Source organism: Enterovibrio coralii (genome assembly GCF_001559595.1).
GTDB lineage: Bacteria > Pseudomonadota > Gammaproteobacteria > Enterobacterales > Vibrionaceae > Enterovibrio > Enterovibrio coralii.
Map to the genome: position 1 here is coordinate 110,921 of NZ_LNTY01000034.1, position 57,671 is coordinate 168,591.

54 protein-coding genes and 6 pseudogenes (2 of these 60 running past the window's edge) are annotated in these 57,671 nt (G+C 49.3%); 51 read left to right on the forward strand and 9 right to left on the reverse strand.

Translation table 11 applies throughout. The features are described 5' to 3' along the window. On the forward strand, positions 1-1,056 hold the 3' portion of the coding sequence (gene flgK, locus ATN88_RS11845; RefSeq protein WP_067415893.1) for a flagellar hook-associated protein FlgK. The gene continues 822 nt to the left of window position 1, outside the view; the window shows 1,056 of its 1,878 coding nt (coding positions 823-1,878); the start codon falls outside the window, past its left edge; the stop codon is at positions 1,054-1,056. A gap of 12 nt (positions 1,057-1,068) precedes the next feature. Then, positions 1,069-2,262 carry a flagellar hook-associated protein FlgL gene (flgL, locus tag ATN88_RS11850; protein ID WP_067415896.1) on the forward strand — a complete coding sequence of 398 codons (1,194 nt, stop codon included), beginning with the start codon at positions 1,069-1,071 and terminating at the stop codon, positions 2,260-2,262. 82 nt (positions 2,263-2,344) lie between these two features. On the opposite strand, the gene ATN88_RS11855 is transcribed toward flgL, so the two are convergent. After that, on the reverse strand, positions 2,345-3,229 hold the full coding sequence (locus ATN88_RS11855) for a helix-turn-helix domain-containing protein (protein ID WP_067415899.1): 885 nt from the start codon (positions 3,227-3,229) through the stop codon (positions 2,345-2,347). 195 nt (positions 3,230-3,424) lie between these two features. On the opposite strand from ATN88_RS11855, the gene ATN88_RS11860 reads away from it, so the two are divergent. Continuing rightward, positions 3,425-4,651 (forward strand): sugar efflux transporter, encoded by a 1,227-nt coding sequence (locus tag ATN88_RS11860; protein WP_067415902.1) that lies wholly within the window; start codon positions 3,425-3,427, stop codon positions 4,649-4,651. 44 nt (positions 4,652-4,695) lie between these two features. On the opposite strand, the gene ATN88_RS11865 is transcribed toward ATN88_RS11860, so the two are convergent. Beyond that, entirely contained in the window at positions 4,696-6,297 is a 1,602-nt protein-coding gene (locus ATN88_RS11865; RefSeq protein WP_232313250.1) for a tetratricopeptide repeat protein, read from the reverse strand. Beyond that, positions 6,246-6,794 (reverse strand): tetratricopeptide repeat protein, encoded by a 549-nt coding sequence (locus ATN88_RS27285; RefSeq protein ID WP_232313146.1) that lies wholly within the window; start codon positions 6,792-6,794, stop codon positions 6,246-6,248. Before ATN88_RS27285 ends, ATN88_RS11865 begins: the two co-directional genes overlap by 52 nt. A 465-nt stretch (positions 6,795-7,259) precedes the next feature. On the opposite strand from ATN88_RS27285, the gene ATN88_RS11870 reads away from it, so the two are divergent. The 37 genes and pseudogenes from ATN88_RS11870 (at position 7,260) to ATN88_RS12045 (ending at position 43,287) form a co-directional block, all read left to right on the forward strand. Beyond that, entirely contained in the window at positions 7,260-8,399 is a 1,140-nt protein-coding gene (locus ATN88_RS11870; RefSeq protein ID WP_067415905.1) for a flagellin, read from the forward strand. Positions 8,400-8,773: 374 nt separating this feature from the next. Further along, the gene (locus ATN88_RS11875) at positions 8,774-9,913 is read left to right on the forward strand and encodes a flagellin (protein ID WP_067415908.1); all 1,140 of its coding nucleotides are present in this window, start codon (positions 8,774-8,776) and stop codon (positions 9,911-9,913) included. Between the two features lie 68 nt (positions 9,914-9,981). Further along, positions 9,982-10,404: a flagellar protein FlaG gene (locus ATN88_RS11880; protein ID WP_067415911.1), complete on the forward strand. Its 423-nt coding sequence runs from the start codon at positions 9,982-9,984 to the stop codon at positions 10,402-10,404. Between the two features lie 16 nt (positions 10,405-10,420). Further along, positions 10,421-11,788: a flagellar filament capping protein FliD gene (gene fliD / locus ATN88_RS11885; protein WP_067415914.1), complete on the forward strand. Its 1,368-nt coding sequence runs from the start codon at positions 10,421-10,423 to the stop codon at positions 11,786-11,788. 10 nt (positions 11,789-11,798) lie between these two features. Further along, positions 11,799-12,089, forward strand: a complete 291-nt coding sequence (locus ATN88_RS11890) for a hypothetical protein (RefSeq protein WP_067415917.1) — start codon at positions 11,799-11,801, stop codon at positions 12,087-12,089. Positions 12,090-12,101: 12 nt separating this feature from the next. Continuing rightward, positions 12,102-12,506: a flagellar export chaperone FliS gene (fliS, locus tag ATN88_RS11895; RefSeq protein WP_067415919.1), complete on the forward strand. Its 405-nt coding sequence runs from the start codon at positions 12,102-12,104 to the stop codon at positions 12,504-12,506. Positions 12,507-12,678: 172 nt separating this feature from the next. Continuing rightward, positions 12,679-14,154 carry a sigma-54 dependent transcriptional regulator gene (locus tag ATN88_RS11900; RefSeq protein WP_067417510.1) on the forward strand — a complete coding sequence of 492 codons (1,476 nt, stop codon included), beginning with the start codon at positions 12,679-12,681 and terminating at the stop codon, positions 14,152-14,154. A 162-nt stretch (positions 14,155-14,316) separates the two neighbouring features. Continuing rightward, positions 14,317-15,362: pseudogene (locus ATN88_RS11905) on the forward strand (sensor histidine kinase). Further along, a complete protein-coding gene (locus tag ATN88_RS11910; protein ID WP_067415922.1) occupies positions 15,362-16,765 on the forward strand; it encodes a sigma-54-dependent transcriptional regulator in 1,404 nt (467 codons plus the stop codon). The pseudogene ATN88_RS11905 and the gene ATN88_RS11910 overlap by 1 nt, the downstream one beginning before the upstream one ends. Before the next feature lie 205 nt (positions 16,766-16,970). Next, positions 16,971-17,282, forward strand: coding sequence for a flagellar hook-basal body complex protein FliE (gene fliE / locus ATN88_RS11915; protein ID WP_067415925.1), 312 nt, complete (start codon positions 16,971-16,973; stop codon positions 17,280-17,282). A 15-nt stretch (positions 17,283-17,297) separates the two neighbouring features. Further along, positions 17,298-19,055: a flagellar basal-body MS-ring/collar protein FliF gene (gene fliF, locus ATN88_RS11920; protein WP_067415928.1), complete on the forward strand. Its 1,758-nt coding sequence runs from the start codon at positions 17,298-17,300 to the stop codon at positions 19,053-19,055. Beyond that, complete coding sequence (gene fliG / locus ATN88_RS11925) at positions 19,048-20,088, forward strand: flagellar motor switch protein FliG (RefSeq protein ID WP_067415931.1); 1,041 nt, start codon at positions 19,048-19,050, stop codon at positions 20,086-20,088. The genes fliF and fliG overlap by 8 nt, the downstream gene beginning before the upstream one ends. 46 nt (positions 20,089-20,134) lie before the next feature. Continuing rightward, positions 20,135-21,130 (forward strand): flagellar assembly protein FliH, encoded by a 996-nt coding sequence (gene fliH / locus ATN88_RS11930; protein WP_067415934.1) that lies wholly within the window; start codon positions 20,135-20,137, stop codon positions 21,128-21,130. Further along, positions 21,114-22,429: pseudogene (gene fliI, locus ATN88_RS11935) on the forward strand (flagellar protein export ATPase FliI). The gene fliH and the pseudogene fliI overlap by 17 nt, the downstream one beginning before the upstream one ends. A gap of 7 nt (positions 22,430-22,436) precedes the next feature. Continuing rightward, the gene (fliJ, locus tag ATN88_RS11940; protein ID WP_067415937.1) at positions 22,437-22,886 is read left to right on the forward strand and encodes a flagellar export protein FliJ; all 450 of its coding nucleotides are present in this window, start codon (positions 22,437-22,439) and stop codon (positions 22,884-22,886) included. An 89-nt stretch (positions 22,887-22,975) separates the two neighbouring features. Next, complete coding sequence (locus ATN88_RS27290; RefSeq protein WP_232313148.1) at positions 22,976-24,013, forward strand: hypothetical protein; 1,038 nt, start codon at positions 22,976-22,978, stop codon at positions 24,011-24,013. Then, complete coding sequence (locus ATN88_RS27295; protein WP_232313150.1) at positions 24,013-24,891, forward strand: flagellar hook-length control protein FliK; 879 nt, start codon at positions 24,013-24,015, stop codon at positions 24,889-24,891. The genes ATN88_RS27290 and ATN88_RS27295 overlap by 1 nt, the downstream gene beginning before the upstream one ends. A 62-nt stretch (positions 24,892-24,953) precedes the next feature. Continuing rightward, complete coding sequence (fliL, locus tag ATN88_RS11950; RefSeq protein ID WP_067415940.1) at positions 24,954-25,454, forward strand: flagellar basal body-associated protein FliL; 501 nt, start codon at positions 24,954-24,956, stop codon at positions 25,452-25,454. A 7-nt stretch (positions 25,455-25,461) separates the two neighbouring features. Then, positions 25,462-26,529: a flagellar motor switch protein FliM gene (gene fliM / locus ATN88_RS11955; protein ID WP_067415943.1), complete on the forward strand. Its 1,068-nt coding sequence runs from the start codon at positions 25,462-25,464 to the stop codon at positions 26,527-26,529. 27 nt (positions 26,530-26,556) lie between these two features. Next, complete coding sequence (gene fliN / locus ATN88_RS11960; protein WP_067415945.1) at positions 26,557-26,946, forward strand: flagellar motor switch protein FliN; 390 nt, start codon at positions 26,557-26,559, stop codon at positions 26,944-26,946. Positions 26,947-27,058: 112 nt separating this feature from the next. After that, on the forward strand, positions 27,059-27,451 hold the full coding sequence (gene fliO, locus ATN88_RS11965) for a flagellar biosynthetic protein FliO (protein ID WP_067415948.1): 393 nt from the start codon (positions 27,059-27,061) through the stop codon (positions 27,449-27,451). Next, positions 27,438-28,274 carry a flagellar type III secretion system pore protein FliP gene (gene fliP, locus ATN88_RS11970; protein WP_067415951.1) on the forward strand — a complete coding sequence of 279 codons (837 nt, stop codon included), beginning with the start codon at positions 27,438-27,440 and terminating at the stop codon, positions 28,272-28,274. The genes fliO and fliP overlap by 14 nt, the downstream gene beginning before the upstream one ends. A 9-nt stretch (positions 28,275-28,283) precedes the next feature. Then, positions 28,284-28,553 (forward strand): flagellar biosynthesis protein FliQ, encoded by a 270-nt coding sequence (gene fliQ, locus ATN88_RS11975; RefSeq protein ID WP_067415955.1) that lies wholly within the window; start codon positions 28,284-28,286, stop codon positions 28,551-28,553. Positions 28,554-28,567: 14 nt separating this feature from the next. Then, positions 28,568-29,365 carry a flagellar biosynthetic protein FliR gene (gene fliR, locus ATN88_RS11980; protein ID WP_067415958.1) on the forward strand — a complete coding sequence of 266 codons (798 nt, stop codon included), beginning with the start codon at positions 28,568-28,570 and terminating at the stop codon, positions 29,363-29,365. Next, positions 29,365-30,498 (forward strand): flagellar biosynthesis protein FlhB, encoded by a 1,134-nt coding sequence (gene flhB, locus ATN88_RS11985; protein ID WP_067415961.1) that lies wholly within the window; start codon positions 29,365-29,367, stop codon positions 30,496-30,498. Before fliR ends, flhB begins: the two co-directional genes overlap by 1 nt. A 103-nt stretch (positions 30,499-30,601) precedes the next feature. Next, positions 30,602-32,706: pseudogene (flhA, locus tag ATN88_RS11990) on the forward strand (flagellar biosynthesis protein FlhA). A 31-nt stretch (positions 32,707-32,737) separates the two neighbouring features. Beyond that, positions 32,738-34,366: a flagellar biosynthesis protein FlhF gene (gene flhF / locus ATN88_RS11995; protein WP_067415964.1), complete on the forward strand. Its 1,629-nt coding sequence runs from the start codon at positions 32,738-32,740 to the stop codon at positions 34,364-34,366. Further along, on the forward strand, positions 34,359-35,246 hold the full coding sequence (locus ATN88_RS12000; protein ID WP_067415967.1) for a MinD/ParA family protein: 888 nt from the start codon (positions 34,359-34,361) through the stop codon (positions 35,244-35,246). The genes flhF and ATN88_RS12000 overlap by 8 nt, the downstream gene beginning before the upstream one ends. After that, positions 35,239-35,961: an RNA polymerase sigma factor FliA gene (locus tag ATN88_RS12005; RefSeq protein WP_067415970.1), complete on the forward strand. Its 723-nt coding sequence runs from the start codon at positions 35,239-35,241 to the stop codon at positions 35,959-35,961. Before ATN88_RS12000 ends, ATN88_RS12005 begins: the two co-directional genes overlap by 8 nt. A 49-nt stretch (positions 35,962-36,010) precedes the next feature. Beyond that, a complete protein-coding gene (gene cheY, locus ATN88_RS12010) occupies positions 36,011-36,379 on the forward strand; it encodes a chemotaxis response regulator CheY (RefSeq protein WP_067415973.1) in 369 nt (122 codons plus the stop codon). A 35-nt stretch (positions 36,380-36,414) separates the two neighbouring features. Continuing rightward, positions 36,415-37,137 carry a protein phosphatase CheZ gene (locus tag ATN88_RS12015; protein WP_067415976.1) on the forward strand — a complete coding sequence of 241 codons (723 nt, stop codon included), beginning with the start codon at positions 36,415-36,417 and terminating at the stop codon, positions 37,135-37,137. A 9-nt stretch (positions 37,138-37,146) separates the two neighbouring features. After that, positions 37,147-39,296: pseudogene (locus ATN88_RS12020) on the forward strand (chemotaxis protein CheA). Positions 39,297-39,312: 16 nt separating this feature from the next. Further along, positions 39,313-40,464, forward strand: coding sequence for a protein-glutamate methylesterase/protein-glutamine glutaminase (locus ATN88_RS12025; protein WP_067415979.1), 1,152 nt, complete (start codon positions 39,313-39,315; stop codon positions 40,462-40,464). 9 nt (positions 40,465-40,473) lie between these two features. Next, entirely contained in the window at positions 40,474-41,253 is a 780-nt protein-coding gene (locus tag ATN88_RS12030) for a ParA family protein (protein WP_067415983.1), read from the forward strand. Further along, positions 41,243-42,349: a chemotaxis protein CheW gene (locus ATN88_RS12035; RefSeq protein ID WP_067415986.1), complete on the forward strand. Its 1,107-nt coding sequence runs from the start codon at positions 41,243-41,245 to the stop codon at positions 42,347-42,349. The genes ATN88_RS12030 and ATN88_RS12035 overlap by 11 nt, the downstream gene beginning before the upstream one ends. 24 nt (positions 42,350-42,373) lie before the next feature. After that, positions 42,374-42,862: a chemotaxis protein CheW gene (locus tag ATN88_RS12040; protein ID WP_067415988.1), complete on the forward strand. Its 489-nt coding sequence runs from the start codon at positions 42,374-42,376 to the stop codon at positions 42,860-42,862. Then, positions 42,862-43,287: a DUF2802 domain-containing protein gene (locus tag ATN88_RS12045; protein ID WP_067415991.1), complete on the forward strand. Its 426-nt coding sequence runs from the start codon at positions 42,862-42,864 to the stop codon at positions 43,285-43,287. The genes ATN88_RS12040 and ATN88_RS12045 overlap by 1 nt, the downstream gene beginning before the upstream one ends. Positions 43,288-43,315: 28 nt before the next feature. On the opposite strand, the gene ATN88_RS12050 is transcribed toward ATN88_RS12045, so the two are convergent. Further along, positions 43,316-43,609 (reverse strand): EscU/YscU/HrcU family type III secretion system export apparatus switch protein, encoded by a 294-nt coding sequence (locus tag ATN88_RS12050; protein ID WP_067415995.1) that lies wholly within the window; start codon positions 43,607-43,609, stop codon positions 43,316-43,318. Then, positions 43,606-44,373, reverse strand: coding sequence for a flagellar hook-length control protein FliK (locus ATN88_RS12055; RefSeq protein WP_067415998.1), 768 nt, complete (start codon positions 44,371-44,373; stop codon positions 43,606-43,608). Before ATN88_RS12055 ends, ATN88_RS12050 begins: the two co-directional genes overlap by 4 nt. 122 nt (positions 44,374-44,495) lie before the next feature. Between ATN88_RS12055 and ccmA the strand changes: the two genes are divergently transcribed. From ccmA to ATN88_RS12105, 10 genes and pseudogenes are all read left to right on the forward strand, one after another. Then, positions 44,496-45,110 (forward strand): cytochrome c biogenesis heme-transporting ATPase CcmA, encoded by a 615-nt coding sequence (gene ccmA, locus ATN88_RS12060; protein ID WP_067416001.1) that lies wholly within the window; start codon positions 44,496-44,498, stop codon positions 45,108-45,110. Next, positions 45,110-45,778 (forward strand): heme exporter protein CcmB, encoded by a 669-nt coding sequence (gene ccmB / locus ATN88_RS12065; RefSeq protein ID WP_067416005.1) that lies wholly within the window; start codon positions 45,110-45,112, stop codon positions 45,776-45,778. Before ccmA ends, ccmB begins: the two co-directional genes overlap by 1 nt. 31 nt (positions 45,779-45,809) lie before the next feature. Continuing rightward, positions 45,810-46,547, forward strand: coding sequence for a heme ABC transporter permease (locus tag ATN88_RS12070; RefSeq protein WP_067416009.1), 738 nt, complete (start codon positions 45,810-45,812; stop codon positions 46,545-46,547). Positions 46,548-46,549: 2 nt separating this feature from the next. Continuing rightward, positions 46,550-46,756: a heme exporter protein CcmD gene (gene ccmD / locus ATN88_RS12075; RefSeq protein WP_067416011.1), complete on the forward strand. Its 207-nt coding sequence runs from the start codon at positions 46,550-46,552 to the stop codon at positions 46,754-46,756. Next, positions 46,753-47,234 (forward strand): annotated as a pseudogene (gene ccmE, locus ATN88_RS12080) (cytochrome c maturation protein CcmE). Before ccmD ends, ccmE begins: the two are co-directional and overlap by 4 nt. Continuing rightward, positions 47,234-49,209 (forward strand): annotated as a pseudogene (locus ATN88_RS12085) (heme lyase CcmF/NrfE family subunit). The pseudogenes ccmE and ATN88_RS12085 overlap by 1 nt, the downstream one beginning before the upstream one ends. 2 nt (positions 49,210-49,211) lie before the next feature. After that, positions 49,212-49,769 (forward strand): DsbE family thiol:disulfide interchange protein, encoded by a 558-nt coding sequence (locus tag ATN88_RS12090; protein ID WP_067416014.1) that lies wholly within the window; start codon positions 49,212-49,214, stop codon positions 49,767-49,769. Then, a complete protein-coding gene (locus ATN88_RS12095; protein WP_067417513.1) occupies positions 49,769-50,260 on the forward strand; it encodes a cytochrome c-type biogenesis protein in 492 nt (163 codons plus the stop codon). Before ATN88_RS12090 ends, ATN88_RS12095 begins: the two co-directional genes overlap by 1 nt. Next, complete coding sequence (ccmI, locus tag ATN88_RS12100; protein WP_067416017.1) at positions 50,257-51,471, forward strand: c-type cytochrome biogenesis protein CcmI; 1,215 nt, start codon at positions 50,257-50,259, stop codon at positions 51,469-51,471. The genes ATN88_RS12095 and ccmI overlap by 4 nt, the downstream gene beginning before the upstream one ends. 74 nt (positions 51,472-51,545) lie before the next feature. Then, on the forward strand, positions 51,546-52,334 hold the full coding sequence (locus ATN88_RS12105; RefSeq protein WP_067416020.1) for an MlaA family lipoprotein: 789 nt from the start codon (positions 51,546-51,548) through the stop codon (positions 52,332-52,334). Positions 52,335-52,405: 71 nt separating this feature from the next. Here ATN88_RS12105 and ATN88_RS12110 read toward each other — a convergent pair whose 3' ends face one another. From ATN88_RS12110 to ATN88_RS12125, 4 genes are all read right to left on the reverse strand, one after another. Next, on the reverse strand, positions 52,406-53,707 hold the full coding sequence (locus ATN88_RS12110; protein ID WP_067416023.1) for an outer membrane protein transport protein: 1,302 nt from the start codon (positions 53,705-53,707) through the stop codon (positions 52,406-52,408). 320 nt (positions 53,708-54,027) lie between these two features. After that, entirely contained in the window at positions 54,028-55,329 is a 1,302-nt protein-coding gene (locus ATN88_RS12115) for an outer membrane protein transport protein (RefSeq protein ID WP_067416026.1), read from the reverse strand. 222 nt (positions 55,330-55,551) lie between these two features. Further along, positions 55,552-56,274 carry a DUF3379 family protein gene (locus ATN88_RS12120; protein WP_067416030.1) on the reverse strand — a complete coding sequence of 241 codons (723 nt, stop codon included), beginning with the start codon at positions 56,272-56,274 and terminating at the stop codon, positions 55,552-55,554. Continuing rightward, a complete protein-coding gene (locus ATN88_RS12125) occupies positions 56,261-56,836 on the reverse strand; it encodes a sigma-70 family RNA polymerase sigma factor (RefSeq protein WP_067416033.1) in 576 nt (191 codons plus the stop codon). The genes ATN88_RS12120 and ATN88_RS12125 overlap by 14 nt, the downstream gene beginning before the upstream one ends. A 762-nt stretch (positions 56,837-57,598) precedes the next feature. Between ATN88_RS12125 and fadI the strand changes: the two genes are divergently transcribed. Continuing rightward, positions 57,599-57,671 carry the beginning of an acetyl-CoA C-acyltransferase FadI gene (gene fadI, locus ATN88_RS12135; protein WP_067416039.1) on the forward strand. Its footprint extends 1,238 nt past the window's final position, so the window shows 73 of its 1,311 coding nt (coding positions 1-73); the start codon lies at positions 57,599-57,601; its stop codon lies off the right edge, out of view.

Sequence of the window (57,671 nt, forward strand, 5' to 3'; positions counted from 1 at the left end):
GGTGCCATGTTCGAGTATCGCGATCAAACCATAGGGCAAGCTCGTGACGAGCTAGGTCGTTTGGCGGCAGGCTTTGCGCTTTCCATCAACGAGCTGCAATCCCAAGGCTACGATTTGGCGGGGAATGTCGGTACAGACATCTTTGTCGACTTTAACAGCGACAAAATTGCCGCAGACCGTATCGTGAAAAGCTCAGATTCAACCGCGGAGCTGAAGGTCTACATTGACGATCTTTCCCAGCTAAAAATTGGTGATTACCAGCTCAAGTTTGACGGCAGTCAGTACACGCTGGTGGATCCAGAAAAAAACATGGTGGCGGTAACACCGTCTGGCACACCACCGTCGATTTCTTACGATGGCTTGAGAGTGCAGGTTGATGTGGGCTTAGCCGCAGGCGAGCGTGTCATCATTCGTCCGGTTCGACAAGGTGCTGGCCAAATTGCCGTGACCATGGAAGACCCAGCTAAGATTGCGGCGCAAAGCTACATCAGCTCGAAGTCTGTGTTAACGGGGCAGGGTAACCTCAAAGTGCTGCAACCTGGGCCGCAAGAGGAGTTTCAGGTCGCTATCTCCCCGGATGCGTCTCAGTTTGCTGTGTTGGACATGAAAGGCAACATCCTGCTCGCGCCACAGGCGTACCCACCAAGCACGCCGGTGAATGTGAACGGTACCGTGTTTGAGCTGACAGGTGGCGCAGCACCGGAAGATGTGTTTGCGGTTAGCCTGAAACCCGCAGATGGTGAAAACGGCAACCTGATCCGAATGCAGAAACTGCAGACCATGAAGTTGATGGACGGCGGCCGTTCAAGCTTGATTGATGTTTATGAAGGCTTGAACACCGACCTTGGTGTCCAGAAAGCGTCGTTTGCACGCCTCGAAGATGTGAGCCGTGTAGAGCATGACGCAGCAGCAGGCCGCGTGGCCGAAATCTCCGGGGTGAACTTGGATGAAGAAGCGGCCAACATGATGAAATTCCAACAGGCCTACATGGCATCGTCGCGCATCATGACCGCGGCAAATGAAACGTTTGAAACCCTGCTGAATGCAACCCGATAAAGGATCTGAGTGATGATTAGCCGTATTGCCAGTTTTCACAATTACCAGTCAGTGTCGAATGACCTGATGCGCCAGCAGGTGAAGTTGCAGGACAACCAAGATCAGCTTGCGACCGGCAAGCGTGTGCTGACATCGGGCGATGACCCTGTCTCGTCGATTTATATCCAAAACTTCCGTCAGCAAGACAAGCAACTCGACCAGTACATTGACTCGATTACGTTGGCGCGCAACCGTCAAACCCGCGCGGAAATCGCCATTGATGATGCGGAACAATTGATTGACAGTGCCAAACGTAAAAGCATGGAAATGATCAACGGTTCCCTGTCAGACGATGACCGAACGGCGCACAGACAAGATTTGAAAGGCCTTTACGACAACTTCATGAACTTGGTGAATGCCAAGGATGAATCAGGCAACTTCTTGTTCTCTGGCACCCAATCTAGCAAGCAGCCGTTCTATCGTGACAGCGCGCTGAACGTGCGATATGCCGGTGACAGTTACCACCGCACCGCGCAAGTGGCACCGGCGGTTGAAGTACAAACCAGCGATCCGGGCGATCAGGTTTTCATGGAGATCAAAAACCCGTTCGGAGACTATCAACCGGAATATGAGTTGCAAGACGGCTCGTTGCTATTGATGTCGCAAGCGACCAATACCAACAACGCTGATGCCTCTTCATATGCGGTGAATTTCAACGTCGACAGCAACGGTCAAACGCAATATGAGCTGGAGCAGAACGGTGCGATCGTAAGCTCAGGTGTGTTCGATCCGCAAACGGGCATCCAGTTCGGAACCTTGAGCGTGACCTTTGAAGGCGAAATGATGGACGGAGACCGTATTGTTCTCGACCGTCAGGACACCTTTAACGTGTTTGATGCATTCAAAAACGGCATCGATTTGTCGCGCGAAAGTATCTTCAATGCATCTGCGACCGCTGAATTGCATCAGGTGACAGAGCAATTCTCTGCCGCATTTAAACATCTCAACAAAGCGCGCTCTGAAGTGGGTACTCGCCTGACAACCTTGGATCGCCAAGAGAGCATGCACAGAGACTTTAAACTGGTGCTGAACCGCTCATTGGGCACGATGGAAGACTTGGACTATTCGACTGCTGTTATCGACATGAATGAAAACCTGCTGGCACTGCAAGCCTCGCAGCAAGCGTTCTCGAAAACCAAAGAATTGACCCTGTTTAACTACATCTAACGCGCCGGAACCAAGAATCTGTCATTCTTGGTCGTATTAATGAAGGGCAAGGCCTTGCCCTTCGGTCTCCTCAACACCTGTCCTAAGCAAATAACTGACGGAACGCCGTCGGCGTCATATTCTTCGCTGTCTTGAACTGGCGGTTGAAATTGGAAAGGTTGGTAAAACCTACACGCTCAGATACCACAGAAACCGGAATGTTTGAGCGGATCAGCAGTTCACATGCTTTGCCTAAGCGATAACGCTTTAAGTGCTCAGAAAAACTGTTGGCAAAGTGTCTTTCAAACAAACGATACACAGAGCTTTCGCTCATGTGCAGATGCTGACACATGTCCTGTACCGTGATGGGCTGATTGTAATGTTCAGCGATAAATTGCTGCGCTTTTTCAAGCTTGTCGAGGATGGGTGTGTCTTTAGCAACATAAAGACAATAGGGGCGAGACGTTAAACTTTGCGCCTGTTTGTCTTCGCTGAGCAGAAGCAATATTTCAATCACCCGCATAAATTGTACAGATGGCTTTAAGTGGCAGGCACCTTCCATCAAGCGATGCAGCCGCTTTGCCGTGGAAGGGGAGAGCTTTAACCCTTTGTGGGCACCCAGCAACAGTTCGTTGACGGTTGCCAAAGCAGGGACGGTTTCAATCACGCGATGCAGCCAGTCTTGGTCGAGCCACATGATGTGAGAGCTGCTTGCTTTTTCTTTGGTGGCGGACGAGCTTCCCGTCAACATATGGGGAATGCCTGAGCCAATTAGATACGCGGTATTGTCGCTTACATCGCCAACATAATCGTCCATGATGAGTTTTCCCGCGCTGACACCGTGAGGGTCAATGTAAAGCACCAACTCAATGTCGCTGTGGTAGTGCCAATTACAATGAACGGCGTCTTTTGAATGGTCGCAATGGTAATCAGCGAAATGCCAATTTGGACTCACGTTTTTATCAATGGGCTCCATCAAGGGCTTCACGACATCATTTCCTCTTCAGACGTAACAGTTTCTTTTTACAGGGAATGTCAGAAGGTTGGAAGAAAATGACAGAAAAGTATCAGTGGTTGCCCGATGTTCATCACACAATGGTCACGTAACTTCTTACACTTCACCTCAACGTAATATGAATACCCATCAGGTTTGATATCAATACCTGAGAAGAGAGTGAGAATAATGAAGAGCTACTTGAACTTTATAGTCAAAAAAGAGCCGCTGTTTTACCTGCTAATTTGCTTGTTTGCTGGCATGGGTGGTGGCTTTTTTATGCCGCTGCTGAGCTTGTTTGTAATAGATGGACTCGGTGCTTCACCATCGCAAATGGGCGTGTATTTAGCCTTATCCGTGATTAGCGGTGTGTTTGTCTCACAGTTGTTTGCCACCTTGTCTGATTATGGCTGGGAGCGCCGACGCATCATTGCTATGTCGCAAGCTGCATTTATCGTCACCATGCTGTCGTTCGTTTTTATTCGTAATTATTATCTGGCACTGGTGGTTACGATATTTGTCTTCAGCATTTCCTGTGCGGCGATGCCACAAACATTCGCTTTGGGTCGAGAGTATGCAGACCGAAAGATGCGAGAAAACAGCACGCTGTTTGTCTCTCTTATGCGCGCAATGATGTCTTTGGCGTGGGTGATTGGTCCGCCACTGGCGTTTATTGTCAAAGATATGATTGGCTTTAATGGGGCTTTCTTGTTTGCTGCACTCGTGATGTCGGTGTCAGCGTTGCTTGTCCTCGCAACAAAGCGATTTTCGGCGGAATACACCGAAGACAAGGAAAAGCAGCCTGTGCTGGTGGACAAAACGCCCTGGCGAAAGATTGCCGGCGTACCTATGTACCTTGGAGCGGTATTGATGCTGTTTTGGGCCAACAGCATGTATGTCATCTCTATACCACTCTATGTCACGAAAGAGTTGGAGCTTGGCGGGGCAGTGGCGGGACAACTGCTTGGACTGGCCGCTTTTTTGGAAATTCCCATCATGGTGCTCGCAGGGGTGTGTGCCGTGAAAGTGGCTCCTCAAAAACTGATGATTTTGAGTGCCTCCGTTGCTTGCGTGTTTTATGTCTTGCTCTTCAACGCAGATCAGCTTTGGCAAATGTACGCGCTTCAGTTGTTGAATGGTTTTGCTGTGGGTATCAGTGCAAGTTTGGGAATGGTGGTGATCCAAAATAAGATGCCAAAGCAGATTGGTGTGGCTACGACTTTGTTTAATAACTGCATCAGCATTGCCAGTTTGATGTCGAGCTTAGCGGTGGGAATGATTGCACAATACTACAGCTACCACTCCGTGATGATTGCCATGATGGTTGCGGGCGTCTCAGCGTTGCTGCTGTTGATGCTGTCACTCAGCAGAGACAGGTCGCGAGAGTGTACGCAATTAGCGATGAAGCAAGCATAAGAAAAAGGCCAGCAAATGCTGGCCTTTTCGTGTCTCAGGTGAGGCTAGATGTGCTTTTTGATGTTAGTCGCCATAGACTCAATCAATGGGTATTTGTTTTCCATCATTGGCGGATAGAAATAGCCAATTTCTTTTTCATCACTGAGCTGACGTGGCGTCGCGTAATCTGACTCGTTGGTGCCCGCAAAGTACACATGACAAGGCGTGCCCACTGCGGTTGTCAGTCGATGAACGGCAGTACCAGCTGTAATGACGGCATCCAGTTCCGCAATAACTGACGCGGTGCCAGTAAAGTCATCGCGAAGATCCAGCCCGTCCAGTTGAAGGACACGCGTGCCTGTAAGCTTCGCCATTTTATCTAGCTCTTTTTTGCACTCACCGTATTGCAGGTTAATGAAAACCGCGTCTGGCAATTGCTTGAGAAGATGTGCAGTTTCTTCGGCAACCAAGTAATGCATGTTTCGTGATGCCGCAGCCAGGCCGCTTCGCCAGCAAATACCAATCAAAGGTTTGCCGGGGTTGGCTTCTCTTATAGTATTCAGCACACCTTTCCAGTGTGACTGAGCAGATTCAGGAGTATTAATGTAACCTGTGCGGAAAACGTGGCGTCCGTATTCGCGGTAACACAGCGCGGCAAGGCTGCCACCTGCTATCCAAGCATCGGCTTCATCCAGCACGGATTCTGGGATCTGGATATCCTGATTGTCTGAGCGAGTAATAGGGATGGTATGAACGCTTGGGAAAGATGCTTGCACCAACTCTTCTAAACGCGGGTCACACGCGACATAGGCTTTTTTGCAGTTGTCCAATACGATATCGAGGTTGTGCAGGTAGAGTAGTTCATCGCCCACCCCTTGTTCTGGCATCACCAACACCACGTCATCTTTAGGTCTATTCAGATCCCATTGCGGGATACCACCGCGGTATTTCAGGCGTTTTCCGCTTTCGATACCCATTTCATTCGTGCGGTAGTAATCGTCCCACTCTTCCAAAGAGCGGTAAACAAAGCTGGAGTTGAAACCGGAATCTACATCATCTGGGTACTGCGCCATGTAGGTTTCCAGCAATACCTTCGCTTCTCGCGCTTCACCTTTATACCAAAGCACCTCAGCCAGATAGCGAGAGAGATCCAGTTTGCTCTTGTCGTTTGCCAGCGCAGTGGCCGACTCAATCAGACGTTGGCATTCCAAGATCGCTTCTCGGGTGAAGTTATGACGAGACTTAAGCTGGTTAAAGCTTGCATTGGCAAGGCGGTAACGAATATCCGCATCATTCGGGAACAGGCGAATGTACTCTTTGGCGCGGCGATACGCTTCGACCCAGTTTTCTTCTTTGAGGTAGGTGAGCAACATCAAGCGGCAAAGTAACGCCTCATCAGGCCACTGCTTGATGGAAAATTGACAGTACTCACGCGCAGCGCGGTAATCTTCAATTTTGATTGCCGTGTGGCAAAGCAAGACAAAGATTTCTTTATTTGGAGTTGAACGATCTTCGGCACGGCTGAGTGTTTGCAGTGCTAAGGCATGCTTATCTTCTTGAATATGTAAGCGCGCTAAACCGAGTAAGGCTTCTGGAACATCCCCTGCCACACTGATCACGGCTTGGAAAAGCTGCTTGGCTTGTTCTGGGTTGTTTGATGCCACCATTTGCTTGGCAAGTTCGATGGTTTCCTGAACTTCACCACTAAGTGCGCTGTCTTGATGGGCTTGGGTGGCCGCTTTGTATTTTGCGGTGCGGCGACTTTCGCCCAATTTGCCGGAGGCGCGGTAACCTGTTGCCGCATTGCCAGTAGCTCTTGATGGGTTGGCGCAACAGCGAGGAGACTGTCGATGATCTCCAGTGCTTCTTTATTGAGGCCAAACTGCGTTAGAACGCCTGCTTTATCAAAAAGTAGCGACGCATTGCCTGGCTCTACCGCCAATGCTTTGTCGAGTTTATTTATGGCGGCTTGCCACAGGCCGTCTTCCGCATCAAGCACGGCAAGGACTTGCAGCACGGGCACAGCATCTGGGGCGTGGGAAAGGATTTGCTCGAAAACCTCACGCGCCTCTTTTTTCTTTTGGTGTTGGTAGAGAGAGATACCGTGCTCAAATGCCTGTTCTAATGTCATTGCATTTTCGTTCGTCGGTGAGGGATTGGTCATAAGTAATCCGTTCTGATTTATGGCTTGAAGATTGCAGTCAAAGATCGCCGGAAATCCAGCAAATACCGTGCCGCAATGCGGGATTCACTTTAGGTTATAGTCCCCCTTATTACAGCTTATCGGCAGATGTTTTGTTTTATTTACCGTGCATCTGTCTAATTTTTGAGAAGTAATGCTATGTTTAGGTGTAGGCAAAGATCAGAGGATCTGATTTGCCGTCTTAAACAGAAATGTGGTGATTTTTTTGCCGCTCTTAAGATTATCACCACTGGTCAATTAATTAAGTTGTTGAAAATAAACAATAATAAAAATTGGCACGCTAATTGAATGTATCTGGGCATGAGGTATCGGCAACGCTAGATACTGACCCTGATAACGAACTGAAGGCTGGTCCCGCTTCGCAATCGGACATATTTGTTGCGGGTAGGCTGTTTCGCAAGAACGCGAAAGTCAAAGGAGAGCAAAATGGGTGTAACAGTTAACACCAACGTGTCTGCGATGACTGCGCAGCGTTACCTGAACAAGTCGACAAACGATCTCAATACGTCGATGGAACGCTTGTCGTCTGGTAGTCGGATCAACAGCGCAAAAGATGACGCCGCTGGTCTGCAGATCTCAAACCGCCTCATTGCCCAAACTCGTGGCCTTGATGTCGCAATGCGTAATGCGAACGACGGTATCTCCATCGCACAGACTGCTGAAGGTGCCATGCAGGAATCAACCAATATCCTGCAACGTATGCGAGACCTGTCACTTCAATCTGCTAACGGTGCAAACGGCCCTGGCGAGCGTATCGCTATCCAGGAAGAAGTTGCGGCACTGCAAGATGAATTGAACCGTATTGCAGAAACCACGGCATTTGGTGGCCGTCGTCTTCTGAACGGCTCCTTCGGTGAAGCAGCATTCCAAATCGGTGCTGATTCAGGTGAAGCCATCATTATGGGTCTGACAAGTATCCGTGCTGATGATTACCGCATGGGTGGTAAAGAGTTCATCGGTACAGCGCAGATGTCTGCGTCTTGGGAAGTCTCTACGGCGACGACGCTGGGTATCCAGTTCGTCAACAAAGACGGCCAGACGGTAACGGTGGATATTGCCGCTAAAGCGGGCGATGACATCGAAGAGCTTGCCACTTATATCAACGGTCAGTCTGATGAAGAAGTGACAGCTTCTGTTAACGAAGACGGTCAACTTCAAGTGTTCGTTGCGGAAAACCGCCTGGCAGGTAACGTGACCTTCACTGGAGCCTTGGCAACATCGCTGGGTATTGCGTCAGGTGCTGGCGCAGGCGTGACGGCGCAAGACCTTGATGTTAGTAGCGTTGGTGGTGCACAGATGGCCGTAGGCGTTATCGACTCCGCCATGCAGTACATCGATAGCCAACGTGCAGACCTCGGTGCGAAACAAAACCGTCTGAGCCATACCATTAGCAACTTGTCGAACGTCCAAGAGAACGTGTCTGCCTCTAACAGCCGTATCCGTGACACAGACTTTGCTAAAGAGACGACGGAGCTCACCAAAGGTCAGATCCTGCAGCAAGCAAGTACCTCGATTCTTGCTCAGGCGAAGCAGTTGCCACAATCTGCACTGAACCTGCTTCAGTAACAGCTTCAAATATCAAAGAAAAGCGGCAAGTCATTGCCGCTTTTTTTATGTCCATTTCCTCTTCAATATCCCCAACTTTGCGGAAAGAAGGCGTTGCTTGCCTCGCCGTAGCGTTTGATGTCACCTCTCTTCTCACCACATTTCAGAAGAAAAAGATCAATTCTTTCTAAAGTTTTTCTTTTCTAAGGCGAAAACACTCATAGCACCTTGCGGCAACAGCAATATTTCCCTCGAAATACAGGCTGTAAAAAAAACGGGAAAAAAATTGTAAAGGTTTTTCCAAAGCTGCCGTTACAAGGGTTGTGAGAGATTTAGAACTGGTTTTCCCTAGTTTGCTGGGCGGAAGCCGGACTTAGTACCAAAGGAGAATAGTTATGGCTATTACAGTAAACACTAACGTGCCTGCAATGACCGCTCAGCGCTACCTGAACAGTTCAACTGATTCGTTGAACGCGTCAATGGAGCGCCTGTCTTCAGGCTTCCGCATTAACAGTGCAAAGGATGATGCAGCGGGTCTGCAAATCTCTAACCGATTGATTTCACAAAGCCGTGGTCTGGACGTTGCTGTACGTAACGCAAACGACGGTATCTCAATGTCACAAACTGCTGAAGGTGCGATGGAAGAATCCACCAACATCCTGCAGCGTATGCGTGACCTGTCACTGCAATCTGCTAACGGTGCTAACGGTGACCAAGAGCGTGTGGCGATTCAAGAAGAAATCGTTGCTCTGCAAGACGAACTGAACCGTATCGCAGAAACCACGTCTTTCGGTGGTGCGAAACTGCTGAACGGCACATACGGCACTAAAGCATTCCAAATCGGTGCGGATGCTGGTGAAGCCGTAATGATGGAATTCAAGAACATCCGTGCAGACGAAACCCAAATGGGTGGTGCAACTTACAAAGCTTCTGTAGCCGCAAGCCGCGACATGGCTGCGTGGACTGCAACTGCGGGTGCATCTCTGGACATCACTATCGTTGACGCCGATGGCGCATCTCTGACACTGAACATTGCAGCAAAAGGCGGCGATGACGTGGAAGAAGTAGCAACTTACATCAACGGTAACGCGGATGGCAAAGTATCAGCATCTGTTACTGAAGACGGCGAACTGCAAGTTGTTTCTGCAGCGGGCTCTACCGTGACATTCGCAGGTGCTCTGGCTAACTCTCTGGGTATTGCTGGTGCAACGAAAGTTGACGAAACCATTCAAAACGTTGACGTAAGCAGCGTGGGTGGTGCTCAGAAAGCAGTTGGTCTGATTGACAACGCAATGCAATACATCGACTCTCACCGTGCAGAGTTGGGTGCGAAGCAAAACCGTCTGAGCCACGCAATCTCTAACCTGGATAACGTTAACGAGAACGTGTCTGCTTCTAACAGCCGTATCCGTGACGTCGATTTTGCGAAAGAGACGACTCAGTTCACTAAATCTCAGATCCTGCAGCAGTCTGGTACGTCTATACTTGCACAAGCGAAGCAAGCACCGTCAGCTGCACTGAGCCTGTTAGGTTAATAGAGAAATTAGCCATGTGACGGTGAGCTTGCCTCTCACCGTCAACAGCTAACAGGAGGTGAACAACGATGGACATATCATCCGTTTCAACGTCATCCCTGTCTCAAGTGACTCCACAGTCAGGCACGAAAGTTGCTAGCAGTAACAAGTCTGTGGGGGGGACTCAACCCGAAATCACAAACCAGCAGCGAATGGCCGAGAATGTTGAAAAGCTGTCTCAGCGTCGCGTCGAACAAGCCAACCGCTTGGAAGATTCGAGAAAGATACAGCAAGAGCAGCTCGAAGTGCTGGTTGAGCGACTGGATGAGTTTGTGTCTACCTTTAACAAAGGCTTGTCATTTCGACTCGATGAGGAATCAGGAAGAAATATCGTCACTGTTTATGAAATGAGTAGTGGTGACATTATCCGCCAGATTCCAGAGAAAGAAATGCTCGAGCTGGCGCAACAATTGTCTCTTCATTCGAGGGGGCTTGTTGCAGAAAAGGTATAACTGAGGTGAAGAAAACATGGGTTTGAGTGCAACGGGCCTTGGCAGTGGCATGGATATTACTTCCATGGTCAACAAAATAGTTGAGGCTGAGCGCGCGCCCAAACAAGAGCGAATCGTTAAGAACATGAATGATGTTGAAACTAACATCAGTGCTTACGGTAGACTCAAAACTTCCCTCAATACGATGAAAGACTTGATGTATAACTTTCGTCGTGACAATACCTTCGCGGCGCGGAGTACGGTTTCTAGCAATGAGGAAACCGTCTCTGCATCCGCTACCCACCTTGCCGCTACCGGCGTTTATTCCATCGATGTTCAGCAACTTGCTCAATCGCACAAGCTTGTCTCTGAAGGCTTGGACGCAGAGGAAGATTTTGGCGCAGGCCAATTAACGCTGAAGTTAGGTGGACGCACAGCAACGATTGATATCGAGCAGGACAAAAGCTCCTTGCTTGATATTGTTCGTACGATTAACAGCGAACCTTCAAATCCCGGCATTCAAGCGTCTGTTATCAATGATGACAGCGGTGCGCGACTGATTTTAAGCAGTGACAAAACGGGTGAAGACAACCTCATCAGTATTGGCGTGAATGCGATTCCTGGCAGCCCTTTGGAAGCACTGGCGTACGATCCTGTCAGCCCGACCAACAACATGAACGAAATGCAGGTGGCAAAAAATGCCCGTATTTTGATTGATGGTCTGGCATCTGTTTCCAGTGACACGAATTCTTTTTCTGATGCGATTCGCGGCGTCGACATTTCGGTGTCGAAATTGACGACAGCGGAATCTGGCCCAATCACGGTGCGTGTCGATGAAGACAGAGACGCGGTGAAAGGCGCATTGGAAGAATTCGTTGATGCGTACAATGCCTTCTACCAAGTCACGAAAGCCTTGTCGAAGTATGATCCTGATACGCAACAAGGCGGCCCGCTGATTGGTGACACAGTGATTCGTTCCGCGGTGAGTCAAATGCGCTCGCTCTTCACGACGCCAATTGAAGGGGCATCTGATTCCATCAAAACCTTGAGTGAGCTTGGTATCTCTACGACGATGGAAGGTCGCTTGGAAATCAACGACTCCATGTTGGATAAACAGCTGAAGCAAAACTTCTCAGCATTGGAGAGCTTTTTTGGCGGCAACCAAGGCTTTGCGCGAAAAGTGGAAGAAACCGTGCAAAACTTCACGGGCGCGGGCGGGGCTATTCGAAACCGTGAGTCGAGCTTGGGTGATCAGCGCACGCGCTTGGAATCAGAGCAAGAGAAGCTGGATCGCCGCATGGAAGATTTGGAAACGCGCACATTGAAGCAGTTTTCTGCCATGGACAATGCCATGGCGGAAATGCAGGGGCAGTTGTCGGCCATGATGAACATCATGCCCGCGTAAGGAATAGAAAATGTCATTCCTCGCTGAGCTGCAACACATAGACGAGCAATTGTTAACCGTACTCGGTCATGAGGTCGTGGATCTCGATGAAATGGCACGGTTATTGAATGAAAGAAAAGAATGTCTGGCAGAGATCACGAATTTGCCAGAGAAGCCCGAACAAGTGGCTTGGTCGGCAGCAATGCAGCGCACCAAGTACCTTATGAGTTTAATTAAAAACCATCGTGATAGTACTGCGGCTCAGGCCAGTCACCTTATTAAAGGGCGTAAGTCAGTACAACTTTACAAGAAATTCGAGTAGGTGAGGAAAGGTATGAGAGGGTCACTTCAGGCCTACAAAAAAGTGTCGGTCGATAGCCAGTTAACAGCAGCATCCCCACATAAAGTGATTCAAATGCTGATGGCGGGTGCGATCGAGCGCTTGATCCAGGGTAAAGCAGCAATGTTGCAAGGCGACATTGCCGGTAAAGGTGAACGCTTAGGTAAAGCGTTGGATATTATTATCAGCCTAAGAACCTGTCTTTCGATGGAAGACGGTGGCGAAATTGCAACCAATCTCGACGCACTTTATGACTTTATGATCCGTCAGGTCACCATGGCCAACCGTGATAATTTGGATGCGCCTATTGATGATGTGATCGATATTTTGCGCGAAATTAAATCAGCGTGGGACCAAATACCCGCCGAATATCACAATATCACGCAAGCAGACGCATAATTCCCCCCAAGATTCACTACAATTTGATCTGTCTTGGCACCAGAGTCACAGCTTTATTGTGTCTCTGGTTGCTATATAACATTCAACTATTACAATAGCTGGATTATTCTGTCGTCAGCGGTATTATTGCGTGGACGACAAAGATGGTTTTTGGGGCAGATATATCTCACACATGCAAGGTTTAACGAAGATTCTTGTTATCGAGGATGATGAAAAATTTCGTCACGATTTAGGCGTTATCTTGGAGTTTATTGGTGAGCAATACCTGCTATGTTCAACCATTGAGCTAAATGATTCGCACTGGAAGCAAGCAGAGGGGGCTTGTTTTCTGGGTAATATTCATTCACCCCAACGACTGTCTCAGGTTATCGATAACCTGACAATAAATAACCACATCCCGGTTATTGCACTTTCTAAACACAAAACAGAATTATCGGGTTTGCCAAACTTTGTTGGCGAGCTTGAATTGCCGTTAAATTATCCGCAAATGGCTGATGCACTTCGTCATTGTCAGGAATTTTCAGGCAAGCGCGCATTTAATATCCCGCAACTTAGTCGAAAAAATACGCTATTTAGAAGCATGGTGGGTCGCAGCGAAGCGATCAGTGAAGTCCGTCATTTAATTGAGCAAGTCGCAGGCACTGATGCCAGCGTTTTGATCCTTGGTGAATCCGGCACGGGTAAGGAAGTTGTTGCGCGAAACATTCACTACCATTCTCAGCGCGGTAAAGGCCCATTTGTTCCAGTAAACTGTGGTGCTATTCCGCCAGAACTTCTAGAAAGTGAACTGTTCGGCCACGAAAAAGGTGCCTTCACGGGAGCTATCTCTTCGCGTAAAGGGCGTTTTGAGCTGGCAGAAGGTGGCACCCTGTTCCTTGATGAAATAGGGGACATGCCGCAACCGATGCAGGTGAAATTACTGCGCGTGCTTCAAGAACGTTGTTTCGAGCGCGTGGGTGGCAACAAAACCATTCAAGCAAATGTTCGTGTGGTCGCGGCAACGCACCGCAATCTGGACGTGATGATTGAAAATGGCGCATTTCGTGAAGACTTGTTCTATCGCTTGAACGTCTTCCCAATCGAAATGCCCGCATTGCGTGAACGCATTGAAGACACGCCGCTTCTCATCCAAGAGTTAATGGCGCGCCTTGAAGCGGAAGGGGGCAACCAAGTGCACCTGACGCCGCGAGCGATTTCATCGTTGATGGAACACGAATGGCCGGGTAACGTGCGTGAACTGGCCAACTTGATTGAGCGTTTGGTTATTCTTTATCCGGGCCAAATGGTTGACGTTAATCGACTGCCAAAAAAATATCGCTACAGCGATATTCCGGAATTCCAGCCAGAAGCCTTCAACCAGTTTGAAGATGCCGAAGAGCTTGAACGTGAAGCACTCCATGCTGTTTTTGCCATGGACGATCATGAAGAAGACATGCCAGGCTTTGCTAATCCAGTTGCGACAGGGCTTCCACCGGAAGGTGTTGATTTGAAAGCCATGTTGGCCGATTTGGAAGTCGATATGATCCGCCAAGCTCTGGAAGCGCAAATGGGGATTGTTGCCCGTGCAGCAGATATGCTGGGTATGCGCCGAACCACGCTGGTAGAGAAGATGAGAAAGTACGGATTGAATAAAGAAGATATCGCGTAACATTCTCTCTTTTCACCCGCCAAAAAAGCGAAGTCAAAAAAATGACTTCGCTTTTTTTATTGTGCAAAGAGTTAACTTGTTGAATTTTAATGGTTAATTATTGGCACATTATCTGCTAATACTGGCTTAATAACGAATCGACTAGGTCATAAGTAAGAGATAATGGAAGCCAACGACTCTCCGCTGGGAACAATGGACCAGCAGCTTCTTCGCTACAAACAAGTTCTAGATGTGATGCCTGCGGGCGTATCTTGCTGGATCCGTTTGGAAAAGTGGCAGAAGCCAACCCTGAAGCGTATCGCCTACTTGGCGAGCCGTTGGAGAATGTTCGTTGGGTTGATGTTATCAATCGCGCCTTCTCGCCAAGAGAAGATGACGGTCATGAGGTGTCATTACGTGATGGCCGTAAGGTGAAACTGGCTATCTCGGCGTCAGAATCTGGGCAGCTCATCCTCATCACTGACATGACCGAAACCCGTCTGCTGCAATCTCGTGTGAGTGATCTGCAACGCTTGTCATCGCTCGGCAAGATGGTGGCCTCATTGGCGCACCAAGTCAGAACGCCGTTGTCGAGTGCCTTGTTGTATGCCGCAAACCTTGGCGCACCGAACCTGAATGAACCCACACGTCAGCGTTTTCAAATGAAGCTGGTGGACAGGCTACATGATCTTGAAAAACAGGTGAATGACATGCTGCTGTTCGCTAAAGGCGGCGATAACAAAGTGGTAGACACTTTTACCTTGGAACATCTGCTCAATGAGTTTGAACCTATGGTAGAGGCTTTGGTCGCCAGTCAGAACGTCGATTTCGAAATTAATTGTGATGATGAATCCCACACCTTGTTGGGTAACGTCAACGCGTTGGCGAGCGCACTGTCAAATCTCGTCGTCAATGCCATTCAGGTATCTGGCAAGAACTGCAAAGTGGTAGTTGATGCCCGCGCGATTGGGAACCAATTGTTCCTTTCCGTGGCGGACAACGGACCGGGTATCTCAGAAGAACTTCAAAGCAAGATCCTTGAGCCTTTCTTTACCACGCGTCAGCAGGGGACAGGGTTAGGGCTTGCCGTCGTACAAATGGTCAGTCACGCACACAAAGGAAGACTGACATTGCAATCAAAGCCGGGCCAAGGCGCATGTTTTACTCTCTGTTTACCATTGGTAGACAGTTGTGATGCTGCACTAGACAAGGTATCAGGAGAAGCATAATGAACCAGAGCAAAGTATTGATTGTTGAAGATGATGAAGGCTTGCGCGAAGCGCTCGTCGACACTCTGGCATTGGCGGGTTACCAATGGGTAGAAGCAGACAGTGCTGAGCAGGCACTGCTTATACTGAAAAATGAATCTGTCGACATTGTCGTGTCTGATGTTCAGATGGCAGGCATGGACGGATTAGGGCTGCTTCGAAACCTTAAGCTGAACTACCCAAAACTCCCGGTACTTTTGATGACGGCCTATGCCAACATTCAAGATGCCGTCGCAGCAATGAAAGAAGGTGCTGTGGACTACATGGCAAAACCGTTCGCACCAGAAGTGCTGCTGAACATGATCAGCCGCTATGCGCCGGTGAAAACAGAAAACACGGACGCCATCGTCGCGGACCCGAAAAGTCAGGCACTGATTGCCCTTGCCGACAAGGTGGCAAAGACAGATGCAAACGTGATGATTCTGGGCCCAAGTGGTTCGGGTAAAGAAGTCATGGCGCGTCATATTCATCGCCAATCACTGCGTGCAGATGGCCCATTTATCGCCATCAACTGTGCAGCGATTCCCGAAAACATGCTCGAAGCGACCTTGTTCGGTTACGAGAAGGGCGCGTTCACCGGTGCGGTTCAAGCGTGTCCGGGTAAATTCGAACAAGCGCAAGGCGGCACCATCTTGTTGGATGAAATCAGTGAGATGGATTTGGCCCTTCAAGCGAAGTTGCTTCGCGTGTTGCAAGAGCGTGAAGTAGAGCGTTTGGGCAGTCGTAAGAGCATCAAGCTGGATGTGCGAGTGTTGGCAACCAGCAACCGCGATCTGCGCCAGTATGTGGAAGAGCGTAATTTCCGTGAAGACCTTTACTACCGCCTCAACGTTTTCCCAATCTCATGGCTACCGCTGTGTGAACGACCTGGAGATATCATTCCTTTAGCAAAACATTTGCTCCAGCGTCATTGCAGTAAGATGGGGCATGGTACACCAGAGCTAGAGGATTCTGCAGCGCAGAAACTGCTTCAGTATACGTGGCCAGGTAATGTGCGTGAGCTGGATAACGTGATGCAGCGTGCGTTGATCCTTTGTCAGCAAGGCTCTATCACTTGCGGTGATATTCTGCTGGAGGGGTTGGATTGGCAAGATGCAGGAAGCCTTCAAACCTTAGTGTCTAACAATGATGTCGCTACACCACAAATTCAGCCGCAAGCAGCACCGTCGAATGTTTCTGCACCTGCATCAGCGGAAAGTTTGGGTGGCGAGCTTCGTGAACAGGAGTTTGCCATCATTCTGGAAACGATCCGCGCCTGCGAAGGCCGACGTAAAGATGTTGCAGAGCGTCTTGGCATTAGCCCGCGCACTTTACGCTACAAGCTCGCAAAAATGCGCGATGCGGGTATCGACATCCCACAATAACCCAAGGATCCCCTTCTGATATGACGTTATGTGATGACTCAGCAAAATTGAGTCATCACTTTGGCGCAGGTGAAGGTAATAAGCTGCTTTTTATGACGCGAGTACGATATAATTATTGGCTTGCATATTGCATAAATAGTAATCAATTAGACGTACAAGCCAGAAATGGCGCGAGTTGCCAAAGTTTTGACAGTGAGGACGACCCATGAAAATTAATGGAATGCAGCACGAAATGCAGGCGATGGCGATGGAAGCCCAAAACACAACGCGCGCCGCAACGGGTCAGCAAGTGCAGCAAGACTTCGGTGAACTCCTTTCTAGCGCAATCAATACGGTTAATGGATTACAAAAATCATCTGGCGAGTTACAAACCCGCTTTGATCAAGGCGACCGCAGTGTCAGCCTGTCAGATGTAATGATTGCACGTAACAAATCCAGTGTAGCGTTCGAAGCGACGATTCAGACGCGTAACAAGCTGGTTGAAGCGTACAAAGAACTAATGAACATGCCGGTTTAATGTAGGTAATAGCTCGTGGCAGAAGACACTGATAACACGCAACTAGCCCTAGCAGATAATGCTTCGGCGTTGCCAGTCGCATCGGATAGCTCGATGTCCGATCCTGACATGATGGAGCGGGACATTACGCCATCGTCAGGTATGCTTGGCGGCATGGACGTGGCGCGTCAGGTCATCCTTGTTGCAGCGGTTGCCATTTGTGTCTCACTTCTTGCGCTGCTATTTGTCTGGGTTCAAGAGCCTGAAATGCGTCCTCTTGGCACCTATGAAACCGAAGAACTGATCCCGGTCTTGGATCACCTAGACCAACAAAAGATTGAATACACCTTGGATGGCAACACCATCCGTGTTCCCGTCAAAGAATATTCTTCCATCAAACTGAACCTTAGCCGTGCAGGGTTAAATTCTGCTCGCGAAGAAGGGGATGACATCCTTCTGGAAGACATGGGCTTTGGTGTTTCTCAGCAGCTTGAGCGCGAGAGACTCAAACTCAGTCGTGAACGTCAACTTGCTGCCGCTATTGAGAAAATTCGCGCAGTCAGTAAAGCTCGGGTTCTGCTGGCGATGCCAAAACAGAGCGTGTTTGTTCGTCACAACCAAGAAGCGTCGGCTACTGTCTTTCTGACTGTTCGCGGCAACACGCAGTTAGGGCAAGAAGAAGTCGACTCTATCGTGGATATGGTGGCATCTGCGGTTCCGAGCCTGAAACCTTCTCGCGTCACTGTGACTGACCAACATGGTCGCCTGCTAAGTTCGGGCAGTGCGGACCCAATGGCTTCACAGCGTCGTAAAGAGTACGAACTTGAGCGCAAGCAAGAACAAGCACTGCGTGAGAAAATTGACGCCATCCTGATCCCCGTTCTTGGTCTGGGTAACTACACGGCGCAAGTCGATGTCACCATGGACTTCAGCGCGATTGAAGAAACCCGCAAGCGTTTCGACCCAGCGACATCTTCGACGCGAAGCGAATACACGCGCGAAAACTATAACAACACTGACTATGTGGCGGGTGTACCGGGGGCTCTGAGTAACCAGCCACCTGTTGATTCTGCGATTCCAGAAGACATTCAAGATTTGAAAAACGGCGGCGCAGGCGACAAAGGCTCGCTTAGCCGTGAAGCTACACGCAACTACGAATTAGATACCACGATTAGCCATCGCCGCGCGCAAACAGGGACAGTGGCAAGACAAACCGTTTCTGTTGCGGTTGATTATATCTCCGGTGTGAACACCGAATCAGGCGAAGCTGTTCGTGTACCTGTCGGTGAAGCGGAGCTGCAAAAGATCCGTCGATTGCTGATTGGTGGTGTCGGTTACTCTGAGCTTCGTGGCGACATCCTTGAAGTGATTTCAGTACCGTTTGTTGAGCCTGAAGTTGAAGCGATTGGCGAAGTGCCTATCTGGGAACACCCGAACTTCAATGACTGGGTACGTTGGCTTGCCGCTGCATTGGTTGTGATTGTGGTGGTGTTTGCACTGATCAAACCTGCGCTGTCCAAACTGCTCAACCCACACAAAGACGACGATGCCTTGTTGGGTCCAAATGGCGAGATGATGGGACCAGATGGTCTGCCACTCAGCCCAGACGACGACATTGGCTTGATTGGTGCAGAGTTGGATGGTTCGAACAACTTCTCGATGAGTTCGTCGAACCTCAACCTGCCGGATCTGCATAAAGATGAAGACCTGCTGAAAGCAGTACGTGCACTGGTTGCAAATGAACCTGACCTTGCGGCTCAGGTTGTTAAGAGCTGGGTAAGTGAAGATGGCTAAAGACGACGACAACAAAGCAGGTGCTGAATACGACATCAGCCAGCTATCGGGCATTGAAAAAGCAGCGATCTTGCTGCTCAGCTTAACCGAGCAAGACGCCGCGAGCATTATCCGCCACTTAGAACCCAAACAGGTTCAGAAAGTGGGTGGTGCCATGACGCAAATGGCGGATCTAAACCAAGAGAAAGTGACGGCGGTTCACCGTGGCTTCCTTGAAGATATCCAGAAATTCACCTCGATCGGTATGGGCAGTGAAGACTTTGTCCGTAATGCATTGATCGCGGCTCTGGGTGAAGACAAAGCGACTAACCTGGTTGACCAAATCCTGCTCGGCAGTGGTTCTAAAGGTCTGGATTCTCTTAAATGGATGGATCCTCGTCAGGTTGCGTCAATCATCATCAACGAACACCCGCAGATCCAAACCATTGTTCTTTCTTATCTGGAACCCGAACAGTCTGCCGAGATTTTGACGCAGTTCGCAGAGCGTGATGCGCTCGACTTGGTCATGCGTATCGCTAACCTTGAAGAAGTTCAGCCTGCTGCACTGCACGAGCTGAATGAAATCATGGAGAAACAGTTTGCGGGTCAAGCCGGTGCTCAAGCGGCCAAGATTGGCGGCCTGAAAGCAGCTGCAGATATCATGAACTACATGGACAACGCGCTGGAATCTGCTTTGATGGAGCAGATTGGCCAAAACGACGAAGAGATGGCATCGCAAATTCAGGATCTCATGTTCGTATTCGACAACCTGGCGGAAGTCGACGACCGTGGTATTCAGGCCATCCTCAAAGACGTTCCTCAAGAAGCACTGCAAAAAGCCCTCAAAGGTGCCGAAGAAGGACTTCGCGACAAGATTTTCCGAAACATGTCCAAACGTGCGGCAGAAATGCTGCAAGACGACTTGGAAGCAATGGGCCCAATTCGCGTCTCCGATGTGGAAGCTGCCCAGAAAGAAATTCTGTCTGTGGCTCGACGTCTGGCCGACGCTGGCGAGATCATGTTGAGCAGTGGTGGGGCGGACGAGTTCCTCTAACCATGGCAGTTTTTGAACCAAAAGAAGCAAAGTGTAAGGTAGCTGCATGACTCTTGATCGTCGACGCGGATATATTCGCTCCAGCGAACAGCCAGAAGATGTGCTGGAACGCTGGGAGTTGCCTAGCTATTCCTCCGGAAAACCCCAACCCAAAGATACTGCTCTCAACTACGATCCGAGTTGGGAGCCACCAGAGCTTGAAGAAGAGCAAGAGCCTCAAGTTGACCTTTCTATGCTCACCGCGGAAGTGCTTGAAGAGATCAGGCAAGCTGCGATGGAAGAAGGTCACGAGGAAGGTCGCGCTGCCGGCTTTGAAGAAGGCAAAGACGCCGGCTTTGAGGAAGGAAAGACCGAAGGCTTCGATACCGGTAAAACGGAAGGTTACGAGCAAGGACTTTCTGACGGACAGCAGCTTATCGAGGCGCGTTGTGGTCACCTAGATACAATGCTCTCTAAGCTGGCGTTTCCGATTGAACAAATTAATCATCAGGTCGAGCAACAGATGGTCGAGTTGGTGTTGCACCTTGCCAAATCTGTGATTCAAACAGAAGTGCAGACGAACCCACAAGTTATCTTGAACACGCTTCGTGAAGCTGTGAACGCTTTGCCAATGGCAGGTCGTCAGGTGACTATCTATTTGCACCCTGAAGACATGGACATTGTTACCTCCGCGCATTCGGTGGAGTCCCTTCGCGACCGCGAATGGCGTTTGATTGCTGAGCCATCGCTAAATCGTGGTGACATTCAAGTTGCATGTGGCGATTCGGTGGTGGATTACCGCATCGAAGACCGCATCTCCCAAGCGTTAAGTCGATTTGCAGGTCAGAACTTGAGCCGAGACCCAGAGCCAGCGGAAAATGATCCGGGTGCAGATGTGTTGTTAGGCGCAGATAAAGTCGTGACCGACGACATGGTGAACCCTTCAAGCAACCAAACTGAATCCGACGTGTTTGCTCAAACTGATGAAGCGGACGCTGTATCTGTAGAAAGCGAACCACAACAAACCCAGCAATCAGGTGATCACGATGGTCAGCCTGTCTGAACGCCTCGCTGCACTCTCTACTGAAAATATTGGTGTTCGTCCTGTTGCGTCTGGCAAATTGGTGCGGGTTGTTGGCCTCACGCTTGAAGCGATTGGCTGTCGTGCGCCGATTGGCAGTCTGTGTAAAGTAGAAACCCTAAACGGCAGCATAGAAGCTGAAGTCGTTGGTTTTTCAGGCGAAACCCTTTATCTCATGCCAAGTGAACAAATCTCTGGCGTACTGCCTGGCGCCCGTGTCACGCCGCTTTCTGGAGAGCAAGGGGTGCCTGTTGGTCTGGAATTGTTAGGCCGGGTCATCGATGGTGTGGGAAATCCCCTAGATGGCTTAGGCGACATCTTCACAGGGCAAACTGCGTCATTCACGCCTGCTGCCATCAACCCACTGTCTCGAAAACCCATCGATACGCCATTGGATGTTGGCATCAAAGCCATTAATGGCTTGCTGACCGTGGGTAAAGGCCAACGTATCGGTTTGTTTGCCGGTTCCGGTGTCGGTAAATCGGTTACCCTTGGCATGATGACACGAGGCACAACGGCCCAAGTGGTTGTCGTTGGCTTGATTGGTGAGCGTGGACGCGAAGTTAAAGAATTCATCGATGAAATCTTGGGTAAGGAAGGGCGCGCACGCTCTGTGGTGATCGCGGCGCCGGCGGATGCGTCACCATTGATGCGCCTGAAAGGGTGTCAAACCGCCCTGACCATTGCCGAGTTCTTCCGAGACCAAGGTTTAGACGTTCTGCTGTTAATGGACTCATTGACCGTTTTGCCCAAGCTCAGCGTGAAATTGCGCTATCTGTGGGTGAACCGCCAGCAACTAAAGGTTATCCACCTTCCGTGTTTGCCAAGCTGCCAGCCCTTGTTGAGCGCGCAGGCAATGGTGCAGAAGGGCAGGGGTCAATCACTGCATTCTTCACCGTATTAACCGAAGGTGATGATCTGCAAGACCCGATTGCCGATGCGGCACGTGCGATTTTGGATGGCCATATCGTGCTTTCACGTGAAATGGCAGATGCGGGTCATTATCCTGCGATTGATGTTGAACGCTCGGTGAGCCGTGTTATGCCAAACATTGTCGACGATGAACACATGCTCATGTCGCGTGCCGTGCGGCAAATTCTCTCCGTCTGTCGTAAGAATCAGGACTTGGTGTCTATTGGTGCCTATAAACCGGGGACCGATCAGTCGATCGATCAGGCGTTTACTCTGAAACCGCGTATCGATGGCTATCTGCAACAAGGCATGAAAGACGTTGTGCCTTACGCCATGTGTGTCAACATGCTGCGCTCAACGCTTCAGTAGGTGAACCATGTCCAATAACGCGATGAACCTGCTGTTAGACCAAGCCAAAGACACCGAACACAAGGCGCATTTGGCGCTTGTTGCCGCCCAGCAAGAGCTTCAGGGCTACTACATTCAGGTAGAACAAATCGAGCAGTATCGTCTTGATTACTTTCGTCAAATGTCCGAACGCGGGCAAGCTGGCTTAAGTGCCAGCAGCTATGGTCACTTAAACCGCTTTATCGTGCAGCTCGATGAAACACTGGCAAAACAGCGCCAAGCGGCAATGGATTTCGAACAAAACGTCGAACGTTGCCGAGAGCATTGGATGCAATGCCGTCAACATTCCCGCTCGCTAGAGTGGCTGATCGAAAAACGCGAAAAAGAAGCAAGAATGCGGGCTGAGCGTCTGGAGCAAAAGCAGATGGACGAGTTCGCAATGCTGAGTTTTTCCCGCCAAAAACGCCAACAGTATTAGTTTGGCTGATAATTGCTTCACACTCTGTAACGAACCAGTAGATGCGGCTATCTACTTAGAATCGACACAGTATTCGAAGCAGGAACACTATGACGCAAACCAGTTTCTTACTCTCAGGTATATCCAGCAATAAGGCGGCCGTTGGCGATGCCAAAGGTGCGGTTTCCCAAGATGTAACTGAAATTGAAGGTGAAGGCTTTTTTTCTAAGCTCTCTCAGCTTGTTGCGGGAGATGCCGAAACTGTTGACGGTAAGAAAGACGCTGCTCTGGAAGGTGGAGAAAGCGAAGAAGCATTGAATGAGATGCTGACAAGTGCGTTGAAACCTGAAGAAACTGAAGGTGCCGAAAACTTGGCACTTGAGGGTGAAGAAATTGACGCTGACGGTGAAATTAGCACCGGCAGCGAAATCAAAGCAGACAAAACTGCGCTTTCAGAAGACGCGGCACTGTCTCTGAAAGCCGCAAATCCTGATGCGGAATCAGGTACAGCAGAGCGACAACTCGCTGCCAAGCAAGATGGTGAAGCTTGGTTGCAACGCTTGAACGAAGCCAACAGTGTACTCAAGCCACAGGCAGAGCACACGTTGGATGCGGAAACGGTTGTACTGAATACCGAAGGAAAAGCATTAGTCGGCAAAAGCTTGCCGTCAGACCAATCCGGTAGAGAACTGCTATCCACGGAAAGTCTCAATGCGAGTGTCCTGACAGCTTCATCTAGCCAAGATGCCTTGCCATTTACTTCGGTTGAACCTGCCTCTGTGGAAGAAGTGAAAGCGGTATTGGCAAGCGAAGGCATTGATGTTTCTACGCTGTCTACCGCCGAATTGGAAACCATAGCCAAGATGGCGGTGGTACAAGATGTGACTGAACAGCAACTCAGTTCCTTTTCGCCAGAGCAGCAAGCCATTGATGCGGCGGCTGTGCGCGCGATAGCAATCAACAATGATGGTTCAGAGCGTCCAGATGCAACCGGGGCAGAGTTAGTGGCTGGCTCTGCGGAGGCTGGGCGTGTGTTAAGTAACGCGGCAATCGCGCAGACAGCAACAGTGACGGCTGACACCAAAGAAGCAGACCTGCTTGCTAAAGCGGGCGCAGAGACCTTGACTAAACCACAACAAGACGCTTGATGCGAGCGCAACTTGCCGCGCAAGCAGCGGGGACGGGCACCGATAAAACCGATGTTGCAGATATGCAGATGCGAGGCTTCGCCGCGCAATCACAAAGCGCACAAAATGGATTGAGCCAAGCAGCGAGTGCCGTTCAAGCCGCCGTAAATCCGCAGTTGCAACAACAAACCCCTGCATCAGCATTTGCGGCGATCCCATGGACGCCAGCAGGTATGCAAAATAATGCACAACCGCAAGCCGCGGCAAGCTCTGCGGCATTAGAAGCGGCGACGGCACTGCAAATGACAGAGGCGTCACAAGCCAAGCCAGAAGTGAAAGCGGAGCATCTAGCCCAACAACTGGCGACGAGTTTTGGTAATACAAGCTCTACAACGGCCGCGCGATTAGACAATGCTGTCACACAGACACCACTTCAATTGAGCCAAAATCAGGCGGAAGCGGCGAATGCGCTGTCTGAAAAGGTCAATATGATGATGTCGAAGAACTTGAAGCATGTTGATATTCGCCTCGACCCACCAGAGCTTGGGCGTATGCAAATCAAATTATCGATGAACCAAGACCAAGCGTCAGTGCAGTTCACGGTAGCCAACCAAGCAGCACGAGATATGGTTGAACAAACCTTGCCAAGACTGCGTGAAATGATGCAGCAGCAAGGGCTTCAGCTGGCACAATCTTCGGTGCAACAGCAAGATGCTGGCGGCAGACAAGCCTTTGCTGGCAGCCAATCACAGCAAGGTGATGGCCAAAATGGACAAGGCGGTCAAGACGGATCTTCTCGGTTTGGTCGAAATGATGGTGACCACGAGATTGAAACTTCTTCAATCAATCGTGAGCTTTACGTCAATACATCAAAGGATCGTGTCGACTATTATGCTTAATGTAGCGATTATGCTACATGCGTTTTTTATTAGACACTTAATTAACGGTACCGAGGATTATCATGGCAGATGAAGATATTGAAGCAGGCGGCGGTGGCGGCGGTAAGAAAAAGCTGATCATCATTATCGTGGCGGCTCTTCTGTTGTTAGGTGGTGGCGCGGGTGCGTTTTTATTCTTGATGGGCGGAGACAGTGGCGGTAACGACGACATCGTCATTGAAGAAGAAGCAGAGCCTGTCAATCTGCAGGCGATTTATGTCACCTTGCCACAGCCATTCGTGTTTAACGTCACGGGCGACTCTCAGCAGCGTTTGGTACAAGTAAAAGTACAGCTGATGGTACGCGGTGATTCAAACGAAACGCTGGCAAAACAAAATTTACCGCTTGTTGAGCACAGTCTGCTGACAACATTCGGTGCTGCCACGGTAGAGCAGCTTAGAACCCCACAAGGACAGGTGGAAATCCGTAAACAAGCAGCTGACACCGTTCAAGCTGCGATGGAAAAAGTCACCGGCAAGACAGTTGTTGAGCGGGTGTTATTTACTGGCTTTGTAATGCAATAGGTGCAATGTGACCGACCTACTCAGTCAAGACGAAATTGATGCTCTCCTTCACGGTGTAGATGACACTGATGATGACGAACCCGAATCAGGTGGTGGGGGCGATGTAGCCTCCGCCTCGAATTTCGACTTCTCATCACAAGACCGCATCGTCCGTGGGCGAATGCCTACGCTGGAGCTGATTAACGAGCGATTTGCGCGTCATATGCGTATTAGCTTGTTTAACATGCTGCGAAAAACGGCGGAAGTATCGATTAACGGTGTACAAATGGTGAAGTTTGGTGAATACCAAAACACCTTGTTTGTCCCGACGAGTCTGAACATGGTGCGATTCCGTCCTCTAAAAGGGACGGCACTCGTAACCATGGAGGCGCGATTAGTCTTTATTCTTGTAGAAAACTTCTTTGGTGGAGATGGACGTTTCCACGCCCGTATCGAGGGGCGTGAATTCACGCCAACGGAACGCCGTGTCATTCAAATGCTGCTGAAACTGGTATTTGAAGACTACAAGGATGCGTGGGCTCCGGTCATGAAAGTCGAGTTCGAATACCTCGATTCAGAGGTGAACCCGGCAATGGCGAACATCGTGAGCCCGACAGAAGTGATTGTCGTAAGCTCATTCCACATTGAGTTAGATGGCGGCGGCGGTGACTTCCACGTTGTTATGCCTTACTCCATGGTGGAGCCTATCCGCGAATTGTTGGATGCGGGTATCCAGAGTGACAAGATGGATACAGACCTTCGTTGGTCTAAGGCTCTGCAAGATGAAGTGATGGACGTTGAAGTTGCCCTGACGGCGAAACTGCTCGATACGACCTTGTCGTTGCGCGACATGATGGAGCTTCAGGTAGGGGATGTTATCCCTGTGAAGATGCCAGATGCATGTACTATCTACATTGAAGATCTTCCGACCTATAGAGGGAAGATGGGACAGGCGAACGACAACCTGGCGATAAAGATTACTGAAAAACTGAAACGCCCTGAAGTGGCGAAGAGTGACGTCGTGTTGCTTGAAGAGGAAGATGATTTCCTCGCTCTTGAAGACCTTGAGTCGAGCGGTGACAACAACGATGACTAAAACTGATAGACGATGTGGTGATGAATCATGAGTGATGTAGAAGACGATTGGGCTGCAGCGCTTGCTGAACAAGCAGAAGTGGAAGGTGGTGACGACGTTCAAACGGCCCCTTTAGACGAGCTTGTTGATGAAGCCCCACCGATGAATGCGGATGAGGTGCGTAAACTGGATGCGATTTTGGACATTCCAGTCACCATCTCCATGGAAGTTGGCCGTACCAACATCAACATTCGTAACCTGCTGCAATTGAACCAAGGTTCGGTCGTAGAGCTTGACCGACTGGCGGGTGAATCGTTGGACGTACTGGTCAACGGTACCTTGATTGCTCACGGTGAGGTTGTCGTGGTGAACGATAAATTCGGTATCCGCTTAACCGACGTGATCAGCCAAACTGAGCGTATTAAAAAGCTTCGCTAACCCCTTTTTTGAATCCTTTGAAAAAGCACACCCACGTGGTGTGCTTTTTTTCGGCCTGAATTTTGCTTATCAGTCAAAATTACCCGTAATTTCTGGCTGAAGAAGATAATTCATGGCTCTCCTGCGACTTGCTCTGATTGGACTGTTTTTCGCACCAAGTGCGTTCGCTGCAACGCCCGGTAGCGAAAGCTTGGCAACCACCTTTGTGGCATTGATCTTTGTTATCGGCCTGATTTTTGGGTTGGCGTGGCTGCTTAAACGCATGCAAGTTCCTTCGATGATGGGCGCAAAATCGGGCCTAAAAGTCATAAGTCAGCTGCCTTTAGGGCAAAAAGAGCGGGTTGTTGTTTTAGATGTAAATGGCGAACAAGTATTGGTGGGTGTCACTGCACATCAAATCACGCTGATCAAAAGTTTGGACAACCCGATGACGACTCAGGCACCTGAGACTTCGTCTTTTTCCTCTCAACTCAACCAAATTCTGAAAAAAAATGAAGCGTCTTAATTCCGTCAGTGCCATTTTTCTGGCACTTTGCTGTTTTATCGTCACGCCGTTTGCTGTTGCAGAGGACGAACCCGCGCCTGCGGCTGATACAGTCACTGAGACCCTGATCAATGATGCGGGTGAAGCATCCATGATTCAGGCCAGAAACGGTGGTGGTATTCCAGCACTGACCATGACGGTGAACCCAGACGGCAGTGAGGACTACTCGGTCACGCTACAAATTCTGGCGATGATGACTGCGCTCGGCTTTTTGCCAGCTATTGTTATCTTGATGACGTCGTTTACCCGTATCGTGGTGGTGATGTCCATTCTCCGTCAGGCAATGGGTTTGCAGCAAACGCCGTCCAATCAGGTCATTATTGGTATCGCCATGTTTCTGACGTTCTTCATCATGTCGCCCGTTATCGACAGAATGAAGGTGACAGCATTCCAGCCTTATTTGAACGAAGAGATTTCATCGCGAGAAGCGTTTGACCGCGTGCAGATCCCGCTGCGTGAATTTATGCTTCAGCAGACCCGCGTCAAAGATTTGGAAACCTTCGTGAATATGTCGGGCTCAGACGCGACTGACCCTGAGCTTGTGCCGATGACAGTGCTGATCCCGGCGTTTATCACCTCCGAGCTGAAAACTGCGTTCCAGATTGGCTTCATGCTGTTTTTGCCCTTTTTGATTATCGACTTGGTGGTGGCGTCTGTCTTGATGGCAATGGGTATGATGATGTTGTCGCCTATGATTGTATCGTTACCCTTTAAACTCATGCTATTTGTGCTGGTGGACGGCTGGAACCTCATTCTGTCGACACTTGCCGGCAGTTTTGGATAGGAGTGAGTCATGGCACCAGAAGCCTTTGTCGAGCTGTTCCAAGATGCGCTCTATCTCATTCTCATCATGGTAACGGCCATCATTGTTCCCGGTCTTATCGTGGGTCTGATTGTCGCGATTTTCCAAGCCGCAACCTCAATCAACGAACAAACGCTGAGCTTTTTGCCGCGTTTGATTGCGACCTTGATTGCGTTGATGGTCTTTGGACACTGGATGACCCGCATGTTGATGGAGTATTTCTTCCGTTTGATCGAAGAAATACCGACATTGCTCTATTGACGCGATAAATTGCGATGGAATACCCAGCAGAACTTATTCTCGATTGGATGGCCCAGTTTTTCTGGCCGTTGACGCGCATCTCATCAATGATGATGACGATGACCTTCTTCGGTGCGCGCTATGTGCCTGTTCGTGTGAGATTGTATCTGTCGTTGGCCATCACCTTTGCAGTTATGCCTGCTGTGCCAAAAGTGCCGGAATCGATAGAACTGCTGTCCTATGGCGGTTTTGTGGTTTTGGCGCAACAGATACTGATCGGCGTGGCGATGGGCACGGTCACTCAATTTGTTACCCAAACTTTCGTTCTGCTCGGTCAAATCATCGGTATGCAATCGAGCTTAGGTTTCGCGTCCATGGTTGACCCAGCGAACGGTCAGAACACGCCCTTGCTTGGTCAGTTCTATCTTTTCGTTGCTACCATGTTGTTCCTCGCGACCGACGGGCACCTTCAAATGCTCAACCTTGTTGTCATGAGTTTTAAAAGTCTACCTATCGGAGAGATGCTGCAAGCTGCAGACTATCGGCTTATCGCCAGTTGGTTTGGCATCATGTTCAGCGTCGCGCTGGGCATGGCGTTAGCGGGCATCATCGCGCTGCTGGTGGTTAATCTCTCGTTTGGTGTGATGACCCGTGCTGCTCCGCAGTTAAACATCTTCTCGCTGGGTTTCTCCTTCGCACTGTTAGTGGGTCTTCTCATCAGCATGTATTTGCTGAGTGGTATCTTGCCGCATTACTTAAATCACTGGGAAACGGGTGTCGACACCATCTGTGACTTGATTCGTCTCGACTGCGCAACGGGCGGAGGTGCCTAATGGCAGAGAACGACGGTCAAGAACGTACAGAAGACGCCACGCCCCGAAGGCGGCAGCAGGCGCGGGAGAAAGGTCAGGTACCGCGCTCAAGAGAACTGGCATCCGTTGCTGTGCTCGTGGTAGGCGCAGTCGCGCTGATGTGGTTTGGTGAAGGTCTGGGTGTGGCGTTGATGGAAATCATGCGCAAGTTCTTCACCCTTACCCGAGACGAAATTTTTGACGTCACAACGCTAGGGTTGATTACCTATGGCGCGATTTTCCATATCGCGTGGCCACTGACGCTGGTGCTCACCATGCTATTCGTGGCGGGGCTTATTGGCGCGTCTGCGCTTGGCGGCGTGTCGTTTTCTTGGGAAGCTGCGCGTCCTAAGCTATCAAAAATGAGCCCGCTCCAAGGCATTAAGCGCATGTTTGGCAAACAAAGCTGGGTTGAGCTTATCAAGTCGATCTTGAAAGTGGCCTTGGTGTCTGGCGTGGCGTTTTATTTGATGTGGGCCAGTTTGGAAGACTTCTTCCAGCTAAACATCGAGACGTTCCCAACCAATCTGTACCACGCCTTAGATATTCTCCTGAACTTCGTCCTGCTGATTTGCTGTTCCTTGTTGGTCGTGGTGGCGATTGATGTGCCATTCCAGATCTGGCAGCACAATGAACAGCTAAAAATGACTAAGCAAGAAATCAAAGATGAATACAAAGAAACCGAAGGTAAGCCTGAAGTGAAAGGGCGGATCCGCATGTTGCAACGTGAGATGGCGCAGCGCCGGATGATGTCTGAAATCCCGTCGGCTGACGTAATCATTACCAACCCGGAACACTACTCGGTTGCGCTGCGCTACGACAGCAAAATCGACCGTGCTCCCATAGTGGTAGCGAAAGGTACTGACTTTTTGGCGTTGAAAATACGGGAGATTGCCGCTGAGCATGACATTACGATCGTGCCAGCACCACCACTTGCCCGTGCGGTCTATTTCAGCACAGAACTTGAGCAACAAATTCCTGACGGCCTGTTCGCTGCCGTCGCTCAGTTGTTAGCATACGTCTTCCAGCTCAAACAATACAAAAAAGGCCGGGGCCGGAAACCGAAATCCTTGGTTGACCAACAAATGCCCATACCGCCAGAATTACGTCACTAACGTGACCTACTCCTTTAATTTATTGAATTTAAGCACTAATTTTTTTGGTTTGTTTTTTGCATAATGCAACGTCATTACTCAGAAAAACGACTAAAAATTACTCATGAAGCTCTCTTTGCCGTTTTACGACAAGGTCCAAGACAAAATCCCGTTTAAACGCGGTGGTGCGTTCCCAGCGATCGGTGCGCCGTTGCTGGTATTGTCGACATTGGCGATGGTGGTATTGCCAATGCCGGCGGTGCTGCTTGACTTGATGTTCTCATTCAACATCGCTTTGTCTTTGGTTGTGCTTCTGGTAACGGTATACACCCGCAGACCGCTCGATTTCGCGGCATTCCCGACCGTCCTTCTTATTGCCACCTTAATGCGTTTGGCATTGAACGTTGCTTCTACCCGTGTGGTTCTGCTCAATGGCCATGAAGGCCCGGGCGCGGCCGGTGAGGTTATTGAAGCGTTCGGTTCGGTCGTTATCGGTGGTAACTACGCCGTTGGTCTGGTCGTGTTCCTTATCTTGATGATCATTAACTTTATGGTTGTTACCAAGGGTGCGGGCCGTATTTCTGAGGTAAGCGCACGTTTCACCCTTGATGCATTGCCAGGTAAGCAAATGGCCATCGATGCGGACTTGAACGCCGGTTTGATCAACCAAGAACAAGCCCGTACTCGCCGACAAGAAGTCACCAAAGAAGCTGACTTTTACGGTTCGATGGACGGTGCGTCTAAGTTCGTAAAAGGGGATGCCATCGCCGGTATCCTTATCCTTGTGATCAACATCGTGGGCGTCTCATCATCGGTATGGTGCAGCACGGCCTGACGTTCTCTGACGCTATCGAGATTTATGTTCTGCTGACTATCGGTGATGGTCTAGTCGCGCAAATTCCATCGCTGTTGCTGTCTATCGGCGCGGCGATCATGGTAACCCGTCAAAACACCGATGAAGACATGGGTCAGCAGTTGGTGTTCCAGCTGGTGGATAATCCGAAAGCACTGATCATCTCGACGGGCATCTTGTTTGTAATGGGTATCGTCCCGGGCATGCCGCATATTCCTTTCCTGACGCTCGCTTTGATTTGTGGTGGCTTCGCCTACTGGAAAACAAAACAAGTCGAAAAAGCCAAAATTGCCGCCGAGGAAGCCCCGCAACAAGAACTGGCACCGCCGAAACCAAAAGAGCTTTCTTGGGACGACGTACAGCCTGTCGATGTCATTGGTTTGGAAGTGGGTTATCGCCTGATTCCTATGGTTGACCGAGACCAAGGTGGTGAGCTGCTTGATCGCGTGAAAGGGGTGCGTAAGAAGCTATCTCAAGACTTTGGCTTCCTTGTACCGCCAGTACATATCCGCGACAACCTTGAACTGCCACCAAACAGTTACCGCATTACTTTGATGGGCGTGGCAGTCGGCGAAGCGGATATTCGCCCTGACAAGGAATTGGCGATTAACCCTGGTCAAGTTTTCGGCCCAATTGACGGTGAAGGTACTGTCGATCCGGCCTTTGGTCTGGAAGCAGTTTGGATTGAAAAATCCCAGCGCGAACATGCGCAAGCACTCGGCTACACCGTGGTGGATTCTGCCACTGTACTGGCAACGCATTTGAGTCAGATGCTGACCAACAACGCAGAACGTTTACTGGGCCACGAAGAAGCACAGAACCTGATTGATATGCTGGCGAAACAAGCACCGCGTCTGGTGGAAGGCCTAATCCCTGATTTGGTTTCGCTGGGTGTGGTAGTGAAAGTGATGCAGAACCTGCTTAACGAAGCTATCCCAATTCGTGATGTTCGAACCATCATTCAGACCCTGTCTGAGTACGCGCCGAAGAGTCAAGATCCCGACATCCTCACTGCGGCTGTACGTATTTCACTCAAGCGTCTAATCGTTCAAGAAATCAATGGTATAGCTCCTGAGCTGCCAGTGATTACATTGGTGCCTGAATTGGAACAGATATTGCATAAAACTATGCAAGCATCGGGTGGTGAATCGACGGGTATTGAACCTGGATTGGCTGAGCGATTACAGCAAAGTTTGTCTGAAGCAACACAGCAGCAAGAGCTGCAAGGCGAACCAGCCGTTCTTCTCACTTCTGGCGTATTACGTTCCACGCTTGCCAAGTTTGTGAAGAACACCATCCCATCCCTGCGCGTCCTGTCTTATCAGGAAGTGCCGGATGAAAAACAAATAAGAATTGTAAGAGCAGTTGGCAACTGATGCGCTGCATCAGTAAATCAGGACAACGATTTTGAAGATTAAACGATTTTTTGCAAAAGACATGCGTACTGCGCTTGCCGAAGTGAAAGAAGCTCTCGGCTCGGACGCGGTGATCATGTCCAACAAAAAAGTGACCGGTGGTGTCGAAATCGTGGCTGCTGTGGACACTGAAGCGCCAACCCGTGATACACGCAAAGAAGCTGCGCGTACACAGGTTGCCCAAAGCATGGAGCGCGCTCAGCAAACACGCCGCCTGGCCGAAGATAAAGTGCACCTGCGTCGAGACATTAGCAAAGAAGCGGCACGCAAACCTTTGGGCAGTGCATTGGGCAGCAAGTTTTCAAGCTTGCTGGACCGCTACCAGACTCAATTGACTGATTCAGACAAAGAGCCAAATGTTGAGCCAGAAGCCGATTCGCTGACAGCACTGTTGGCACGCCAAAACGAAGCGCGTCGTCGTCAGTCAGAGTCGTCTTATGGCGCGTTGACACAAACGTCATCTCGTCAAAATACCAACGGCTCAAACGGCCAAGGTTACGGTCGTGCGCCGTCGAACAATCAGCAACAAGCGAAAGGCCAAGAGCTGGATCGTCTCTATCGTCAAAAACGTGACGAGTTGCAGCGACGCGATGAACGTCAGCCGAGTCGTCAGGAGAGCCGTCAAGAAAACCGCCTAGACAGCACCCGCTACGAAGCGAGAAAGCCCGCGTCACGCCAAAGCGACGAAATTGAAGCGATGCGAAAAGAAATGGCGAGCATTCGTAGCCTTCTAGAGCACCAACTTTCAGGTCTGATGTGGCAGGAAGTGGAGCGCAAAGAGCCGCTACGTGCCATGCTGATTAAACGCTTGGAAAAGCTCGGTTTGTCACCAGTATTGGCGGATCAACTGGCAGGTTACATCCCAGAAGAAACACCACCGAATGAAGCTTGGTCAGAATTGCTCGATTTGCTGGCTGATCAGGTGATCACCTCTAGCGAAAACCTTTTAGAAACCGGTGGTGTGATCGCGCTTCTTGGTCCAACTGGCGTGGGTAAGACAACCACCATCGCCAAATTGGCCGCAAGAGCAGCGATGGACTTTGGTCCAGAAGAAATTGCATTAGTGACCACAGATACCTTCCGTATCGGTGCTCACGAACAGCTCGCAACCTACGGAAGAATCTTAGGTTGCCCTGTAAAAGTTGCTAAAGATGCCGAGGCTCTTGCCGATATCCTTTATCAGTTACGTCATCGTCGACTGATTCTGTTGGATACTGCGGGTATGGGACAACGGGATCTAAGGCTGTCAGAACAATTAGATACTCTGATTCAAAGCAGTGGCTCTCACATTCGGAGCCTACTCGTGTTGCCCGCCACTTCACAACGTCGCGTGTTACAAGAGACCATTGATCATTTTCGACGTATCCCGCTGTCGGGATGTGTCCTAACAAAACTGGATGAATCCCTCAGTCTTGGGGAATTATTGAGTGTGACCATCGAAAACGCCCTTCCTGTGACGTATTTAGCGGATGGACAGCGAGTGCCAGAAGACATTCGTCAAGCCAGCGGCCGCTATTTAGTCAACAGAGCAAGTGAACTGATGGATCAAGATTCAGAGCAGCAAAACCATTTCTGGAGTCATGATGTACCAGAGTCGAATGCGGCGGACTTTTATGATTGAGACAACCATGCATGATCAAGCAAGCGGCCTCCGCCGCCTGACAAACCCGACTCGCACAAAAGTAATAACCGTCACTGGTGGTAAGGGCGGTGTAGGTAAAACCAACATTACGTTGGGTATTGCTGCGTCAATGGCTAAGCAAGGCAAAAAGGTCATGGTACTGGATGCCGATTTAGGCTTGGCGAACGTCGATGTGCTGTTGGGCCTGCGTGTGGGTAAAAACCTGAGCCATGTTATGCAAGGCGAGTGCGATCTGAAGGACATCATCGTTGAAGGTCCTCATGGTATGCGCATTATTCCTGCGTCTTCCGGTATGCGTGGCATGACCGAACTGACACCTGCGCAACACGCGGGCTTGATTCGCGCGTTTGGTACGCTGGACGAAGACGTTGACGTGCTGTTGGTTGATACGGCGGCGGGTATCTCAGACATGGTTCTGAGTTTTTCTCGTGCCGCGCAAGATGTATTGATCGTGGTATGTGATGAGCCTACTTCCATCACAGATGCCTACGCGTTAATCAAGCTCCTAAGCCGTGAGCACGGTGTCACTCGATTCAAAGTCGTTGCAAATATGGTCAGAAGTTACCGCGAGGGTCGAGATTTATTCACAAAATTAACTCGGGTAACAGAAAGATTTTTAAATGCTAATCTAGAATTAGTAGCATGTGTCCCATTAGATGAACGTGTGCGTCAATCTGTGAAGAAGCAAAAAGTGGTTGTAGATGCGTTTCCAAAGGCTCCAGCTGCACTTGCTCTTAACGCATTGGCAAACAAAGCACTAACGTGGCCAGTGCCTAGAAACCCGGGTGGGCATTTAGAGTTTTTCGTAGAACGATTGCTCGTCCGAGACGAAGTGACGGGAGATTATCTCGGTGAATAGGACGCTCACCTACAGTAGGAGTGGCGCATCAACGGAAACAGTGTTTGAGCAATATTCGACGTTAGTTAAGCGGATTGCTCATCATTTGATTTCACGTTTGCCTCCTAATGTACAGGTAGAAGATCTTATTCAAGCAGGCATGGTTGGTTTGCTTGAAGCGCAGCAAAACTACGACCCTTCAAAAGGGGCGAGTTTTGAAACGTATGCGGGCATCCGTATTCGTGGAGCGATGCTCGACGACATTCGCAAAGGCGATTGGGTGCCAAGATCGGTACATAAAAACAACCGCCAGATCAGCGAAGTGATTTCGCAACTGGAAGGTGAGTTGGGCAGAGACCCAAACGACAAAGAGATTGCAAAGCGTTTAGGAATGAGCTTGGACCAATATTACCAAGCGCAAAATGACATCAACGCAGGGCGTTTGATTGGCATCGAAGACCTAGGCGTTTCAGAAGATGCTTTCATGACTGAAAGTCATCGCGACGAAAATCTTCCCTTTGAGGAAGTCGCCGAAGATAGTTTTAAGGGTCATTTGGCCAATGCTATCCGAGGACTTCCTGAAAGAGAGGCTTTGGTTCTCTCTCTCTACTACGATGAGGAACTTAACCTCAAAGAGATAGGGGCCATTATTGGGGTTAGCGAATCCCGAGTTTGCCAGATTCAAAATCAGGCAATGCAGCGGTTACGGACCAAGCTATCCGCTTGGTCAAAGTAAGTTTTTAAAATTATAAGGGACCTCACCGGAGGCAACTTTGGACACAAACATGAAAATCCTCGTTGTTGATGACTTTTCAACAATGCGACGTATCGTTAAGAACCTCCTTCGTGATCTGGGTTTCAACAATACCGTTGAAGCAGATGACGGCCTAACAGCACTGCCAATCTTGAAGAAAGGCGGTATTGATTTTGTCGTAACTGACTGGAACATGCCTGGTATGCAAGGTATTGACCTGCTCAAGACAATTCGTGCTGACGATGAATTGAAGCACCTCCCAGTGCTGATGATCACGGCGGAAGCGAAACGTGAGCAGATCGTTGAAGCCGCACAGGCGGGTGTTAACGGTTACATCGTTAAGCCATTTACTGCTGCGACGCTGAAAGAGAAGCTGGATAAGATTTTCGAACGCATGTGATTTACTTCTTCGCGCAGTGAAGGACTATTAAAACGATGATAACACTCGACCAAGCTAAAGAATTGGTCAGTTTGCTCGAAGAAGGGAATCAGGATGGCGCGGAGGAGCTGTTGGTTAAGATCACCAGTGATTCGCGCAATCCACTCTTCAATGAAGTAGGAAAACTGACCCGGCAACTGCACGATTCACTCGCTAATTTTCGTTTGGATCCTCGTGTCAGTGATTTGGCGACCAGCGAAATCCCAGATGCGAAAGATCGTCTGAATTTTGTTATGGAAAAAACGGAGCTTGCAGCTAACCGCACCATGGATGCGGTTGAAGCAACGCTGCCGATTGCCGACAACCTGCAAGAATGTCTCACTCAAGTTCGTCCTCAATGGAATAACTTGATGGGTGGCAAAATCGACATTGAGAGCTTTAAACAGCTTTGCCATCAAATTGATGGGCTGTTGACGCAAGTCGAAGGTGATACCACCAAACTTCAAGGCCAATTAACTGAAATCTTGATGGCACAGGACTTCCAAGACCTTACCGGTCAGGTCATCCGACGCGTTATCGAGTTAGTACAAGAAGTCGAGAAGCAACTGGTAGAAATCCTCACTGCGTTTGGTTTGGATGAAGACCAACAAGTAGAAACAGAACAACAATCTGGTATCGAGGCCGAAGGTCCAGTTATCTCTGAACAGCAGCGTCAAGAAAAACAAGTGATGCAAAGTCAGGATGACGTGGATGATTTGCTTTCCAGCCTTGGCTTTTAGGGGTGAGTTATGAGCTTTGAAATGGATGAAGAAATCCTGCAGGACTTTTTGATCGAAGCAGGTGAAATTCTGGAGTTGTTGTCTGAGCAATTGGTTGATCTGGAGAAAACGCCAGAAGACCGGGATTTGCTCAACGCGATCTTCCGTGGATTCCACACGGTTAAAGGTGGTGCGGGCTTTTTATCACTCACCGAGTTAGTTGATACTTGCCACGGTGCGGAAAACGTTTTCGATAACCTGCGAAATGGCGGTCGTGAACTAACGCCTGAGGTGATGGATACCATCCTTCAAGCACTTGATACCGTTAACGAACAGTTCGCTTGTGTTCAAGAACGTGAGCCTGCACCTGCGGCAGACCCTGCGCTGTTGGAAGCATTGCACAAATACAGCAGCCCGGCGAGTGCAGATGAAGCAGCAGAAGCTGTTGCCCCAGAACCAGAACCAGAACCTGAGCCGGAACCAGAACCAGAAGCCATCCCTGAGCCGCCAGCGGCAGAAGGCGGTGATGCTATCGCCGGTGACTCTGTTGACGAAATTACGGACGATGAATTCGACCGTCTCCTCGATCAGCTGCATGGTTCAGGTAAAGGGCCAGCTGCCGGAAATGCGGCACCAGAAGCGAGTGCTGCGCCTGCATCTGATGGCGACATTACCGACGATGAATTCGAAAAACTGTTAGACGACCTGCATGGTTCCGGTAAAGGACCAGCTGCAGGCGGTGCTGCAACGCCTCCACCGCAAAATGCTTCGGTTGAAAGTCCTGACAGTGACGAAATCACAGACGACGAATTTGAAAAACTGTTGGATGAACTGCATGGCAAAGGCAAGAGCCCTATAGCCGGTGGAGCACCAGCACCTGCTGCGCCAAAAGCAGAACCTGCACCTGCGCCGAAACCAGCACCTGCACCTAAAGCAGAAGCACCGGCAGCGAAACCGCCTGCGCCAGCGGCAAAACCGCCAGCAAAAGCGGAAGAGAAAAAGCCGCCTGCCCCTCAAGCTGAACAGACTGTACGTGTAAACACCTCAACCCTCGACACTATCATGAACATGGTGGGTGAGTTGGTTCTGGTACGTAACCGTCTCGTGAGTTTGGGCGCAAACAGCGACGACGAAAACATGGCGAAAGCGGTAACCAACCTCGACGTTGTTACTGCTGACCTGCAGGGTGCTGTTATGCAGACCCGCATGCAGCCAATTAAGAAGGTTTTCGGCCGTTTCCCTCGCGTTGTTCGTGACTTGGCGCGAAGTCTGAAAAAAGACATCGTGCTGGAAATGCGCGGTGAAGAAACCGATCTGGATAAAAACCTGGTTGAGGCACTCGCAGACCCAATGGTTCACTTGGTGCGTAACTCGGTTGACCACGGTATCGAAATGCCAGATAAGCGTGAAGCCAACGGCAAACCACGAACAGGTACCGTTACTCTGGCAGCATCCCAAGAGGGGGATCACATCCTCCTCACCATCGAAGATGACGGTGGCGGTATGGATGCAGAGAAACTGCGTGGCATTGCGGTTGAGCGCGGTGTAATGGATGCAGATGCAGCAGCGCGACTGACCGACACTGAAGCGTTTAACCTGATCTTTGCGCCAGGTTTCTCAACCAAGACTGAGATTTCAGATATCTCTGGTCGTGGTGTGGGTATGGACGTTGTTAAAACGGCAATTACTCAGTTAAACGGCACCATTTCAATCGACTCAGAGCTAGGTCGCGGTACGATCATTTCAATCAAGGTACCATTGACGCTGGCAATTCTGCCAACGCTGATGGTAGGCGTGGGTAACAACCCGTTTGCGTTCCCATTATCGAATGTGAATGAAATCATCAGCCTTGATTTGTCGAAAACAAACACCGTTGACGGACAATTGACGCTTATCGTTCGTGAAAAAGCGATTCCTCTGTTCTACCTGCAAGACTGGCTGTGTCCAGGACGCGGAACAACAAACAGAGAAAGCGGTCACGTGGTTATCGTTCAAATGGGCCATCAGCCAGTCGCGTTTGTTGTTGATTCTTTGATTGGCCAAGAAGAAGTGGTTATCAAACCTCTGGACGAATTGCTGCAAGGTACGCCTGGATGGCGGGTGCGACAATCACCAGTGATGGTCACATTGCGTTGATCCTCGATGTGCCAAACCTGCTTAAGCGTTACGCAGGTCGATAATTAAAAAAGGAATGATATGGCAGTGAAAGTTTTGGTGGTGGACGATTCCAGTTTTTTCCGCCGCCGAGTTAGTGAAATTATTAACGGGGACCCTCGCCTTCAAGTCATTGACTGTGCAGTCAATGGCAAAGAGGCTGTTGAAAAGGCAGCTCAGCTAAAACCAGACGTTATCACGATGGACATTGAAATGCCGGTGATGGACGGGATCACTGCAGTTCGCGAGATCATGCAATCGAACCCGACACCTATTTTGATGTTTTCTTCGCTCACTCATGACGGAGCAAAAGCGACGCTGGATGCGCTGGATGCCGGGGCTCTCGACTTCCTGCCAAAGAAATTCGAAGACATCGCTCGCAACCGAGATGAAGCCGTCACGTTGCTTCAGCAACGTGTGAGTGAAATCGCGCGTAAGCGTGCGTTTATGCGCCGACCAGCGATTGCACCTGTGAAAACTGCTGCAGCGACGACCGCTGCAGCACCTTCTTCGTCTCAGCGTGCGCCTGTGCGTGCGATGGCGAGCGGTGCTGCGACAGCAACTGCACCGGCTCCACGCGCACCTTCGGCTCCTTCTCGTTTTAAGGCAAGTGGAAAACGCTATCAGCTTGTGGCTATCGGTACATCAACCGGTGGTCCTGTTGCACTTCAGAAAGTGCTCAGTGCATTGCCAGCGAATTTCCCGTTGCCTATTTTGTTAATTCAACACATGCCTTCTACTTTCACGGCTGCATTTGCACAGCGTCTGAATGGACTTTGCAAAATCAGTGTGAAAGAAGCACAAGATGGTGAACCATTGAAAGCAGGTACCGCTTATTTGGCACCTGGCGGTATGCAAATGATGATCGATGGACGCGCTGGGGCGACCCGTGTGAAAATCATCGATGGTGGCGACCGCATGAATTACAAACCTTGTGTTGATGTGACATTTGGCTCTGCTGCCAATATTTATGGCGACAAAGTGTTGTCAATGGTATTGACCGGAATGGGTGCTGATGGTCGCGACGGAGCGAGATTGCTCAAGCAACATGGCTCTACGGTATGGGCGCAGGATGAAGAAAGCTGCGTGGTATACGGTATGCCGCAAGCGGTTGCTAAAGCAGGTATCTCCACCGAAGACCTTCCACTTGACCGCATCTCTGAGCGCATTCTTGTAGAGCTCAATCTGGTATAAGGAGCGGCTGTGATAGTCTGGAGCATTGCAAACCAGAAAGGGGGCGTGGGGAAAACAACCACAACGATTACCCTTGCTGGGCTTCTCAGCGAAAAGAACAAGCGTGTATTGTTGATCGACACCGATCCTCACGCTTCGCTGACGACCTATCTGAATTACGATTCGGAGAAGTTGTCACATACCCTGTTTGATTTATTTCAGCTTCAGACCATTAACCGTGACACGGTTAAGCCCCTTATCCTGAAAACCGAATACAAAAACCTCGATTTGTTGCCTTCACATATGTCGTTGGCAACGCTAGATCGCGCAATGGGAAACCGAGGTGGCATGGGCTTGATGTTGAAAAAAACATTGGCCTGCCTCGAAGGCGAATATGACTACGCACTCATTGACTGTCCACCAATTTTGGGCGTGATGATGGTGAATGCGCTGGCTGCAAGCAATCGTATTCTTATCCCTGTTCAAACCGAGTTCCTCGCGATGAAAGGCTTGGAGCGTATGGTGCGCACGTTGCAAATCATGCAGAAGTCGAGAAGCTCTGCATTCAAGGTTTGCATCATTCCGACCATGTACGACAAGCGCACGCGCGCCTCTCTTGAGACGTTGCAAGAACTGAAAGTGCGTTATCCCGACCAGGTTTGGACATCTGCGGTTCCGATTGATACTAAATTCCGTGATGCGAGCTTGAAGCACATGCCGCCATCGTATTACGCGAAAAATTGTCGTGGCGTCTTTGCATATAAAACGCTGCTCTCTTATTTGGAGCGACTCGAACAGGATGAAAGATAGCCGTGCCGTGTCCAGTGTTCAGGCATTGGATGATTACTTTGATGCGCTGTTGGATGAAGATGAACATCCCCAGTTAGCAGACACGGATGCTGAGCCACTATTAACGGATGCAGCACTGGATGTTGCACCCCAATTAAAAGCTGTCGCAATGGAGCCCGTTGAGAAATTCAGCGGCGCGACACTGACAAAAGAACAACGCGACTTGTCTTCAGTCGAAAAGCTGCTCAGTCAATTGCAGCTTGATGAAGACATGGAAGTGGAAGTGGAAGTGGTGGAAACCACAGAAACAATGGTGGAGACACAAACTGACATTGAAGTGTCAGTGGCGGTTGAAACCGAGCTAGAAACACATGTCGAAACGCTCACTGACGTTGCTGTAGAGCAAGACGTCGTGGTTGAGACGGAAGTTGTCGAAGCTGTTGACACTGAAGTGGCTATTGAGACCGAAACGGTGCTTGAAGAGCCGCAAGTGATAGAAGAGCTTGCAACTGAAACGCTAGAAGCGGAAGCGGTTTACGTTGAAGAAACCGTGACGGTTGAAGAAGAGGTCGTTGTTGATGCGACGTCCGACGTTGATACCGATACCGAGATGGAAACCGAAAGTGCGGTCGAAGAAGAGACGTCACCGCCATGGAAAAACATCGTTCCTGAACATGGCTTTCAGGTGTTGTTTTTCGAATCTTTCGGTGTGACATATGCGGTACCACTGGCAGAACTCGGTGGTATTCACAAGCTAGAAGAGTGCAATCACCTGATCGGTCGCCCAGATTGGTATTTGGGCTTACAGACCGAACGTGAGCAGCAACTCGATGTGGTGGATACCGCGAAATGGGTGATGCCAGAAAAAATAACAGATAACAGCCATCGCGACGGCTATAGTTATATTGTGCTCTTGGGTGACAGTAAATGGGGCTTGGCTTGCAACGCTCTACTAGGGACAGAATCACTCAATGGCGAACAAGTGCGATGGCGTGAGCAAGCAGGTAAACGACCTTGGCTCGCAGGATTGGTAAAACAGAAAATGTGTGCACTGATCCATGTAGAGGCGTTGGTTACCATGCTTAATCAAGGTATTGATGCCAATGCGTTGGCGTAGCACAGCACGTAAAGAGGAAAATAAATGTCTCAGGTAGCTGAAGTCCAAAAAGAAAACGTGAATGACGAGGTCCTGCAGTGGGTGACCTTCCAGCTGGAAGACGAAACCTATGGCATTAATGTCATGCAGGTGCGAGAAGTATTGCGCTATACCGAAATTGCCCCTGTACCCGGTGCGCCGGATTATGTACTTGGCATCATTAACCTTCGCGGTAATGTTGTTACGGTTATCGACACGCGCTCCCGTTTCGGTCTGATGCAGGGTGAAGTAACGGATAACACGCGTGTTATCGTTATCGAAGCTGAATCTCAGGTTATCGGCATCATGGTCGATAGCGTTGCTGAAGTGGTTTACCTCAAAACCTCTGAAATCGATACCACACCAAGCGTGGGTACTGACGAAAGCGCGAAGTTTATTCAAGGCGTAAGCAACCGCAACGGTAACCTGTTGATCCTGGTTGATCTGAATAAACTGCTCTCTGACGAAGAGTGGTCTGATATGGCCATGCTGTAATGCTCGAGAGCGTGTTGTACTGGTTGCCGCTAGGGATAAGCTTATTCGTAGCGGCAATTGCGCTTGTATTATGGCGACGCGAAAAGAAAGCAATCGCGCAGCTTGAAGCAAAATGTCAGGCCATGGAGCTGTTGTTGAAAAACGCACGACAGCAACATGAAAGCCTTAGTAAACAGTTTAATGAGCTGCGTGCGGGTTCTATTGGTATGAGCCAAAAGCTGGCTGAGCTTTCCCATCGTTTCGATGATTTGATGGAAAAGCAGCATGAGCTTGAAATGCACGACCAAGATGGCAGGCTTTACTCTCGTGCCAGTAAGATGGTGGAGTTAGGGGCTGACATCAATGAGCTGATGGAAGAGTGCGATCTTCCTAAAGCCGAAGCAGAGCTGCTTCTTAGCATAAGAAAACAGAGAATGATGCGTTAATTCAACGCCTTATTTCATTTAGGCTCCGCTACACTTTCTGATTGACGACTGACCCCTCCCAACCTGGAGGGGTTTTTCCATCTAGGTACCAAGCAAACGCAATAAGTTCTGCAATCACTAGGTAGAGAGCTTCAGGTATCTCATCTCCCACTTCAAGCGCAGACAGCCACTGCATCAAGGTTTCATCACTGTGGATGAGCCCGCCTTGCTTTTCCATTTCCTCTATTAGCTTCTCAGCCAATGCCTCATAGCCTTTGGCTGAAACATGTGGCGCGTTTACACCATCGTATTTGAGTGCAACGGCACTTTTTGCTTTCTTCATACTTGGATATTCAACCCCGTGTGGATGGTTGCTTCTGGCTGCGTAGGTGTTGTTATCACCTCGCACGAGGTGACGCTAATACTGTGTTTGGAGAGTTGCGCTTCCAACACCGGCTGCGATTTTTCTACCAATTGCTTTAACGCGTCAGAGTCCGTTGAAAAGCTTAAGTCCAATTGCTGGTCTTCAAGTTCAGCGGTTGCGGTTAATTGCCTGTTGTTTGACAGCGTCAGATTGACGCTGACACTCCAACGAGATTTTTTCCGTATCTTCGGGGTCTTTTTCTTCACGGAGACCTCGACTTTCGTTTGCTCTGTTGTGCCAAAACAAAATAGCCAGGTGAACTCTCCTGGTTTGGTTGCGTCAGTCTGAAAACGCTGCTCTGCCAAAAGCTGGATAGCAGCCTTCAAAGAAGAGGACTCGTCGCTCTCAGTGCGTTGCCGGAGAAGTGTCAGTGCCTCGATCAACGCTTTGTCTGGTTGCCTTTCCGCTAGCCATTTGGCGAGGAGCGCTGGGTCTTTGGGCGCAATGAGATTATTGAGTAAAACGTGAAGGGGAGACGACGCATCTTGTTTACTGGCGATTCGATACAGCGAGGGAAACACATTGAGTAACTGTAGAAGCTGCGAAAGTTGAGAAAATTGTTTGGTATTCAGGGAACTGTTAGCGGTTTCTGTTTGTCCGAGCTTAACCAACTCTTTGAGGCCATTGTTTTGGATGAGAGCCAGCGTTAGTGCGTTGATGTTTCCTGTGTTATCGATTTTCATATTTACTCACAATTATTAACGCGTCTCATGTAACAGCAAAATCTCGCAGCTAACAGTACCACGTGCCTCTATGATATTATCGGGCGAAATTTTCATTACTTTATCTGGAAACCAGATTTCTCATGCTAGAAGTGCGTCAACTCAGCTGTATTCGTGATGAGCGAGTGCTGTTTGAAGACCTCAATTTCACGGTGTCTACGGGTGACCTCGTTCAAATTGAAGGCCCAAATGGGGCAGGAAAAACAACCCTTTTGCGCATTATTGCGGGGCTAGGGTTAGCTGAGTCGGGAGACGTGCTTTGGCAGGGCGAAAGTGTTAATCGCGCACGAGACGAGTTTTACAGTGATTTGCTGTTTTTAGGCCATAGTACAGGCGTAAAACGCGAGCTGACAGCATTCGAAAACCTGGCGTTCTATCAAAAAATGCACGGTAGTGCTGACAAAGATAAGTTGTGGGACGCACTGGCACGTGTTGGCCTTGCGGGGCGTGAGGATGTTGCTGCGGCGCAGTTATCAGCAGGACAAAATCGTCGCGTTGCACTGGCAAGACTTTGGATCAGCGAAGCGAAGCTTTGGGTACTCGATGAGCCGCTCACTGCGATTGATAAGCAAGGCGTGAAAGTATTGGAAAATTTGTTCCAGCAGCACGTGGATAACGGTGGCATGGTGTTGTTTACCACGCACCAAGACATGTTTGTCGACAACGCGAATCTGCGTCGCATTAAACTGGGGGCGTAATGGGTTCGGCTACTTTCTCAATGATCCAGCGAGAGCTGCTTATCGCGTACCGTCGACAATCTGACATGATGAACCCACTGTGGTTTTTCATCATTGTCATTACCTTGTTCCCACTTGGCGTAGGGCCAGGACCAAACTTATTAGCAGAAATTGCCCCCGGTATCATTTGGGTGGCGGCACTACTGGCGGCCGTTGTGTCGTTGGAGCGCATGTTTAAAGACGACTTTGCAGATGGCTCTCTTGAGCAAATGCTTTTGATGCCTGAGCCGCTGCCCGTGTTGGTATTTGCGAAAATCGTCGCGCATTGGCTGCTCACCGGACTGCCGCTTTTGATCATAAGTCCGCTTTTGGCTGTATTGCTTTCTTTAGACTGGGAAGCATACAAAGCGGTGGTGCTAACGCTTTTATTGGGCACGCCAACCCTGAGTTTCCTAGGCTCCATTGGCGTAGCGTTGACGGTAGGACTGAGAAAAGGCGGCGTATTGTTAAGCCTACTGGTTCTTCCTTTGTTTATTCCGGTTCTGATCTTCGCGACGTCGGCGATCGATATGGCCGCAAGTGGTTTTGCGATCAATGGGCAGTTGGCGATTCTGGGCGCACTGCTGGTTGGATCGGCAACATTGTCTCCGTTTGCTGCATCAGCAGCATTGAGAGTCAGTGTGCAATAATTTTTATTATTAACTGAGAGCGATATTTGCAATGTGGAAGTGGCTTCATCCTTATGCTAAGCCTGAGGCAACCTACCAGCTGTGTAACAAACTGCTGCCTTGGTTCGCTATCTTGGCTCTTGCGTCTTTAATTACAGGGACGATCTGGGGGTTGGCGTATGCACCTTCTGATTACCAGCAAGGGGATAGCTTTAGAATTATTTACATCCACGTACCAGCGGCAATCTGGTCAATGGGTGCGTACATGTCGATGGCAATCGCTGCGTTTATTGGCTTGGTCTGGCAAATCAAAACGTCAGATTGGGCTGCTGCGGCGATGGCACCAGTTGGCGCTGTGTTCACTTTCATTGCGTTGGTCACGGGCGCCATTTGGGGTAAACCAATGTGGGGTGCGTGGTGGGTGTGGGATGCGCGTCTAACCTCAGAGCTCATTTTGCTGTTCTTGTACCTTGGTGTGATTGCGCTTTATAACGCTTTTGACGATGAGCGCACGGCTGGCCGTGCAGCAGGCATCCTGGCGATTGTGGGTGTTATCAACCTGCCAATCATTCACTTCTCGGTAGAGTGGTGGAATACCCTGCATCAGGGCGCGACCATCACCAAGTTTGCAAAACCGTCAATCGCTAACGACATGCTGTGGCCTTTGCTACTGAACATTCTTGGCTTTGCGCTGTTCTTCGGTGCGCTGACGTTGATGGGACTAAAAAACAAAATCTTGCAACGCGAAGCCCATCGTCCTTGGGTACGTGAATTGGTGGAGCGAGCGTAAACATGCATTTTTCTTCGATTTCTGAATTTTTAGCGATGGGCGGTTACAGTGCCTACGTGTGGAGTGCATTTGCCATCACTTTCATTGCCATGCTTTGGCTGGTGGTGTCGGCGCATTTTACTCGTCGCAAACTCTTTCGTGAGATTAAGAACAAAGTTGCCCGAGAGCAGCGCATTAAGAAAGCTGAAAAGATGGAGAACACGTTATGAATCCAAGACGCAAGAAACGATTGGGGCTCGCGTTAGCTCTATTGTTTGGTGTAGGCGCAACAATTGGTCTGGTGCTGTATGCACTGAACCAAAATATGGATTTATTCTACACGCCGACTGAGCTGGTTAACGGCAAACCAGATGGCACCAAGCCAGAGGTTGGTCAACGTCTACGTATCGGCGGCATGGTTGTGGCGGATTCTGTTCAACGTGATCCTGAATCTTTGAAAGTAACCTTTAAAGTGGCGGACATTGGTCCACAAGTCACGGTCGAATTTGATGGCATCCTCCTGATCTGTTCCGTGAAGGGCAGGGTATCGTGGCGCAAGGTGAGTTGATTGATGCAACGACTGTGCGCGCGCATGAAGTGCTGGCCAAGCACGATGAAGAATATATGCCACCTGAAATTGCAGAAGCAATGAACAAAGGGCATACGCCACTTGAATACACTGAGCAGCAAAAACAGGGTAGCTACTAATGATTGCTGAACTGGGGCATTTCGCTCTCATAATCTCTCTTGGTTTTTCCGTATTGTTGAGCATCTACCCATTGTGGGGTGCTCAAGTTGGAAACCAAGCCATGATGCGCTCGGCGCGTCCGCTTTCCATCGGCATGTTCTTGATGCTGCTGTTGTCATTCATCGCACTGAGTTGGGCGTTTTACACCAATGACTTCACTGTGTCGTACGTTGCGAGCAACTCAAACAGTGCGTTGCCTTGGTACTACCGTTTAACTGCGGTATGGGGTGCACACGAAGGCTCACTGTTGCTTTGGGTGCTTATTCAAGCCGGTTGGACCGTAGCGGTTGCGATTTTTAGTCGTGGAATGCCGCTTGAATCAGTGGCTCGCGTGCTGGCTGTGATGGGTATGATCGGTGTTGGCTTCTTGCTGTTCATCATTCTGACCTCAAACCCATTTGAGCGCACACTGCCTTACTTCCCTGTTGATGGTCGCGACCTCAACCCGCTTCTGCAAGATCCGGGTCTGATTGTTCACCCGCCGATGCTTTACATGGGTTACGTAGGCTTCTCGGTTGCGTTTGCATTTGCTATTGCGTCTTTGATGGCTGGTCGTCTTGATACGGCATGGGCACGTTGGTCTCGTCCTTGGACGATTGCCGCATGGGTTTTCCTGACGCTGGGTATCGCACTGGGCTCTTGGTGGGCTTACTACGAACTTGGCTGGGGCGGCTGGTGGTTCTGGGATCCAGTAGAAAACGCGTCATTTATGCCTTGGCTTGCGGGTACCGCGTTGATGCACTCGCTGGCAGTAACAGAAAAGCGCGGCACATTTAAAGCGTGGACAGTATTGCTGGCAATCTCTGCGTTCTCATTGAGTTTGCTGGGTACCTTCCTTGTACGTTCAGGCGTACTGGTGTCGGTGCATGCGTTTGCCTCTGACCCAACGCGCGGTCTGTTTATTTTGGCGTTCTTGGTTGCGTTATCGGTGGTTCTCTGCTCCTTTACGCGCTGCGCGCATCGGAAGTGCGTGTACGAGGCAACTTTGAATTGGTATCGCGTGAGAACGCACTGCTAGCGAACAACATTTTGCTGGTAGCCGCTTTGGTGGTTGTGCTTCTGGGTACCTTGCTGCCATTGGTACACAAGCAATTGGGCTTGGGCTCGGTGTCAATCGGTGAACCGTTCTTCAACCTGCTGTTTACTTGGCTGTCCGTACCCTTTGTCTTCCTGCTGGGTATCGGTCCGCTGATCCGTTGGAAGCGTGACAATCTGGGCAAAGTGAAAAAAGAGCTGATTGTCAGTGGTGTGTTATCCGTTGTTCTGGGTATTGCACTGGTTTGGATCTTTGCTGACAAATTTATGCCGCTGGCGGCATTGGGTGCGGTGATGGGCCTTTGGGTCATCATTACTCAGTCTATCGAAGTGTACCAACGTGCAACGCATCGCCATGATTTGGTAACTGGTTTAGGTAAGCTGGGTCGTAGCCACTGGGCAATGGTGTTGGGCCATATCGGTCTTGCTGTGTCTGTGCTGGGTATTGCGATGGTACAGAACTACGACATCGAACGTGACGTGAAAATGGCACCGGGCGATCGCATTGTGATGCAAGGCTACGAGTTCCACTTTGCTGGTCTGCGTGACAAAGATGGTCCGAACTACGATGGTTATATTGCGGACTTCGACATCTACAAAAATAACAAGCGTGTTAATACCTTGCATGCTGAAAAACGCTTCTACAACGTACAGCGTTCAATGATGACAGAAGCAGCGATTGATCGTGGTATCACCCGTGACTTGTATGTGGCGATGGGTGAACGCCTGCCAGATGGTTCTTGGGCGGTACGTATTTACTACAAACCGTTTGTCCGTTGGATCTGGTTCGGTGCTGTGCTTATGTCTATTGGTGGTTTGTTTGCGATGTCAGATAAACGCTACCGTTTCCGTCAAAAATCGAAATCGGCAGTGTCAGCCGAACCTGTGAAGGAGGTTTAAGGGTGAAAAAATCTTTACTCTTCATCCCTCTCGTTTTGTTTATGATTCTGGTCGCCTTTTTCTTTGTGCAGCTAGGTAAAAACGCGGAAGGTGATGACCCAACAAAGCTGGAATCTGTTTTGGTGGGTAAGCAAGTACCAGAATTCCGCTTAGAGGACTTGACTGAGGCGGGAAGGCTCTATGATCAAAGCATTTTCCGCGGTCAGCCATTGCTGCTCAACGTTTGGGCGACATGGTGCCCTACTTGTTATGCGGAACATACCTACTTGAATGAGTTGGCGGCCAAAGGTGTCAAAATCATCGGCCTTAACTACAAAGATGACCGTGTGAAAGCCATCGATTGGCTGAACAACCTAGGGAACCCATACCTCATCAGCCTGTTTGATGGTAATGGTATGTTGGGCTTGGATTTGGGCGTGTATGGCGCACCTGAAACCTTCCTTATCGATGCTAACGGTGTCATTCGCTATCGCCATGCTGGTGATGTGAACGATCGCAACTGGAACGATACGCTGGGCCCGATCTATGACCAAATGATGGCGGAGGCGAAAAAGGGATGATGAAACGTTTCTATTTGGCCGTTCTGATTGCGCTATCGGCGGTGTTTACAGTCAATGCCGCAATCGAAGTGTACGAGTTTGACTCGCCTGCGCAGGAAGAGGCATTTAAAAAGCTCGGTAAAGAACTGCGCTGTCCGAAGTGTCAGAATAACAACATCGCGGATTCAAATGCTGGCTTAGCGCAAGACCTTCGACTGAAGGTCTATGACATGCTGAAAGACGGCAAAAGTGAAGATGAAATCGTGGACTACATGATTGCTCGCTATGGCAATTTCGTTACCTACGATCCACCGCTGTCTGCATCAACGCTGATCCTTTGGGTGGGACCGCTTCTGTTTGTAGTGATTGGTTTTACCGTTTTGGTCGTGCGCAGTCGCAAACCAAGATCTGCAACGGAAAGCGTCACGCTGGATCGCGATGAAGAAGCGCGTCTTGCTGCTTTGCTGAGTGATGAAGAAACTGACAATAAGAACAAGGACAACAACGGATGAGTGAAATGTGGTTCTGGCTGCTCACAGCCTTAATGGTACTCGTGTCTGTTGCCGCCTTTGTCGTGCCTATCTTACGCGGTAAAGCGCAAGATGAAGTTGCCAGCCGTGATGAGCTAAACAAAGCGTTTTTCCGCGACCGTATGGCAGAGCTAAACGAAGAAGCAGAAGAAGGCTTGGTTGATAACCAAAAAGAACTGGCAGTTGAGCTTCAACAGTCTCTGCTGGATGACATTCCTTCAAGCGAACAAGCACTATCAAGCAACAAGGTATCGCCAGTGGTGTTGGTGCCTGGCGTGTTGGTGCTGGTTTTCCTGAGCTACGGTCTCTACAACGTGATGGGCAACCAACACAATGTGACTGAATGGCAAGATGTGGCGTCTCGTCTTCCTGAGCTGTCTTCTCGTTTGATGTCTGATAGCGAAGAGCCGATGACAGACAAGGAGATGAACGATCTGACCTTGTCTTTGCGCACTAAGCTCCACGATACACCGAATGATGCGATGGGTTGGTTGCTGTTAGGTCGTATTGGTTTGGCGAACCGTGATATTCAAACTGCAGAAGGTGCAATGGCAAAAGCTTACGACCTGTCTCCAGGTGATACCGATATCAAACTGGGTTATGCGCAAACCTTGATGCTGAGCGGTGACGAGGCAAATGTCGCAAATGCACGTAATTTGCTTCGTGAAGTGATTCGTGAAGATCACGCAAACCTGCAAGCATTCTCTTTGCTAGCATTCGAAGCGTTCGAGCGTGGTGCTTATGAAGAAGCAATTGCAGCTTGGTCAACCATGAAGCAACTGCTGCCAGCAGATGACCCGCGAGTCTCGATGCTAGATCGCAGCATTGAACGTGCACAAGTGCATGTGGGTGGGGTAGAAGGTCAGTCAGTGTCAGTAAACATCGCGTTGGAAGATGGCGTTAAGCTGCCTGAGCAAGGTGTCTTGATTGTTTCTGTCCACTCTGCTGATGGCGCACCAATGCCTGTTGCTGCGAAAAGGCTGCCCCTGAGTCGATTCCCATTGAATGTTGAACTGACAGACGTAGACAGCATGATCCCAGAGCGTCAAATGTCCTCTTTGCCTGAAGTGATTGTCAAAGCGCGTATCGACAATGATGGCAATGTAATGACGAAAGATGGCGACTGGTACGGTGAAACATCTCCCTTTAAGATGGGTGGTGAGTCTCAGATCGTGATTAACCAAAAGTATTAAGTGTTTTATACTTTGGGAAAATGGATAAGGCTGGAGTATTCCAGCCTTCTTTTTAGTTAGGAACAAACATCTGTATGTGGAAAGAGTTAGTCATCGCCCTCGGGCTAGTTATTGGACTCAGTGGGTGTGCGCAGTCACCGCAGGAATCGTTGGCCGATGCTGAAACCAATGAAGAGTTTGATATCGCCCACCCCAATGACCCCTTTGAAGGGTTCAACCGTGCAATGTGGGCAATCAACTACGACTATCTCGACCCGTATATCGCCCGTCCCGTCTCTCTTGCTTACGTGAATTACGTGCCAAGTTTCGCGCGCACAGGTATATCAAACTTTATCAGCAACCTTGAAGAACCCGCGAGCATGGTGAATAGCCTCATTATGCTGGAAGGCGAAGAGGCACTGACCCACTTTAATCGTTTCTGGATTAACACCGTGTTCGGTGTGGCAGGTCTTGTCGATATTGCATCTGCAGCGGATATTCAAAAGCTAGATGAGCGTCAGTTTGGTGATGCGATGGGATACTACGACATCGGACAAGGGCCATACTTTATGATCCCTGTTTACGGACCGTTGACGATTCGCGAGGGCGTCGGTGATGTTGTTGATGACCTTTACCCACCGCTGTCTTTGCTAACATTCCCACAAGCTATCTTGAAGTGGGCGTTTGATGGTATGGAAAGCCGAGCCGCTTTAGTTCCACAAGAAGCTATCTTGGAAGCATCGCCTGATCCTTATGCTTTCACACGAGACGCATATCTGCAAAACAAAGCATTTAGAGCTCAAGGCAGTGATGCAGTTGTCGAAGACAACCTCGACGAAGACGATTTCGATGAAGCCTTGTTAGATGAAATCGACGATTACTAGCGTAGAAAACGGACAAATAAAAACGCCACCCAATGGGTGGCGTTTTTGATTCTTGGGAACGAAGATTGAGCTTAGAAGCGGTAAGTCGCTTGAACGCCTGCCAGCCAAACGTTGCCGGTTACTTGACCTTCAAGTCCACCGCCGATCAAAGCAGAAAGAGCATCAGAAGGGTCACGTGGTTCTGAGAACGAAGCATCCTTCGCAAAAATGTAAGTGAAACCTGCGTCAAACGTCAGCTCTTCGCTCCATTGATAGCCCGCACCAACACTCAACCAAGTACGATCTGTCTCAGGGATGGTCGCTGTGCGGTATTTATCATCTACTGCTGCTGTATCGAAAGCAACACCTGAACGTAGAGCAAGTTTGTCATCGACTTGGTAAGTAGCACCTAGAGCAAAACGGTAGTTATCTTTCCAGTTTTCTAGCTTCACATCTTGTGGGGTAGAGAACTGTGGGATATCTGCTTTCAGCTCTTTAAAGCTGCTCCAATCTGTCCAGTTGATGCTTGCGTGCATAGCAAGCTTATCGGTGATTTGATGGAAAGAAGCGATTTCAGCCGTTGCTGGCAAAGCCAAATCCATTGAACCCGCATAACTAGGCTTCTTATAGGCACCAGCAACTTTATCAAAGCCCACGCCTTCAGCGTGACCTTCTAGCGTCAAGTTAACTTCTGACTTATAGGCAAAACCTAAACGGTTGTTGTCGTTAATTTGCCAAGTCGCGCCTGCTTGCCATCCCCAAGAAATATCGTCGCCAGCCATGTATTTGAGTGTGGTGCCTTGTGGCGCACCAACAAGGTTCTTTTCTGGCATTGTGGCACCAAAGCTGCCATCTGCCATAACGACACGTAAGCCAGCACCCAGACTAATAGCGGGAGCAATTTTGTAAGCAGCATTGAAATTGGCTTCTTTAGAGATGATGCTTGCTTTGTTACCAAAGTGAGAGCCGCCAAAATCAGTTCCCAAGTCAGTTTCCATGCCGTAGTTCGTACCAAAGGCTACACCAAGTGCAAGTTGCTCATTCACTTGATGGGAAAAGTAGAAGTTAGGGATAACAGCAGCGTGAGCAAAGTCTTCAGATGAAACTTGATGTGGCTCATGGTGGTAGAAACTTACTTCACCATTAACATCAATATTTGGGTCTACATAAATTGCGCCAACTGAAACCTGAGTACCTTCTAGGTCGGTCAACAGAGCAGGGTTACGCCATTGTGAGCTCGCATTGTCTGCCATTGCAGCTTCACCTGCGTACGCGCGACCAAGACCGGTTGCTGAGTACTCTGCAAGTTGGAAGCCAGCTGCGTTTACTGCTATTGAAGAAAGAGAGCCTAATGCCGCAGCAATGGCTAGCGGTAAGTATTTGTTCTTGTTCATAGTCATTTGATTGAGTTTTTGGAGGCGTATAGAGTACTGAGCAAAAACTCTAAATCAATTTTGACACCCATTGAGAGTATATTTTTAGATGTTTCATCCTGTAAACATAGTTTGTGTGGATATAAATTCTGTGAAAATGGTCTGAATTTACATGTGTACGCTGAATTTCAGCGTACACATGTAATAAAATAAGTGGAATATAGCGCACCAATGTACGCTGAAATGTGGGCTAAATTGGAGCTCTAGAAGATAAGTCTTCGAAATTCAGCGAACAAAAAAGGGAGCTAAGCTCCCTTTTTCTAACCTAACTTTAGCCGTTATTAGAAACTGCGGCTGTACTGCAGGCCCATCAGGATTGCGTTTGCTTGAGTGGTTGCAGTAATCGAAGATAGATCTTTACCACCAAATGGGTTCGGAGTGCTTTCAGATACTGAAACTTCTTCGCCCATCAGGTAAGTGAAACCGAAATCGATTGAAGACTTCTGGTCCAGATGGTATGTCAGGCCAGCAGACAGCCACTGACGGTCTGAGTCCGGCACCGAAATTGATGTAATTTGGTCTTGAGCACTGGTGTCGTACATGTAACCTGCGCGCAACGTCCAATCGTTGTTCAGGTAGTAAGTACCACCGATGCTGTAGTGCCAACCATCTTGCCAACCGTACTGTTTGTCATATGACCCACTCAATACAGACCCTTGCAGGTTGTCGAAGCTGATTTGGTCGAAAGCACCCCAGCCGATATATTGAACGCTGTAGTGAACAGCGAACTTAGTATCCTGGATTTTATGGTAACCAGAGAATTCAGCAATGTCTGGCAGTGGCAGAGTGATTTTCTGACCTTTGTCATCCTCTGCTTCGAATTCTGGGCTATAACGGTAAGAGAAGCCAAAACGGTTGTTTTCGTCCAGTTCGAACACAGTACCTACGTTGAAACCAACGGCAAAGCCTGTTGCACCATCTACGTCTAGCAGAGGCTTGCCAGCAAGCTGAGGTAGTTGACTTCCGATAATTGAGCCAATCACGCTGTTAGGCTCGCGTTTCATCGTTCCCTGACCGTAGATCAGATCAATACCTGCACCGAAGCTCCATTGTTCGTTTAGACGGTATGAACCCGCTAAGCCAAGGTTGAAGCTCTTAACATCAGTTAGACCACCATATTCAGTAGCATGGTAGTCACTTGCAAACTCAGTCTTAGTACCAAAATTCGAGTAAGCGTTGATACCTACAGCGAATTTCTCGTTGATTGGATGAATGAAATGCACATTTGGTGCAATTGATGTACCGCCGACATCATCGATATTATCAACTGAAACTGGGTTTTGTAGCTTTTCAGGGAACTGCTGACAAACGGCACCGCAGTACTTAGCATCTTTAACTTCAATCATGGTTGTGACAGTTTCAAAACCGATTGAGAACGCATTTTCGCCGAACAGTGCCATTGCCGCAGGGTTACGTGCCATTACTGCTGCGTTATCTGCGATAACAGCATCACCTGCGAACGCACGGCCGATACCCGTTGCTGATTGGGCATTCAATTGGAAGCCAGCAGCCAGTGCTGACGTAGAACTCGCTGCAACAGCAATTGCCACTGCTGAGCGGATAAACAGACGCTTCTTATTCATAATGTGAATTAATCCGATGGAATTTCTAATATTTATTTATTTTTTAGTGCTTTTCGAAAAGCTGGGCGGATTCTATTGTGAAGGCTGTTAATTGGAAATCTGACCAGTTACGAGACATTGTTCTGAAAATGCAACTATCTGCGTCAATATGGCGTAACTTAAAGGAAAAACGGGGAGCATCTGCTCCCCGTCAATTTGTAATGAAGTGTGTATTTGCGGCGTTTATGCTTTTTGGTTTAAGTGCTTTGTCAGCTCTTCCAAGACAGGCATGATGTCTGAGCCTTCCTTGCCTACCACAATGACACTGCTGTCGTTGGCTGGCATTGAAACAGCTTCCATGTTTCCATCAGTATATTTCTCCATCGCTGGAGACTGCTGTGGAACCACAAACACCGTGTAATCTTCGCCATTGTCAGCTTTTAAAACCATATGCACAGCATGTCGGTCATCGAAGCTGCAGTGGTTTAGGTAAGAGACTTGCCCAGGTAGCGTGCCATTAAACGTTTTACCTAACGGCAGAAGCTTGGCGTTGACTTGCTGCAACGTTGCCCCTTCAAACGCATCCTTGGTAAACCCTTCTTCGTGGTAGTAATGCTCAAGCGCAATCTGACCAAGATTTGGACTAGTTGGAGCCGTTGGTAGTGTCTGCCAATTAAATTGACCAAGCATAATACCGAACACAAAGGCAACGGACGCAGCGATAGCAAGGTGGAATCGAGGCTTACGATTCTCCCTGATCACATCACTGGTTTGTTTAAACAACACTTTATCGACAAGATCTTCTGGCACATCAACACGCAGAGCCTGATCGATCATCACATCCAGTTGCTCTAGCTCCGCCGCCAATTTTTGGTTAGCGGGTGATTCTTGCTTAGCGGCAGAAAGTGCCGGATCTCTGTCTTGAGGATCCGCCAATAAACGGCGGCGAAATTCAAGCTCGTCCATTTTGCGCTCCCCTTTGAGGTTGAGTTTGATTATCCATGTATTCTTTTAATTGGTTTCTGGCGCGGAACAGTCTCGTCATCACTGTATTTTTATTCAGATCGAGAATTTCAGCGATTTCTTCACCACTAAAACCAGCCAACACCTGAAGCACTAGCGGCTCTCGGTATTCAGGAGCTAGACGCATTATCTGCTTGTGAAGCCATTGCTGTTCTACCGAGGCTTCTTCGTTAGGCTGAGTATTGTCTGCCACCTGATGGTCATCAATATCTACCAATTCGAGCTGCTTGCGCTCAAATCGACGTGCATTTTCTCGGCGAAGAATGGTGATCAGCCATGCTTTCGCAGCGTTGTCATCTTGAAGGCTATCGAGCGAGCGCCAAGCACGCAGACAAGTTTCCTGCACTAAATCCTCTGCGACGTGCTGATCTTTCGTCAGCCAATACGCATAGCGATATAGGTCTCTGTGCCAGGCTCTCACGAGCGCTTCGTATCGTCTTTGCTTTTCCATATCCTTAGAGACCTGGGAAGCTGACGTTTTCTTTCCAAAAAAATTTAAAACCATTCTGGTCTTCCTGAAAGTCTGGTTTTTTCTGATGTTGAGCAACGATTTACGTCATTACATCACTCATGATAATGAATTGCGTTTCAAATGTGAGTGAATAAGGTGCCTTTAAGATCACATTTCTAATATTGAGACTGAGGGAAGGGTAGAGGCTTAACGCAACAATATTCATATAAATCTAGCTAATTCTGGGCAAATACGCGCTGTTTCTCCATGAATAGTCCCTTCGCGCGACAGAATCGAACATAAAATTGATCTGCTTCAAAAATGCTTCCCTTTCAATGGGTATAGTAAGCACTGTCATCTGGTGGCGCGCCCATTTTGTTTGTTGGTTTACCAAACAGTTTGAGAACGACACCGTGTTGAGCAAGATGACAAACTTCCTTTTTGAAGGCTGACTTTACTTTCTCCTCAGGTCTTTGGGCCTGATTTGCAATTGGCTTTACGACAATTGAATTGAATACGTGATTGCTTTCCACATACGTTACCACACCGATTCGGTGTGGTTTTTTTTTGCCTGCTCCTACGCCTCTCTCTTTTTCACCCTATCTTTTTCAATTGTTCATTGAGTATATCCCCCCGCAACGCGCTTCCTTCGTTTTTGCTTTTGACCTGTTTTCCATCGACCGACGACTGAGGAATTTTCAAAAATGTCGGTACGGTCTATTTTTGCTTTATCGAATTGATTAAAACGCACGTTTAAATTTGGTAACAAATTGGTTACACTTTTCTGGTCTGACCTCTAACAAGCAAGGAGCAGCAATGAACTCTCCCCAAAACCTGACAACCCGTCAGGGAGAACGCATCGCCGTCGTCGCAGGATTGCGTACCCCGT

Excerpts from the sequence above, each read along its gene's own strand:
- ATN88_RS12000 (WP_067415967.1), top strand. The coding sequence starts at position 34,359 with ATGATTGAGACAACCATGCATGATCAAGCAAGCGGCCTCCGCCGCCTG.
- fliR (WP_067415958.1), top strand. The coding sequence starts at position 28,568 with ATGGAATACCCAGCAGAACTTATTCTCGATTGGATGGCCCAGTTTTTC.
- ATN88_RS11880 (WP_067415911.1), top strand. The coding sequence starts at position 9,982 with ATGGACATATCATCCGTTTCAACGTCATCCCTGTCTCAAGTGACTCCA.
- ATN88_RS11865 (WP_232313250.1), bottom strand. The coding sequence starts at position 6,297 with ATGGTGGCATCAAACAACCCAGAACAAGCCAAGCAGCTTTTCCAAGCC.
- ATN88_RS12120 (WP_067416030.1), bottom strand. The coding sequence starts at position 56,274 with ATGGACGAGCTTGAATTTCGCCGCCGTTTATTGGCGGATCCTCAAGAC.
- ATN88_RS12040 (WP_067415988.1), top strand. The coding sequence starts at position 42,374 with ATGTCTCAGGTAGCTGAAGTCCAAAAAGAAAACGTGAATGACGAGGTC.
- flgL (WP_067415896.1), top strand. The coding sequence starts at position 1,069 with ATGATTAGCCGTATTGCCAGTTTTCACAATTACCAGTCAGTGTCGAAT.
- ATN88_RS11900 (WP_067417510.1), top strand. The coding sequence starts at position 12,679 with ATGCAAGGTTTAACGAAGATTCTTGTTATCGAGGATGATGAAAAATTT.
- fliN (WP_067415945.1), top strand. The coding sequence starts at position 26,557 with ATGAGTGATGTAGAAGACGATTGGGCTGCAGCGCTTGCTGAACAAGCA.
- ATN88_RS12015 (WP_067415976.1), top strand. The coding sequence starts at position 36,415 with ATGATAACACTCGACCAAGCTAAAGAATTGGTCAGTTTGCTCGAAGAA.
- fliJ (WP_067415937.1), top strand. The coding sequence starts at position 22,437 with ATGTCCAATAACGCGATGAACCTGCTGTTAGACCAAGCCAAAGACACC.
- ATN88_RS12115 (WP_067416026.1), bottom strand. The coding sequence starts at position 55,329 with ATGAATAAGAAGCGTCTGTTTATCCGCTCAGCAGTGGCAATTGCTGTT.
- ATN88_RS27295 (WP_232313150.1), top strand. The coding sequence starts at position 24,013 with ATGCGAGCGCAACTTGCCGCGCAAGCAGCGGGGACGGGCACCGATAAA.
- ATN88_RS12070 (WP_067416009.1), top strand. The coding sequence starts at position 45,810 with ATGTGGAAGTGGCTTCATCCTTATGCTAAGCCTGAGGCAACCTACCAG.
- ATN88_RS11860 (WP_067415902.1), top strand. The coding sequence starts at position 3,425 with ATGAAGAGCTACTTGAACTTTATAGTCAAAAAAGAGCCGCTGTTTTAC.
- fliH (WP_067415934.1), top strand. The coding sequence starts at position 20,135 with ATGACTCTTGATCGTCGACGCGGATATATTCGCTCCAGCGAACAGCCA.
- ccmA (WP_067416001.1), top strand. The coding sequence starts at position 44,496 with ATGCTAGAAGTGCGTCAACTCAGCTGTATTCGTGATGAGCGAGTGCTG.
- ATN88_RS12025 (WP_067415979.1), top strand. The coding sequence starts at position 39,313 with ATGGCAGTGAAAGTTTTGGTGGTGGACGATTCCAGTTTTTTCCGCCGC.
- ccmD (WP_067416011.1), top strand. The coding sequence starts at position 46,550 with ATGCATTTTTCTTCGATTTCTGAATTTTTAGCGATGGGCGGTTACAGT.
- ATN88_RS12105 (WP_067416020.1), top strand. The coding sequence starts at position 51,546 with ATGTGGAAAGAGTTAGTCATCGCCCTCGGGCTAGTTATTGGACTCAGT.
- ATN88_RS27290 (WP_232313148.1), top strand. The coding sequence starts at position 22,976 with ATGACGCAAACCAGTTTCTTACTCTCAGGTATATCCAGCAATAAGGCG.
- cheY (WP_067415973.1), top strand. The coding sequence starts at position 36,011 with ATGAAAATCCTCGTTGTTGATGACTTTTCAACAATGCGACGTATCGTT.
- fliQ (WP_067415955.1), top strand. The coding sequence starts at position 28,284 with ATGGCACCAGAAGCCTTTGTCGAGCTGTTCCAAGATGCGCTCTATCTC.
- fliO (WP_067415948.1), top strand. The coding sequence starts at position 27,059 with ATGGCTCTCCTGCGACTTGCTCTGATTGGACTGTTTTTCGCACCAAGT.
- ATN88_RS11890 (WP_067415917.1), top strand. The coding sequence starts at position 11,799 with ATGTCATTCCTCGCTGAGCTGCAACACATAGACGAGCAATTGTTAACC.
- ATN88_RS12050 (WP_067415995.1), bottom strand. The coding sequence starts at position 43,609 with ATGAAGAAAGCAAAAAGTGCCGTTGCACTCAAATACGATGGTGTAAAC.
- fliG (WP_067415931.1), top strand. The coding sequence starts at position 19,048 with ATGGCTAAAGACGACGACAACAAAGCAGGTGCTGAATACGACATCAGC.
- ATN88_RS11870 (WP_067415905.1), top strand. The coding sequence starts at position 7,260 with ATGGGTGTAACAGTTAACACCAACGTGTCTGCGATGACTGCGCAGCGT.
- ATN88_RS12110 (WP_067416023.1), bottom strand. The coding sequence starts at position 53,707 with ATGAACAAGAACAAATACTTACCGCTAGCCATTGCTGCGGCATTAGGC.
- ATN88_RS11875 (WP_067415908.1), top strand. The coding sequence starts at position 8,774 with ATGGCTATTACAGTAAACACTAACGTGCCTGCAATGACCGCTCAGCGC.
- fliE (WP_067415925.1), top strand. The coding sequence starts at position 16,971 with ATGAAAATTAATGGAATGCAGCACGAAATGCAGGCGATGGCGATGGAA.
- ATN88_RS12125 (WP_067416033.1), bottom strand. The coding sequence starts at position 56,836 with ATGGTTTTAAATTTTTTTGGAAAGAAAACGTCAGCTTCCCAGGTCTCT.
- ATN88_RS12045 (WP_067415991.1), top strand. The coding sequence starts at position 42,862 with ATGCTCGAGAGCGTGTTGTACTGGTTGCCGCTAGGGATAAGCTTATTC.
- fliL (WP_067415940.1), top strand. The coding sequence starts at position 24,954 with ATGGCAGATGAAGATATTGAAGCAGGCGGCGGTGGCGGCGGTAAGAAA.
- flhB (WP_067415961.1), top strand. The coding sequence starts at position 29,365 with ATGGCAGAGAACGACGGTCAAGAACGTACAGAAGACGCCACGCCCCGA.
- fliD (WP_067415914.1), top strand. The coding sequence starts at position 10,421 with ATGGGTTTGAGTGCAACGGGCCTTGGCAGTGGCATGGATATTACTTCC.
- ATN88_RS12035 (WP_067415986.1), top strand. The coding sequence starts at position 41,243 with ATGAAAGATAGCCGTGCCGTGTCCAGTGTTCAGGCATTGGATGATTAC.
- ATN88_RS11910 (WP_067415922.1), top strand. The coding sequence starts at position 15,362 with ATGAACCAGAGCAAAGTATTGATTGTTGAAGATGATGAAGGCTTGCGC.
- fliP (WP_067415951.1), top strand. The coding sequence starts at position 27,438 with ATGAAGCGTCTTAATTCCGTCAGTGCCATTTTTCTGGCACTTTGCTGT.
- ATN88_RS12055 (WP_067415998.1), bottom strand. The coding sequence starts at position 44,373 with ATGAAAATCGATAACACAGGAAACATCAACGCACTAACGCTGGCTCTC.
- fliS (WP_067415919.1), top strand. The coding sequence starts at position 12,102 with ATGAGAGGGTCACTTCAGGCCTACAAAAAAGTGTCGGTCGATAGCCAG.
- ATN88_RS12095 (WP_067417513.1), top strand. The coding sequence starts at position 49,769 with ATGAAACGTTTCTATTTGGCCGTTCTGATTGCGCTATCGGCGGTGTTT.
- ccmB (WP_067416005.1), top strand. The coding sequence starts at position 45,110 with ATGGGTTCGGCTACTTTCTCAATGATCCAGCGAGAGCTGCTTATCGCG.
- ccmI (WP_067416017.1), top strand. The coding sequence starts at position 50,257 with ATGAGTGAAATGTGGTTCTGGCTGCTCACAGCCTTAATGGTACTCGTG.
- ATN88_RS27285 (WP_232313146.1), bottom strand. The coding sequence starts at position 6,794 with ATGACCAATCCCTCACCGACGAACGAAAATGCAATGACATTAGAACAG.